The organism is Streptomyces sp. UC4497 (assembly GCF_054871485.1).
Genome location: NZ_JBTYHB010000007.1, coordinates 1 through 55,374, shown reverse-complemented (window position 1 = coordinate 55,374; position 55,374 = coordinate 1). Strand labels below are relative to the sequence as shown.

At 70.7% G+C, this 55,374-nt stretch carries 55 protein-coding genes (1 of these 55 only partly in view); 24 read left to right on the top strand and 31 right to left on the bottom strand.

What is annotated here, in order from left to right:
- From ACYSUO_RS12130 to ACYSUO_RS12120, 3 genes are all read right to left on the bottom strand, one after another.
- A protein-coding gene (locus tag ACYSUO_RS12130; RefSeq protein ID WP_461776077.1) for an ABC transporter permease crosses the window boundary here: on the bottom strand, positions 1-1,164 show its 5' portion. Its footprint begins 342 nt before the window's first position; the window shows 1,164 of its 1,506 coding nt (coding positions 1-1,164); its start codon is at positions 1,162-1,164; the stop codon falls past the left edge of the window.
- Between the two features lie 179 nt (positions 1,165-1,343).
- A complete protein-coding gene (locus ACYSUO_RS12125) occupies positions 1,344-2,603 on the bottom strand; it encodes a L,D-transpeptidase (protein ID WP_461776076.1) in 1,260 nt (419 codons plus the stop codon).
- 232 nt (positions 2,604-2,835) lie between these two features.
- The gene (locus ACYSUO_RS12120) at positions 2,836-3,177 is read right to left on the bottom strand and encodes a hypothetical protein (RefSeq protein ID WP_403856020.1); all 342 of its coding nucleotides are present in this window, start codon (positions 3,175-3,177) and stop codon (positions 2,836-2,838) included.
- 60 nt (positions 3,178-3,237) lie between these two features.
- On the opposite strand from ACYSUO_RS12120, the gene ACYSUO_RS12115 reads away from it, so the two are divergent.
- Complete coding sequence (locus ACYSUO_RS12115) at positions 3,238-3,573, top strand: hypothetical protein (RefSeq protein WP_461776075.1); 336 nt, start codon at positions 3,238-3,240, stop codon at positions 3,571-3,573.
- 33 nt (positions 3,574-3,606) lie between these two features.
- Here ACYSUO_RS12115 and ACYSUO_RS12110 read toward each other — a convergent pair whose 3' ends face one another.
- From ACYSUO_RS12110 to ACYSUO_RS12095, 4 genes are all read right to left on the bottom strand, one after another.
- Positions 3,607-4,779, bottom strand: a complete 1,173-nt coding sequence (locus ACYSUO_RS12110) for a GGDEF domain-containing protein (protein ID WP_461776074.1) — start codon at positions 4,777-4,779, stop codon at positions 3,607-3,609.
- Between the two features lie 119 nt (positions 4,780-4,898).
- Positions 4,899-5,702 carry an enoyl-CoA hydratase/isomerase family protein gene (locus ACYSUO_RS12105; RefSeq protein ID WP_461776073.1) on the bottom strand — a complete coding sequence of 268 codons (804 nt, stop codon included), beginning with the start codon at positions 5,700-5,702 and terminating at the stop codon, positions 4,899-4,901.
- Positions 5,703-5,743: 41 nt separating this feature from the next.
- On the bottom strand, positions 5,744-6,874 hold the full coding sequence (locus ACYSUO_RS12100) for an adenylate/guanylate cyclase domain-containing protein (RefSeq protein WP_461776072.1): 1,131 nt from the start codon (positions 6,872-6,874) through the stop codon (positions 5,744-5,746).
- A gap of 319 nt (positions 6,875-7,193) precedes the next feature.
- Entirely contained in the window at positions 7,194-8,066 is an 873-nt protein-coding gene (locus ACYSUO_RS12095) for a biotin--[acetyl-CoA-carboxylase] ligase (protein WP_461776071.1), read from the bottom strand.
- Between the two features lie 171 nt (positions 8,067-8,237).
- Between ACYSUO_RS12095 and ACYSUO_RS12090 the strand changes: the two genes are divergently transcribed.
- The 4 genes from ACYSUO_RS12090 to ACYSUO_RS12075 all read left to right on the top strand — a co-directional run bounded on the left by ACYSUO_RS12090 (position 8,238) and on the right by ACYSUO_RS12075 (position 10,952).
- Complete coding sequence (locus ACYSUO_RS12090) at positions 8,238-9,842, top strand: acyl-CoA carboxylase subunit beta (RefSeq protein ID WP_461776070.1); 1,605 nt, start codon at positions 8,238-8,240, stop codon at positions 9,840-9,842.
- A gap of 10 nt (positions 9,843-9,852) precedes the next feature.
- The gene (locus ACYSUO_RS12085; RefSeq protein ID WP_461776069.1) at positions 9,853-10,059 is read left to right on the top strand and encodes an acyl-CoA carboxylase subunit epsilon; all 207 of its coding nucleotides are present in this window, start codon (positions 9,853-9,855) and stop codon (positions 10,057-10,059) included.
- 103 nt (positions 10,060-10,162) lie between these two features.
- A complete protein-coding gene (mmpB, locus tag ACYSUO_RS12080) occupies positions 10,163-10,291 on the top strand; it encodes a morphogenic membrane protein MmpB (protein ID WP_426901591.1) in 129 nt (42 codons plus the stop codon).
- 49 nt (positions 10,292-10,340) lie between these two features.
- The gene (locus ACYSUO_RS12075) at positions 10,341-10,952 is read left to right on the top strand and encodes a Maf family protein (protein ID WP_461776068.1); all 612 of its coding nucleotides are present in this window, start codon (positions 10,341-10,343) and stop codon (positions 10,950-10,952) included.
- Here ACYSUO_RS12075 and ACYSUO_RS12070 read toward each other — a convergent pair.
- Positions 10,924-11,403, bottom strand: coding sequence for a hypothetical protein (locus tag ACYSUO_RS12070; protein WP_461776067.1), 480 nt, complete (start codon positions 11,401-11,403; stop codon positions 10,924-10,926). The genes ACYSUO_RS12075 and ACYSUO_RS12070 overlap by 29 nt on opposite strands.
- Positions 11,404-11,837: 434 nt before the next feature.
- On the opposite strand from ACYSUO_RS12070, the gene ACYSUO_RS12065 reads away from it, so the two are divergent.
- Positions 11,838-13,610, top strand: coding sequence for an acetyl/propionyl/methylcrotonyl-CoA carboxylase subunit alpha (locus ACYSUO_RS12065; RefSeq protein ID WP_461776066.1), 1,773 nt, complete (start codon positions 11,838-11,840; stop codon positions 13,608-13,610).
- Positions 13,611-13,693: 83 nt separating this feature from the next.
- On the opposite strand, the gene ACYSUO_RS12060 is transcribed toward ACYSUO_RS12065, so the two are convergent.
- Both ACYSUO_RS12060 and ACYSUO_RS12055 read right to left on the bottom strand, forming a co-directional pair.
- Positions 13,694-14,407, bottom strand: a complete 714-nt coding sequence (locus tag ACYSUO_RS12060; RefSeq protein ID WP_461776065.1) for a hypothetical protein — start codon at positions 14,405-14,407, stop codon at positions 13,694-13,696.
- A gap of 100 nt (positions 14,408-14,507) precedes the next feature.
- Positions 14,508-15,512 (bottom strand): response regulator transcription factor, encoded by a 1,005-nt coding sequence (locus ACYSUO_RS12055; protein WP_461776064.1) that lies wholly within the window; start codon positions 15,510-15,512, stop codon positions 14,508-14,510.
- A 140-nt stretch (positions 15,513-15,652) separates the two neighbouring features.
- Between ACYSUO_RS12055 and ACYSUO_RS12050 the strand changes: the two genes are divergently transcribed.
- Entirely contained in the window at positions 15,653-16,231 is a 579-nt protein-coding gene (locus ACYSUO_RS12050) for a TetR/AcrR family transcriptional regulator (RefSeq protein WP_461776063.1), read from the top strand.
- Positions 16,232-16,418: 187 nt separating this feature from the next.
- Here the strand turns inward: ACYSUO_RS12050 and ACYSUO_RS12045 are convergent, their stop codons facing one another.
- Positions 16,419-17,378 carry a DeoR/GlpR family DNA-binding transcription regulator gene (locus ACYSUO_RS12045; RefSeq protein WP_327661853.1) on the bottom strand — a complete coding sequence of 320 codons (960 nt, stop codon included), beginning with the start codon at positions 17,376-17,378 and terminating at the stop codon, positions 16,419-16,421.
- A gap of 174 nt (positions 17,379-17,552) precedes the next feature.
- Positions 17,553-19,001, bottom strand: a complete 1,449-nt coding sequence (locus ACYSUO_RS12040; protein WP_461776062.1) for an NAD(P)H-quinone dehydrogenase — start codon at positions 18,999-19,001, stop codon at positions 17,553-17,555.
- A gap of 165 nt (positions 19,002-19,166) precedes the next feature.
- On the opposite strand from ACYSUO_RS12040, the gene ACYSUO_RS12035 reads away from it, so the two are divergent.
- From ACYSUO_RS12035 to ACYSUO_RS12025, 3 genes are all read left to right on the top strand, one after another.
- Complete coding sequence (locus tag ACYSUO_RS12035; protein ID WP_461776061.1) at positions 19,167-19,604, top strand: gamma-glutamylcyclotransferase; 438 nt, start codon at positions 19,167-19,169, stop codon at positions 19,602-19,604.
- A gap of 138 nt (positions 19,605-19,742) precedes the next feature.
- A complete protein-coding gene (locus ACYSUO_RS12030; RefSeq protein WP_266713432.1) occupies positions 19,743-20,567 on the top strand; it encodes a purine-nucleoside phosphorylase in 825 nt (274 codons plus the stop codon).
- A 59-nt stretch (positions 20,568-20,626) separates the two neighbouring features.
- Positions 20,627-22,273 (top strand): phospho-sugar mutase, encoded by a 1,647-nt coding sequence (locus ACYSUO_RS12025; RefSeq protein WP_461776060.1) that lies wholly within the window; start codon positions 20,627-20,629, stop codon positions 22,271-22,273.
- A 217-nt stretch (positions 22,274-22,490) separates the two neighbouring features.
- Here the strand turns inward: ACYSUO_RS12025 and ACYSUO_RS12020 are convergent, their stop codons facing one another.
- On the bottom strand, positions 22,491-23,114 hold the full coding sequence (locus ACYSUO_RS12020; protein ID WP_461776059.1) for a PH domain-containing protein: 624 nt from the start codon (positions 23,112-23,114) through the stop codon (positions 22,491-22,493).
- Between the two features lie 178 nt (positions 23,115-23,292).
- On the opposite strand from ACYSUO_RS12020, the gene deoC reads away from it, so the two are divergent.
- The 3 genes from deoC to ACYSUO_RS12005 are packed head-to-tail and all read left to right on the top strand — an operon-like array spanning position 23,293 to position 26,577.
- Complete coding sequence (gene deoC / locus ACYSUO_RS12015) at positions 23,293-24,246, top strand: deoxyribose-phosphate aldolase (RefSeq protein ID WP_426901612.1); 954 nt, start codon at positions 23,293-23,295, stop codon at positions 24,244-24,246.
- Positions 24,247-24,251: 5 nt separating this feature from the next.
- The gene (locus ACYSUO_RS12010; RefSeq protein WP_461776058.1) at positions 24,252-25,688 is read left to right on the top strand and encodes an aldehyde dehydrogenase family protein; all 1,437 of its coding nucleotides are present in this window, start codon (positions 24,252-24,254) and stop codon (positions 25,686-25,688) included.
- A complete protein-coding gene (locus tag ACYSUO_RS12005) occupies positions 25,681-26,577 on the top strand; it encodes an aldehyde dehydrogenase family protein (protein WP_461776057.1) in 897 nt (298 codons plus the stop codon). Before ACYSUO_RS12010 ends, ACYSUO_RS12005 begins: the two co-directional genes overlap by 8 nt.
- Before the next feature lie 81 nt (positions 26,578-26,658).
- Here the strand turns inward: ACYSUO_RS12005 and ACYSUO_RS12000 are convergent, their stop codons facing one another.
- Positions 26,659-27,075: a hypothetical protein gene (locus tag ACYSUO_RS12000; protein ID WP_461776056.1), complete on the bottom strand. Its 417-nt coding sequence runs from the start codon at positions 27,073-27,075 to the stop codon at positions 26,659-26,661.
- Between the two features lie 125 nt (positions 27,076-27,200).
- Between ACYSUO_RS12000 and ACYSUO_RS11995 the strand changes: the two genes are divergently transcribed.
- Positions 27,201-27,833 carry an ATP-binding protein gene (locus ACYSUO_RS11995; RefSeq protein ID WP_461776055.1) on the top strand — a complete coding sequence of 211 codons (633 nt, stop codon included), beginning with the start codon at positions 27,201-27,203 and terminating at the stop codon, positions 27,831-27,833.
- A gap of 206 nt (positions 27,834-28,039) precedes the next feature.
- Here ACYSUO_RS11995 and ACYSUO_RS11990 read toward each other — a convergent pair whose 3' ends face one another.
- Positions 28,040-28,804: a SigE family RNA polymerase sigma factor gene (locus ACYSUO_RS11990; RefSeq protein WP_461776054.1), complete on the bottom strand. Its 765-nt coding sequence runs from the start codon at positions 28,802-28,804 to the stop codon at positions 28,040-28,042.
- Between the two features lie 298 nt (positions 28,805-29,102).
- On the opposite strand from ACYSUO_RS11990, the gene afsQ1 reads away from it, so the two are divergent.
- The 5 genes from afsQ1 to ACYSUO_RS11965 all read left to right on the top strand — a co-directional run bounded on the left by afsQ1 (position 29,103) and on the right by ACYSUO_RS11965 (position 32,849).
- Positions 29,103-29,780, top strand: coding sequence for a two-component system response regulator AfsQ1 (afsQ1, locus tag ACYSUO_RS11985; protein ID WP_013001223.1), 678 nt, complete (start codon positions 29,103-29,105; stop codon positions 29,778-29,780).
- A complete protein-coding gene (locus tag ACYSUO_RS11980) occupies positions 29,777-31,366 on the top strand; it encodes an ATP-binding protein (RefSeq protein WP_461776053.1) in 1,590 nt (529 codons plus the stop codon). Before afsQ1 ends, ACYSUO_RS11980 begins: the two co-directional genes overlap by 4 nt.
- Complete coding sequence (locus tag ACYSUO_RS11975) at positions 31,363-31,965, top strand: hypothetical protein (protein WP_461776052.1); 603 nt, start codon at positions 31,363-31,365, stop codon at positions 31,963-31,965. The genes ACYSUO_RS11980 and ACYSUO_RS11975 overlap by 4 nt, the downstream gene beginning before the upstream one ends.
- A gap of 54 nt (positions 31,966-32,019) precedes the next feature.
- Complete coding sequence (locus ACYSUO_RS11970) at positions 32,020-32,562, top strand: VanZ family protein (RefSeq protein ID WP_461776051.1); 543 nt, start codon at positions 32,020-32,022, stop codon at positions 32,560-32,562.
- Positions 32,563-32,648: 86 nt separating this feature from the next.
- A complete protein-coding gene (locus ACYSUO_RS11965) occupies positions 32,649-32,849 on the top strand; it encodes a PspC domain-containing protein (protein ID WP_461776050.1) in 201 nt (66 codons plus the stop codon).
- 78 nt (positions 32,850-32,927) lie between these two features.
- On the opposite strand, the gene ACYSUO_RS11960 is transcribed toward ACYSUO_RS11965, so the two are convergent.
- Both ACYSUO_RS11960 and ACYSUO_RS11955 read right to left on the bottom strand, forming a co-directional pair.
- Positions 32,928-33,254 carry an ATP-binding protein gene (locus ACYSUO_RS11960; RefSeq protein WP_461776049.1) on the bottom strand — a complete coding sequence of 109 codons (327 nt, stop codon included), beginning with the start codon at positions 33,252-33,254 and terminating at the stop codon, positions 32,928-32,930.
- Positions 33,255-33,402: 148 nt separating this feature from the next.
- Complete coding sequence (locus ACYSUO_RS11955) at positions 33,403-34,569, bottom strand: adenosine deaminase (protein WP_461776048.1); 1,167 nt, start codon at positions 34,567-34,569, stop codon at positions 33,403-33,405.
- Positions 34,570-34,719: 150 nt separating this feature from the next.
- On the opposite strand from ACYSUO_RS11955, the gene ACYSUO_RS11950 reads away from it, so the two are divergent.
- Entirely contained in the window at positions 34,720-35,472 is a 753-nt protein-coding gene (locus ACYSUO_RS11950) for an alpha/beta hydrolase (RefSeq protein ID WP_461776047.1), read from the top strand.
- A gap of 54 nt (positions 35,473-35,526) precedes the next feature.
- Here the strand turns inward: ACYSUO_RS11950 and ACYSUO_RS11945 are convergent, their stop codons facing one another.
- On the bottom strand, positions 35,527-36,504 hold the full coding sequence (locus tag ACYSUO_RS11945; protein ID WP_461776046.1) for a LysR family transcriptional regulator: 978 nt from the start codon (positions 36,502-36,504) through the stop codon (positions 35,527-35,529).
- Positions 36,505-36,567: 63 nt separating this feature from the next.
- On the opposite strand from ACYSUO_RS11945, the gene ACYSUO_RS11940 reads away from it, so the two are divergent.
- Positions 36,568-37,857: an MFS transporter gene (locus ACYSUO_RS11940; protein ID WP_461776045.1), complete on the top strand. Its 1,290-nt coding sequence runs from the start codon at positions 36,568-36,570 to the stop codon at positions 37,855-37,857.
- A gap of 165 nt (positions 37,858-38,022) precedes the next feature.
- Positions 38,023-39,000, top strand: a complete 978-nt coding sequence (locus ACYSUO_RS11935; protein ID WP_461776044.1) for a sigma-70 family RNA polymerase sigma factor — start codon at positions 38,023-38,025, stop codon at positions 38,998-39,000.
- Here ACYSUO_RS11935 and ACYSUO_RS11930 read toward each other — a convergent pair.
- A complete protein-coding gene (locus ACYSUO_RS11930) occupies positions 38,911-39,354 on the bottom strand; it encodes an STAS domain-containing protein (protein ID WP_461776043.1) in 444 nt (147 codons plus the stop codon). The two genes, ACYSUO_RS11935 and ACYSUO_RS11930, sit on opposite strands and share 90 nt — an antisense overlap.
- Before the next feature lie 97 nt (positions 39,355-39,451).
- On the opposite strand from ACYSUO_RS11930, the gene ACYSUO_RS11925 reads away from it, so the two are divergent.
- Complete coding sequence (locus ACYSUO_RS11925; protein ID WP_461776042.1) at positions 39,452-40,384, top strand: AEC family transporter; 933 nt, start codon at positions 39,452-39,454, stop codon at positions 40,382-40,384.
- A gap of 62 nt (positions 40,385-40,446) precedes the next feature.
- Here ACYSUO_RS11925 and ACYSUO_RS11920 read toward each other — a convergent pair whose 3' ends face one another.
- A complete protein-coding gene (locus ACYSUO_RS11920) occupies positions 40,447-41,724 on the bottom strand; it encodes a thymidine phosphorylase (protein WP_426901646.1) in 1,278 nt (425 codons plus the stop codon).
- Positions 41,725-41,828: 104 nt separating this feature from the next.
- Between ACYSUO_RS11920 and ACYSUO_RS11915 the strand changes: the two genes are divergently transcribed.
- A complete protein-coding gene (locus ACYSUO_RS11915) occupies positions 41,829-42,575 on the top strand; it encodes a DNA alkylation repair protein (RefSeq protein WP_461776041.1) in 747 nt (248 codons plus the stop codon).
- Positions 42,576-42,805: 230 nt separating this feature from the next.
- Here ACYSUO_RS11915 and ACYSUO_RS11910 read toward each other — a convergent pair whose 3' ends face one another.
- The 11 genes from ACYSUO_RS11910 to ACYSUO_RS11860 all read right to left on the bottom strand — a co-directional run bounded on the left by ACYSUO_RS11910 (position 42,806) and on the right by ACYSUO_RS11860 (position 55,194).
- Positions 42,806-43,681, bottom strand: coding sequence for an RNA polymerase sigma-70 factor (locus ACYSUO_RS11910; protein WP_461776040.1), 876 nt, complete (start codon positions 43,679-43,681; stop codon positions 42,806-42,808).
- Complete coding sequence (locus ACYSUO_RS11905) at positions 43,681-44,232, bottom strand: carboxymuconolactone decarboxylase family protein (RefSeq protein WP_461776039.1); 552 nt, start codon at positions 44,230-44,232, stop codon at positions 43,681-43,683. The genes ACYSUO_RS11910 and ACYSUO_RS11905 overlap by 1 nt, the downstream gene beginning before the upstream one ends.
- Positions 44,233-44,366: 134 nt before the next feature.
- On the bottom strand, positions 44,367-44,762 hold the full coding sequence (locus ACYSUO_RS11900) for a cytidine deaminase (RefSeq protein ID WP_461776038.1): 396 nt from the start codon (positions 44,760-44,762) through the stop codon (positions 44,367-44,369).
- Complete coding sequence (locus ACYSUO_RS11895) at positions 44,759-46,018, bottom strand: ABC transporter permease (protein WP_461776037.1); 1,260 nt, start codon at positions 46,016-46,018, stop codon at positions 44,759-44,761. The genes ACYSUO_RS11900 and ACYSUO_RS11895 overlap by 4 nt, the downstream gene beginning before the upstream one ends.
- Positions 46,015-47,157, bottom strand: a complete 1,143-nt coding sequence (locus ACYSUO_RS11890; protein WP_461776036.1) for an ABC transporter permease — start codon at positions 47,155-47,157, stop codon at positions 46,015-46,017. The genes ACYSUO_RS11895 and ACYSUO_RS11890 overlap by 4 nt, the downstream gene beginning before the upstream one ends.
- A gap of 2 nt (positions 47,158-47,159) precedes the next feature.
- Positions 47,160-48,728, bottom strand: a complete 1,569-nt coding sequence (locus ACYSUO_RS11885; protein ID WP_461776257.1) for an ABC transporter ATP-binding protein — start codon at positions 48,726-48,728, stop codon at positions 47,160-47,162.
- Positions 48,729-48,863: 135 nt separating this feature from the next.
- Positions 48,864-49,922, bottom strand: coding sequence for a BMP family lipoprotein (locus tag ACYSUO_RS11880; protein ID WP_461776035.1), 1,059 nt, complete (start codon positions 49,920-49,922; stop codon positions 48,864-48,866).
- Positions 49,923-50,112: 190 nt separating this feature from the next.
- Positions 50,113-51,174 (bottom strand): BMP family lipoprotein, encoded by a 1,062-nt coding sequence (locus ACYSUO_RS11875; protein WP_461776034.1) that lies wholly within the window; start codon positions 51,172-51,174, stop codon positions 50,113-50,115.
- Between the two features lie 157 nt (positions 51,175-51,331).
- Positions 51,332-52,603 carry an amidohydrolase gene (locus ACYSUO_RS11870; RefSeq protein WP_461776033.1) on the bottom strand — a complete coding sequence of 424 codons (1,272 nt, stop codon included), beginning with the start codon at positions 52,601-52,603 and terminating at the stop codon, positions 51,332-51,334.
- A 138-nt stretch (positions 52,604-52,741) separates the two neighbouring features.
- Positions 52,742-53,914 carry a Cmx/CmrA family chloramphenicol efflux MFS transporter gene (locus ACYSUO_RS11865; RefSeq protein WP_461776032.1) on the bottom strand — a complete coding sequence of 391 codons (1,173 nt, stop codon included), beginning with the start codon at positions 53,912-53,914 and terminating at the stop codon, positions 52,742-52,744.
- A gap of 254 nt (positions 53,915-54,168) precedes the next feature.
- Complete coding sequence (locus ACYSUO_RS11860) at positions 54,169-55,194, bottom strand: hypothetical protein (protein ID WP_461776031.1); 1,026 nt, start codon at positions 55,192-55,194, stop codon at positions 54,169-54,171.
- Between the last annotated feature and the right edge of the window lie 180 nt (positions 55,195-55,374).

The following is a 55,374-nucleotide window of genomic DNA, read 5'->3' as shown; positions in this document are numbered from 1 at the left end:
GCCGATCAGCCCGTTGACGACCGCCTCACCGACGACCTGCCGCGTCACCCGGCCCGAGGTCCAGCCGAGCGCCTTGAGCGTGCCGAACTCCCGGACCCGCCGGGACACGGCCGAGGACGTGAGCAGCCCCGCCACCAGGAAGGCGGCGACGAGCACCGCGATCGACAGCCACTTGCCGACGTTCGACGCGAGGTTCGAGGCGGTCGACAGGGAGCCCGAGACGGTGTCCGCGAGATCGGCGGACGTGGTGACGGTCGTGCCGTCGATGTTCTTCTGGATGGCCGTCTTCACGGCGTCGATCTGCTGCGAGTCGGTGGCCTTGACGTAGACCGTCGTCACCTTGGACTTGGCGTCCGCGAGCGTCTGGGCCTGCTTCAGCGGCACGTAGACATTGGCGGCGGCATCCCCGCTGTCGGCGGTCGCGACGCCGACGACCTGGTACTTCGCGCCCTTGACCGTGACCTTGTCGCCGACGGCGAGCTTCTTCTCCTTCGCGTACGAGGAGTCGACGACGGCGACCTTCGCGTTCGACTCGGAGATCTTGAAGCCCCGCCCCTTGGTGATCTTCGAGGAGGTCAGCGGGCCGAGCTTCTGCTGGGTGACGTCGGTGCCGTAGACGGAGAAGGAGTTGACGTCGAAGTTGGCGCCGCCGCCCTGCACGCGGCCCTGCGGCTGGCCGCCCTCACCGCCGCCGGGGCCGCCCTGCGCACCGCCGCCGCTGCTCTGGTCCTGCTTGAACTGGCCGCGCGTGAACTGCCCGCTGACCTTCATCACCTGAAGGCTGAGCCCCCCGACCGTGTCGGCGACGCCCTTCTGGTCGGCGACCTTCGAGACCGTGGAGTCGGCGAGGGTCTGGAAGCCCTGCACCATCACCCGGTCACTGGACTGCTCCTTGTCACCGGAGTCGCTGTCCTTGGCGTCGAAGTTGAACTTCGGGCGGCCCGTGTCGTCGCCCGCCTTCGGCGCGCTCGCCGCCTTGGTGACGGTCATGTCCGTGCCCAGGCCGTAGAGCGACTGGAGGACCTTCCCCTGCGCCTGGGTCATCCCGGAGGACACCGAGCCGACCACGATGACGAGCGCGATCCCGAGCGCGAGCCCGGAGGCGACGACGAGCGCCGCTTTTCTGCGGCGGCGCAGCTCACGCCGAAGATAGGTGAAGAACATCGAAGCCTCGCCGATGACGGCCCACGAATAGGGGGCGTTTGATAAGGAATCAGCGGAAGCCGGAGCGTTCGATGACGCTCCGGCTCCCGCTGCGGCGAAACGGTATGGCGGTGTTGTAAGGGTTGCGTGAGGCCGTCATGAGAACGGCATGAGACCCCCGCCGGGGTATGTCCCGTCCGTTACTCGGCGGAACCGGCCTTCCACTGCGCCCAGTCCATGTTCCAGCCGTTGAGCCCGTTGTCCGGCTGGATCGTCTTGTCGCCGGTGTTCTTCACGACGACGACGTCGCCGAGCATCGAGTTGTTGTAGAACCAGGCGCCCGGCGTGCTGTTGTCATTGGCGCCCTTGGCGTCCTGCAGACCGACGCAGCCGTGGCTGGTGTTCGCGCCACCGAAGATCGACTTGGCGCCCCAGTAGTTGCCGTGGATGAACGTGCCGGAGCTCGACAGACGCATCGCGTGCGGCACGTCCTTGATGTCGTACTCGCCCTTGCCGTCGCCGTCCTTGAAGCCGACCGTCGCACCGTCCATCCGGGTCTCCTTGAACTTCTCGGAGATCACCATCTGGCCCTCGTACGTCTTGTTCTCGGGGGAGCCCGCGGAGATCGGGATGGTCTTGACGGTCTTCCCGTCCCGCGTGACCGTCATCATCTTGGTCTTCGCGTCGACCGTGGACACCTGGTTGCGGCCGACCTTGAACGAGACCGTCTTCTGCTGCACGCCGGTCACGCCGTCCGCACCCTCGACCCCGTCCAGGTTCAGCTTCAGGGTGACCGTGGAGCCGCCCTTCCAGTAGTCCTCGGGGCGGAAGTCGAGCCGGGTGTCGTTGAACCAGTGGCCGACGACCTCCTGACCGCTGCTGGACGTCACCGTGATGCCGTCCTGCACATCGGCCTTGTTGCTGATCGCCTTGTCGAAGTTGATCGACACGGGCATGCCGACGCCGACGGTCGAGCCGTCCTCCGGCGTGAAGTTACCGATGAAGCTGTTGGCCGGGGAAACCGTCGTGAACTGCGAGTTCTCGTGGGCCGCGCGGCCGTCGGAGTCCTTCGCCTCGGCGGCGATCTTGTACGTCGTCGCGCGCTCGAGCTGGTTCGTGGGCTTCCAGCTCTTCTTGTCCGCGGCGATCTGACCGTCGACCTTCGTGCCGTCGGCCGTGGTCATGCTGACGTCGGTGAGCTTGCCCTTGCTCACGGTGACCTTCGCGGCACTGTTGATGCTCGCGTTGTCGGAGCCGTCCTTCGGCGCGATCTTGATGTCGGCCTCGGAGGTCTTCTTCGCCGCGGCCTCGTCGGCCTGCGCCTGCGATTCCTTCTTGCTGCCGGAGCCGCCGTCGTCGCCGCCACCACAGGCCGTCAGCACGAGCACACCGCCGAGCAGAGCGGACGCGGCCATCAGACCCTTGCGCCGCTTACCGTCCGTTATCACACGCTTCTCCATAGTCGCCGAACTTCCCGACTTCGCCGAATTCCCCTGCTGTCGACCGCCCCGAGCCCGGCCGACAGCGGGCCCAAGAGGACACAACAGTCCCCTCGTACCCAGTGAACGCCGTGACCGGTTCGTCCCGTTCCCGAAGAACCGCCGGTGTGGGCAAGGCCACGTCGGGCCCCTCACCAGGGACGACAAAACCCCGGGCAGCGGTTGCCGCCCAGGGTTCCCGTTTCAAGGACCGCTACACGCCGTCTTCCGCGTCCCCCTCCTCATCATCATCCTCGCCGAGGTCCCAATCCGGCGAGTCGGGGTCGTAGTCGACCTGCTCGCTGGACCAGGAGGCCTGCACCAGCTCGGCCCCCGGCACATCGGCGACCAGATCGAACGGATCCACGAGGTACGCGACCGCCTCCGCCTCGTCCTCCTCGACGGCGCTCACCGCCTGCGCGCGCTCCTCGGGCCCGGTCTCCTCGTCCTCCGCGACGCGCTGCAGCGCGGCCCCGGTCAGCGCCTCCGCGTCGGCGACCTCCAGGACCAATTCCACCTTGAGGCGAACAAAACGTGACGTGTCATCAGTGCTCATGGCCGGAGCGTACGACCCATTCGCCTCGTGACTTTCCTGTGACCCGCGCCTGTCACTAACATGAGCCCACACGGCCAATTCGCCAGCGCCACAAGGGGGATCGCTTCCGTGTCTGCCGCACGTCGATCACTGTTCACCGCCACCGCCGCCGCGGCGCTCCTCGGCGCGCTGTGGTTCGTTCCCACAGCGACGGCGAACCCGGAGCACATCACCACCCATGCCGACCAGCAGCGGACCGCCACGGCGGTCACCGAGCAGTCGGACCGTCAACTCCGCCTGGCCGACACGGGGCAGGTGGACACGACGCCGTACGTCATCGGCGGTTCGGCCTTCCTCGGCCTGGGCGTCGGCTTCGTGACGTACTCGGTGCGCAGGGGCAGGGCGTACGAGGCGTAGGAGAGCCAGGGGGCAACTGGCCCGGGGTGCGCGTCAGTTCGGGTGTCGGCGGTCGGTGCCGGGTTCCAGGCCTCTGATGCGGCGGCGCTCGCCCTCGCCCGCGGCCGGTGGCGGGGAGTCCGCGAGGCGGACGACCGGGTCGTCGAGGCCGCCGTCACGGCCGGCCACCACGGGCTTCGCCGCGCGCAGCGCCTTCGCCTTGTACTGGGCCGCGTCCGCGAGGCGGAACAGGCGGCGCGCGTTGTGCACTTCGCCGATCGGGTCCCCGGTCGACGCGATGCCGCACGCGACGCCGTCACCGTGGTCCAACTCGGCGGCCCGGGAGCAGATCTCGTCGCCCACCCGGACCACCTCGTCGGCCGAGGGCCCCACGGCCACCAGCGAGAACTCGTCGCCGCCGAGCCGCGCCGCGAGCGCTCCCGGCAGCATCGCCCCGCACAGCGAGAGCACCGAGCCGAACCGTTCGAGGAGCCGGTCGCCCGCCGCGTGCCCGTAGGTGTCGTTGACCCGCTTCAAGCCGTTGAGGTCGCAGACGACGAGGCTGACCACGGAGCCGTCGGCCCGGTGCCGCTCCACGGCCTCGTCGAGGCGTATGTCGACCGCGCGCCGGTTGGCGAGGCCGGTCAGCGCGTCGGTGAAGGCGAGCCGGCGCGCCTCCTCCAGGCGTTCGGTCTGCGCGATGCCGGCCGCGACGACCGCCGCGAGGACCGTGGCGAAGTCCGCGTCGAAGCGGTCGAACACCTCGGCCCCGGTCGGCCGCGCCACATACAGCTCGCCCCACGCCCGCCCGTGCAGCACGATCGGCGCGACGACGCAGCAGCCGCGGCCCCGTCGGCGCAGCGCGGCGACCCGCTGGTGGCAGTAGCCGGCCCGGTCCACGGGACCCTCGGCCGTCTCGACCCAGGCGTCCGGCTCGCCGCCCTTGGCCCAGCGTTCGTGCAGGAACTCGGTGATCTCGGGGAACTGGTGCACCGGGTAGCCCTCGCCGTCGGGGAACTCCTCCTCTCCCTCGGCCAGCTCCCCCACATTGACGAGCACCCGCAGCCGGCCGCGCTCGCGCTCCCACATGGAGAGCGCGGCGAAGCTCCCGGACAGCGCGCGGCAGGCGCCGAGCGCGGCCGCGCGCCAGGAGTCGCGCGGGCTGCGCGCAGCGGCCATGCCCTGCGCGAGCGTCACCACGGCGCGTAGCCGAACGTCCTCACCCATCACTCCAGAGTAAGGAGTTTTCCGACATTTCGGTGAATTCGGTGCGCCAATCCGGGGCTTCCGACCAGAGAAAAGTTACCGAACGTGACGATCCGGCTCGGCGCCGCGACCGGCCCCCGTCACTCGCCGGGCCACTGCGGGCTGCGCTTCTCGTTGAACGCCGCCACTCCCTCGGCCCGGTCCCCGGAGAACGCCACGGACCGCCACGCCGCGTCCTCCACTTCGAGACCCGCCCGCATGTCGAGGCCGTGCCCGAGGCGCAGCGCCTTCTTCGACGCGCGCAGGCCGACCGGCGAGTTGAGGGCGATCCGCGCGCCAAGCGCGAGCGCCTCCTCGCGGTCCGCGCCCGCCTCCACGACCTGATCCACGAGCCCGAGCTCCGCCGCCTCCGGCGCCTTCACCCGGCGCGCCGTGAAGATCAGCTCGGCGGCCCGCGCGGCCCCGACGCGGCGCGGAAGCAGCTGCGTACCGCCACCGCCGGGGATCACGCCGACGGACACCTCGGGCAGGCCCACGACGGCCGTCCCGTCGGCCACGATCAGATCGCAGGCGAGCGCCAGCTCGAAGCCGCCGCCGAGCGCGAAGCCGTGCACGGCCGCGATCGTCGGCATCGGCAGCTCCAGGACGCCCGTGTACGCGGCGCGGGTCACGGGCCGCTGACGCAGCAGATCCGCGTCGGAGAACGAGTTCCGCTCCTTGAGGTCGGCGCCGACGCAGAAGGCGCGCTCGGCGCTGGAGGTGAGGACGACGACCCGGACGTCCCGGTCGCCGGCCAGCGCCTCGCAGGCGCCGGTGATCGAGCGGGCCATGTCGCTCGACACGGCGTTCATGGCCTTCGGCCGGTCGAGCACCAGCTCGGCGACCGTCCCGCCCTCATGGCGGCGCACCGCCACGAACTCCCCGAACCGCCGCTCGTCACTCATGACACGCCCTTTCGGTTAACGCCAGTTAACCGCCAAGGTTGTCAGGTGCGCCTGGTCAGCGTCCAGGGCTCCACGACGCCGAGGCCGCGCACGGGCCGCTGCCACATGGGCTGCAACGCGAACCGGTAGGTGGGCGGCTCCTCGCCGTCCTCCTTCGCCTTCTGCGCCTCGGCGGCGGCCTCCGCCTCGGAGGTGGGCGCCTCCTCGATCCTGATCAGTTCCTGGGCGAAGGCGCCGTCCACCAGCACGTTGTCCCGTGGCGCTATCGACGTGAGGCGGCTCGCGAGGTTCACGGTCGAGCCGAAGACATCGCCCATCCGCGTGGTGACCGTGCCGAACGCGATGCCGACGCGCAGCTCCGGCATCGTCTCGTCGTTGCTCATCGTCTCGATCAGGCGCAGCGCGATCTCCGCCGCGATGCCCGCGTCGTCGGCCGCGTACAGGACCTCGTCGCCGAGGGTCTTGACGAGCCGGCCGCCGTGCGCCGCGACGAGGTCAGCGGCGGTGGTCTCGAAGGCCTCGACGAGCTCGCCGAGCTCCTCTTCCTCCATACGTCGCGTCAGCCGCGTGAACCCGACGAGGTCGGCGAAGCCGACGGCGAGCCGCCGGTCGACCATCTCCTCGTCGTCACCGGCCTGTACGACGCGGCCGGTGGCCGCGGCGAGCTGGCGCCGCCACACGTAGACGAGGAACTCCTCCAGCTCCGGCAGGAGCAGCTCCATCAGCGGATACGTGACCTCGGTGCGGGTCATGCCGGGTTCCGGAGGCTCGGTGAGGCCCTCCAGGAACGAGTCGATCTGCCATTCGGCGAGCCGCGCCGTGGTCTGTCCCGTGGACCGGGCGACCTGCACGGCCATGGCCTCACTGAGCAGTCCGGCCTCGACGAGACCGGCGAGCCGCCGCAGCGCGAGGACATCGGCCTCCGTCAGCGCCTTGGCCTGCCCGATGTCGGCGAACCCCATGGCCCGCCAGAACCGGGAGGCCAGCTCCATGGAGACGCCCGCGCTGCGCGCCGCCTGGAACGGGGTGTATCTGCGCTCCGCCCCGAGGATGAGCCCTTCGAGCCGCAGAGCGAGGGGGTCCTCGGCCTCTGCCTCTTCCGGTTCCGCACCTTCCGGCTTCTCGGGGTCGGTGGGAGAGCCCGTGCCGGAGCCCGAGTCGTCGACGGTCACGCCTGCTGCCCTTCCGATCTGCCGCGGTCAGGTATCGACCGCGCTCAACTCTACGGCAGCCCCTGTGCCCCACGTCACTCCGTTCGCTTCCGGGTGGCGTTCCCCGGGGAGCCGTGCTTTACCCCGGCGCGAGTGTGGGTCATCCGTGGCTGGGCGCGCAGTTCCCCGCGCCCCTTACGCGTGCGGCTTCGCCGCCGCTCCATGGGGCGCCCCGGGGATGTCGCACGAAGTGCGCATCTCAGGGGCGCGGGGAACTGCGCGCCCAGCCACGGGTGGCCGTCACCCGGCGACGAGCGCACCCCGCCCGCCGATGACGCACCTACGCAGGCCGCAGATGCACGATGTCGCCCGCTCCGACCGCCTCCCGGGAGCCATCCGCCGAGCGAATGACAAGCCGCCCGTCCCCGTCCACGGCGACCGCCTCGCCGACCAGCTCACGGTCACCGGGAAGAATCGCCCGCACCTCACGCCCAAGCGTCGCGCAGCCCGCCGCATACGACTCCTGCAACCGGGAGAGACCCGGGTCCCCCTCCGCCGCACACCACTCCACGTACCACCGCTCCAGCGACCGCAGGACGGCCCGCAGCACCGGCTCCCGGTCGGAGACCTTCGCCCCGGCCAGCGCCAGCGACCCCGCCGTCGGGACGGGCAACTCGTCGGCCCGCAGCGACACGTTCAGGCCGACGCCGATCACGACGCCGTCCGAACCCGCCCGCTCCAGCAAAATGCCACCCGCCTTGCGCTCCTCGCCGTCGACCGTGAGAAGCACGTCGTTCGGCCACTTCAGGGCGGTGTCGACGCCGGCCACCGAGGAGAGCGCCGTGGCCACCGCGACCCCGGTGAGCAGCGGCAGCCAGCCCCAGCGCGCCACCGGCACCTCGTGCTCCCCCGGCTTGAGCAGCACGGAGAAGAAGAGGCCCGAGCGCGGCGGCGCCGACCAGCTCCGGTCGAGCCGCCCGCGCGCCGCGCTCTGCTCCTCGGCGACGAGCACGGTGCCCTCGGCGACGGGTCCCTCCGAGGCCCGCCGCACCAGATCCGTGTTGGTCGACCCCGTGCGGGGCACCACCTCCACGGACGACCACAGTCCCCCTTCCCGTACCAGGGACCGGCGGAGGCCGGCCTCGGCCAGGGGCGGCCTGTCCAGGTCGGACCAGGGGTTGGCGGGTACGTCTGAACCATCTCGCGGCGTCATGCAACCCAGCCTAGGTGTGGCAAAGACCGCACTGCTGAACGGTATTCAGGCCACTACGCTACGGATCAGTAGCCCCACTCCCCTTTTTTGAACCGTCCCGCGAACCAAACGCGAACCTTCCCCGAACCGTCCCCGTGAGCAGCGTCGAAGCAGGCAGGGAGCCGCATCCCGATGTCCGAGTTGGAACAGCCGACAGCGCAGACCGACATCCACACGACCGCAGGCAAGATCGAGGATCTGCGGCGCCGGATCGATGAGGCGACCCACGCGGGTTCCGCCCGCGCGGTCGAAAAGCAGCACGCCAAGGGCAAGTTGACCGCGCGTGAGCGCATCGAGCTGCTGCTCGACGAGGACTCCTTCGTGGAGCTGGACGAGTTCGCCCGCCACCGCTCGACGGACTTCGGCCTGGACGCCAACAAGCCGTACGGCGACGGTGTCGTGACCGGTTACGGCACGGTCGACGGCCGTCCCGTCGCTGTGTTCTCGCAGGACTTCACGGTCTTCGGCGGAGCCCTTGGCGAGGTCTTCGGGCAGAAGATCATGAAGGTGATGGACTTCGCGCTGAAGACCGGCTGCCCGGTCATCGGCATCAACGACTCCGGCGGCGCCCGCATCCAGGAGGGCGTCATGGCCCTCGGGATGTACGGCGAGATCTTCCGCCGCAACACGCACGCCTCCGGTGTCATCCCGCAGATCTCGCTCGTGGTCGGCCCGTGCGCGGGCGGCGCGGTCTACTCGCCCGCGATCACCGACTTCACGGTCATGGTCGACCAGACCAGCCACATGTTCATCACCGGCCCCGACGTCATCAAGACGGTCACCGGTGAGGACGTCGGCTTCGAGGAGCTCGGCGGCGCCCGCGCCCACAACAGCCGTTCCGGTGTCGCGCACCACATGGCGGGCGACGAGAAGGACGCGATCGAGTACGTCAAGTCGCTGCTGTCCTACCTGCCGTCGAACAACCTGAGCGAGCCGCCCTCCTTCCCCGAGGAGGCCGACCTCGAGCTCACCGACGAGGACCGCGAGCTCGACACCCTCATCCCGGACAGCGCGAACCAGCCGTACGACATGCGCACGGTGATCGAACACGTCCTGGACGACGCCGACTTCTTCGAGACCCAGTCGCTGTTCGCGCCGAACATCATCACCGGCTTCGGCCGTGTCGAGGGCAGCCCGGTCGGCATCGTCGCCAACCAGCCGATGCAGTTCGCCGGCTGCCTCGACATCCACGCGAGCGAGAAGGCCGCGCGGTTCGTCCGCACGTGTGACGCCTTCAATGTGCCGGTGCTGACCTTCGTCGACGTGCCGGGCTTCCTGCCGGGTGTCGAGCAGGAGCACGAAGGCATCATCCGGCGCGGCGCCAAGCTGATCTACGCGTACGCCGAGGCCACCGTCCCGCTCATCACGATCATCACGCGCAAGGCCTTCGGCGGCGCCTACGACGTCATGGGCTCCAAGCACCTGGGCGCCGACCTCAACCTGGCCTGGCCCACCGCGCAGATCGCCGTCATGGGCGCGCAGGGCGCGGTCAACATCCTGCACCGCAAGACGATCGCCGCGGCCGAGGCCGCCGGGAACGTCGAGGAGACCCGCGCCCGCCTCATCCAGGACTACGAGGACACCCTCCTCAACCCGTACACGGCGGCCGAGCGCGGCTACATCGACGCGGTGGTCATGCCCTCCGACACCCGCTCGCACGTCGTACGCGGACTGCGTCAGCTGCGTACGAAGCGGGAATCACTGCCCCCGAAGAAGCACGGCAACATCCCCCTCTAGGAGCCGGATCATGATGATCAAGGTCGTACGGGGCAATCCGACCCCCGAGGAGCTGGCCGCCGCACTGGCGGTGGTCCAGGCGCGCGCCGCGGCGGTCCCGGACGCCCCGGCCGCGACGGCGGACCGGGACGCGTGGTCCGACCCGTCCCGCATCGCCCGGCACCGGCTGCCGGCCCCGGGGGCGTCGAGCTGGTCCCGGACGTACTGGCCCGCGTAGTCCACGTTCACCCACGAGCCCACGTGAATTAGTCCTTTCGTAGCGGGGCGCCTGAGTACGCGTACTCAGGCGCCCCGCTCGCGCGAGCAGCACCATGCTGTATGTGCTGTGGTCCGACCCCGATGACGAGCCCCCAGAGGAGCTCCGCGAAACGCAGGCGATGCTGCGGCGCGCGGGCCTTCTGCTGGCGCTGGCCATGGTCGTCATGTTCCTGATGCTGGGGACCGGGTAGGGCGGGCAGCCGGGGATTGCACCGCGCCACCCTGGATAACCTGAGTCGCATGACTGCTCCACGCCGACTGATCCTGGCCTCCCAGTCCCCCGCCCGCCTCGGCCTGCTGCGGCAGGCCGGGTTCGCCCCCGAGGTGATCGTCAGCGGGGTCGACGAGGACGCCGTGACGGCCCCGACGCCCGCCGAACTCGCCCTCGCCCTCGCTGAGGCCAAGGCCTCCGTGGTCGCGGCGCGGCCCGAGGCGGGCGGCGCCGTCGTCATCGGCTGCGACTCCGTGCTCGACCTCGACGGCGAGGCGCTCGGCAAGCCGGCCGACGCCGAGGAGGCCACGGCCCGCTGGAAGTCGATGCGCGGCCGCGTGGGCACGCTCCAGACCGGCCACTGCGTCTACGACACGGCGAGCGGCCGGTACAGCTCCGGCACCGCCTCCACCGTCGTCCGGTTCGGCGAGCCGAGCGACGAGGAGATCGCCGCGTACGTGGCGACGGGCGAACCCCTTTACGTAGCGGGCGCGTTCACCCTGGACGGCCGCTCGGCCCCGTTCATCGACGGCATCGAGGGCGACCACGGCAACGTGATCGGGCTCTCGCTGCCCCTGGTCCGCCGCCTCCTCGCCGAACTGGGCATCGGCATCACGGAGTTGTGGGCGCCGGCGGAGTAGTCGGGCCGTTCTGCGCGGGGGCGTCCCCCTCCGCGCGCCGCTCCCCCTGTTCGTGCCGGTCGTACGCCACCAGCGTCAGCACGAGCAGGGCGAGCACGATCATCATGAACACGAAGCTGGACCAGCCCACCAGGCCGATCGAGAACGCGCCGAGCAGTCCGTGCACGACGGCCGCGCTGATCAGCAGGATCCGCCCGACCGTGCCCGGCGCCCGGTCGACGATCGCGGTGCGTACGAGCACGATCCCGCACACCACCAGGTAGAGCCCGAACAGGCCGCCCGCGATCCACGCGCCCACCGACATCGCCTGCGGGTCGAGACCGGCCAGGGACATGTCCTGGTTGTCGACCACCAGGCCGAGGAACCAGTTCAGAAGGACAATCCCGAGCGCCTCCGCGAACAACACGATCGCCGCCACCCACGCCACCGGCCTGCGTGCCACCGGTCCCACCCACTTCCGCTGACTGTTACCGCTAGTACGGCCAAGACATCCCGAACGCTACTAACGGGTAAACCTCCGTACAAGGGTTCTGCAGAGGGCAAAGAATCATTGGGCCATTCGTAGGGACTCCACAAAGAATGCCCACGGGCCGCAGCACGGTCTCACAGAGACCTTGGCCACAGAGGCGGGCTAGGGTTGCGGTGAAGGATCGCGCGTATCCAGGCGCGACAAGGGATTTCACGGACCGCGTGACCCCGGGTGACACTCCGTGTGGGCAAGCTCACGCCCGGGGACGGCTCGTGGGTCCGTGTCGGCAGTCCCTAAACTCAGCTTGTTTCAGTGAGTCAAGCTTCACGGTGACCCGCCGACCGCCCCGGCTCGGGCGACCACGGCCGGGGGTCCGGGGGATGCCCCCGGGAAGACACAGCAAGGAGGGAGCCATCGTGCGCAAGGTGCTCATCGCCAACCGTGGCGAAATCGCTGTCCGCGTGGCCCGGGCGTGCCGGGACACGGGGATCGCGAGCGTTGCCGTCTACGCCGAGCCGGACCGGGACGCTCTGCACGTCCGTGCGGCCGACGAGGCCTTCGCCCTTGGCGGGGACACCCCGGCCACCAGCTACCTGGACATCGCCAAGGTGCTCCAGGCGGCGAAGGACTCCGGCGCGGACGCCATCCACCCCGGCTACGGATTCCTGTCGGAGAACGCCGAGTTCGCCCAGGCCGTCCTGGACGCCGGGCTGATCTGGATCGGCCCGCCCCCGCACGCCATCCGCGACCTCGGCGACAAGGTCGCCGCCCGCCACATCGCGCAGCGCGCGGGCGCCCCGCTCGTCGCGGGCACCCCGGACCCGGTCTCGGGCTCCGACGAGGTCGTCGCGTTCGCCCAGGAGCACGGCCTGCCGATCGCGATCAAGGCCGCCTTCGGTGGCGGCGGTCGCGGCCTGAAGGTCGCCCGCACCCTCGAAGAGGTGCCCGAGCTGTACGACTCCGCGGTGCGCGAGGCCGTCGCCGCCTTCGGCCGCGGCGAGTGCTTCGTGGAGCGCTACCTGGACAAGCCGCGCCACGTCGAGACGCAGTGCCTGGCCGACAGCCACGGCAACGTGGTCGTCGTCTCCACCCGTGACTGCTCGCTGCAGCGCCGCCACCAAAAGCTCGTCGAGGAGGCCCCGGCGCCGTTTTTGAGCGAGGCGCAGCTGGAGCAGCTGTACAGCTCGTCGAAGGCGATCCTCAAGGAGGCCGGCTACGTCGGCGCGGGCACCGTCGAGTTCCTCGTCGGCGCGGACGGCACGATCTCCTTCCTGGAGGTCAACACCCGCCTCCAGGTCGAGCACCCGGTCACCGAAGAGGTCGCCGGCATCGACCTCGTACGGGAGATGTTCCGCATCGCGGATGGCGAGGAGCTCGGCTACGGCGACCCCGAACTGCGCGGCCACTCCTTCGAGTTCCGCATCAACGGCGAGGACCCGGGCCGCGGCTTCCTGCCCGCGCCCGGCACCGTCACCAAGTTCGAGGGCCCGGCAGGACCGGGTGTCCGTCTGGACGCGGGCGTCGAGTCCGGCAGCGTGATCGGCCCGGCCTGGGACTCCCTGCTCGCCAAGCTGATCGTCACCGGCCGCACCCGCAAGGAGGCCCTGCAGCGGGCCGCCCGCGCGCTGGCGGAGTTCGAGGTCGAGGGCATGGCGACCGCCATCCCCTTCCACCGCAAGGTCGTCACCGACCCGGCGTTCGCTCCCGAACTGACCGGCAGCGAGGACCCGTTCACGGTCTTCACGCGCTGGATCGAGACCGAGTTCGTCAACGACATCCCGCCGTTCGCCGCCCCGGCGCCCGGTGAGGAGGAGGACGAGGCGGGCCGCGAGAACATCGTCGTCGAGGTCGGCGGCAAGCGCCTCGAGGTCTCCCTCCCCGCCGGGATGGGCATGTCCCTGGCCCGCACCGGCCTCAATGCCGGCGCCAAGCCCAAGCGGCGCGCCGCCAAGAAGTCCGGATCCGCCGTCTCCGGCGACACCCTCGCCTCCCCGATGCAGGGCACGATCGTCAAGATCGCGGTCGAGGAGGGCCAGGAGGTCAAGGAGGGCGACCTGATCGTCGTCCTGGAGGCCATGAAGATGGAACAGCCCCTGAACGCCCACAAGTCGGGCACCATCAAGGGCCTGTCCGCCGAGATCGGCGCCTCCCTCACCTCGGGCGCCCCGATCTGCGAGATCAAGGACTGACGCACCGACACGTGCACACGAAGCGCCCGTTGGACCGGTGACCGGTTCAACGGGCGCTTCTGCGTTCGGTGTTCGGCCTTCGGTCAGACGCCGCGCACCCACCCGGTGCCGTGGTGCGCGATGTCCATGGCCACCACCGCGAAGGCGACGGCCAGCAGCGCGAACCCGGCGTACGCGAGCGCCGCGACGCCCGTGATCCAGCCCAGCACGTTCAGCGGCATCGAGACCATCAGCACCCACGCCGCCCACGCGGGCACCGCGTGGCTGCGCAGCAGACCGATGCCGAGGACGATGACGCCGATGACGATGCCGGCGATGAACCAGATCCCGGCGACCGCCGACGTGGCCAGGCTGTCGCCGCCGTCGAGGACCTTCACGATCGTGATCTGGTCGACCCCCTTGTCGAGGCCGGCGAGGGTCACGAAGTCGTACGAGGGCGCCAGGTTGGCGGCCGTGGCGCCGCCGCCGAACAGCAGCAGCCCGGCGAGCCCCAGCTTCGGCGAGCGCGCCATGACGTACACGGAGACCAGGATGGCCGCGGCGGCCATCGCGATCCCCAGGGCCAGCCACGCCCAGACGGCGGCCTTCTCCTGCCCTTCGTTCGCGGCGATGTCGGCGACGATGTTCCTCGTCTTGTCCTCCGTCATGTCGTACGGGGACAGGAGCGAGGCGACGATGAAGAGCAGCGGCCCGAGGACGAGGACCGCGGCCGTGACGGCCCGCAGCGGCCGGATCCGATCGGCGGCGGCCCCGGGTGCGGCGGCGGGTATGTGTGCTGGTGACGGTGTGGCGGTCATGGCGTTCCCCCTGATGCCCGTGGATGCCACTGGATTCCCCCAGTGAAGCGGGCGGCCCCCGGCCGGACCAGCCGTCAATTCTGAGGGGCGCCCGCCGGCCTCACTCCCCCAGGAGTCCGGCTTCGCGTCCCTTGCGCAGCAGCGCCGCCGTGTGTCCGGCGTCCAACTTGCGGTGCAGGGCCGCCACATATCCCCGTACGGTCGTCAGCGAGATCCCCATCGCACGCGCCGCCTCGGCCGGGGTGCGGCCTGCGTCGATGTGCTCCAGGGTGCGGTGTTCGCGCTCGGTCAGGCCGAGCGCGCGGGCGGCGGCGCGGCCCGGTGCGAGGTCCCGCAGCAGCAGGAGCCGCGGCACGTCGGGCACGGCGCACGTCACCGCCCGTACGTCGATGTCGTGCGCCCGGAAGGCACGGCAGGCGCCGGGCGGCGCCCCGAGGCCGATCCGCGGATCGCCGTCCAGGCGCGGCAGCAGCTCCGCCGCGACGGCGTCGAGCGGCCGCACCGCCCCGTTCCCGGTCACGGCGGCGACGCCCTGGCCCGGCCGCCCGGTGGAGGCGAGCGCGGCGGCGAGGAGCGCGTACATCCGCTGCCGCTCGGCCAACAGGCGTTCGGCGGCCGCGAGGTGGGGCTGGGCGTAGTCGAGCAGGTCCCGCTGCTCCTCGGTGAAGTCGGTGCCGCCGCGCAGCAGCGCGTAGCCCGCGACGCCCGCCTCGTCCCGGGCGCTGGCGACGAGGTGGCGGTGCATCCCGAAGGGGCGGAAGTCGAGATTGAAGCAGTGGGTGCGCCGCCAGTCGCGGTCGGCGGCGACGTCACTGACCCGCCAGGCGCCGCTCGTCCCGGAGACGAGCATGGGCCCGGTCAGCGGGTGGTCCATGGGGTGATCGTAGATGACGGCGGGGTCGGCGTGGAAGGACTCCGCGGGCAGCGCGAGTGCCCGCACGGCGCCGTCGTGGTCGGCGAAGTGGTACCACTGGGCGGCGTCGGCCGGGATGAGCCGGGCGAGTCCGCGGACCGCGTGGGAGCGCAACTCGTCCACGTCCACGGCCTCTTCGAGTTCCCGGACGAGCTGCCGTACGTCTCGCCGGCCCGCGTCACTGATGCTCATGCCGCGCTCCGGGGCGCCCTGCACATGCGCCCTCTGCGTCGACGCTACTGCGGTAGCGATCCCTCCGCACCGCCCCGGTCCCTGCATCGGGCATCCTTGAAGTCCTGCGCACCAGGCCCGCGCACGTCCAGGGAGGCCCGATGACGACAGCCGAGCACGACCGCTCCCGCCCCATGCGCGCGGACGCGCGCCGCAATTACGAGCGGCTGCTCGCGCAGGCCCGGATCGCGTTCGCCGAGCACGGCACGGGGGCGTCCCTGGAGGAGGTGGCCCGTGCGGCCGGGGTCGGCATCGGCACGCTGTACCGGCACTTCCCGAACCGGCATGCGCTGATGAGCGCCGTCTTCGAGGAGGCGGTGAGCGATCTGCTCGACCGCTCCCGGGCGCTCCTCGACGCTCCGCAGCCCTGTACGGCGCTCGTGACGTGGCTGCGCGAGATCATCACGCATGCCGGCGAGTACCGGGGGCTGTCCCGTGCCCTCATGTCGGCCTCGCAGGACGCGAGTTCGGCACTGGCCCGGTGCAGTGATCCGATGCGGGAGGCGGGGCAGGCGTTGCTCTCGCGGGCGCAGCGGGCAGGGGCGGTGCGGCAGGACGTCTCCATGGCGGACCTCCTGCAGCTCACGAACGCGATCGCCCTCGCGGCGGAGGAGACCCCGTCGGACCCGGGCTTGGCGGATCGCCTGCTGCGGTTGACTCTCCGCGGGATCACCAGTTGACCGGCACCGGCGTTACGGCCTCGGGGGCTCTGCCCCCGGACCCCCGCTGCTCAATCGCCGCAGGGGCTTGAGTGGCACAGCCGCTCCGACGGGCCACCGCCGGTTGGGCTTTTAAGCCCCTGCGGCGATTGAGCAGCGGGGTCTGGGGCAGCGCCCCAGGAGCCCAACGCCGGACGGGGCGAAACCTTTAGCGGCGGCGAAGATCGGCCACCCTGGCCGTCCGCTCCGGTGGAGTGTCCAACGGGGCCGAGCGCAACGGATGGTTACCACCCGGAAGCTGACCACGCCGCTGCCCCGGCAGAGGCACATCCCGACGCGACTGACGCGCCGGGACGGAATCACCGCCCCCGGAAGGGTCCTCCGCACCGGCCCCCGCGACCGCGACCTGCACCCCCTGATCGGCGAGCGCCTGAAGCTCCGTCGCGGCCCTGTCGTCGTGCGCCGGCGGCTCGTCCGTCACGAGACGCGTGATCACATCGGTCGGCACGGTCTGGAACATGGTGTCCGTACCGAGCTTGGAGTGATCCGCGAGCACGACGACCTCGGACGCGGCCTGCACGAGCGCCCGGTCCACGGACGCCGACAGCATGTTGGACGTGGAGAGCCCGCGCTCGGCGGTCAGACCACTGCCGGAGAGGAAGGCACGCGACACTCTCAGCCCCTGCAAGGACTGCTCCGCACCGCTGCCCACCAGCGCATAGTTGGAACCCCGCAGCGTGCCACCGGTCATGACGACCTCCACCCGGTTGGCGTGGGCGAGTGCCTGCGCCACCAGGAGGGAGTTGGTGACCACGGTCAGGCCCGGCACACGCGCGAGCCGGCGGGCCAGCTCCTGCGTGGTCGTCCCCGCGCCCACCACGATGGCCTCGCCCTCTTCGACGAGACCCGCGGCGAGATCGGCGATGGCCGTCTTCTCTGCGGTCGCGAGATGTGATTTCTGCGGAAAGCCGGATTCCCGCGTGAATCCGCCCGGCAATACCGCACCGCCGTGCCGGCGGTCGAGGAGTCCTTCTGCCTCCAGTGCGCGCACGTCCCGCCGTACGGTCACTTCAGAGGTCTGGACGACGCGGGCGAGCTCACGGAGCGAAACCGCTCCGTTGGCTCGCACCATTTCGAGGATCAATTGACGACGTTCTGCAGCGAACACGAAACTGACAGTAACCCCAACGACCGTCTGCTTTCAGCAGTTTGCGCCGATTTACAGATTCTGTTCGCACCAGAACGGTGGAAGTGGTATAGGCGGGGCGGGGTGCCTATCCAGCACGCCTATGCCCCCCGCATGGGCCGCAACTCACCGTGACCTGCGGCCCGTTGGGGAAAGTCAGCCCTCTTCGGCCATCTTCCGCGTGTGCAGCTGCCGTGCCACTTCGGCGATCGATCCCGACAGCGAGGGGTACACGGTGAACGTGTTCGCGATCTGCTCGACCGTCAGATTGTTGTCGACCGCGATCGAGATGGGATGGATCAGTTCCGAAGCGCGCGGCGCGACGACCACTCCGCCGACCACGATGCCCGTACCCGGACGACAGAAGATCTTGACGAAGCCGTCCCGGATGCCCTGCATCTTCGCGCGGGGGTTGCGCAGCAGCGGCAGCTTGACGGCGCGGGCGTCGATCTTGCCCGAGTCGACATCGGCCTGCGTGTAGCCGACGGTCGCGATCTCCGGGTCGGTGAAGACGTTGGACGAGACCGTCTTGAGGTTCAGCGGCGTGACCGCGTCGCCCAGGAAGTGGTACATCGCGATGCGGCCCTGCATCGCGGCGACGGACGCGAGGGCGAAGACGCCGGTCACGTCACCGGCCGCGTACACGCCGGGAGCGGTGGTGCGGCTGACCTTGTCGGTCCAGATGTGGCCCGACTCCTTGACCTTGACGCCCGCTTCCTCCAGGCCGAGGCCCTCGCTGTTGGGCACGGCGCCGACCGCCATCAGGCAGTGCGTACCGGAGATGACCCGGCCGTCGGAGAGCGTGACCTCGACGCGGTCGCCTACGCGCTTGGCGGAGGCGGCGCGGGAGCGGGCCATGACGTTCATGCCGCGGCGCCGGAACACGTCCTCCAGGACGGCGGCGGCGTCCGGGTCCTCGCCGGGCAGCACGCGGTCGCGGGAGGAGACGAGGGTGACCTTGGAGCCGAGCGCCTTGTAGGCACCCGCGAACTCGGCACCGGTGACACCGGAACCGACCACGATGAGCTCCTCGGGGAGCTCGTCCAGGTCGTACACCTGCGTCCAGTTCAGGATCCGCTCGCCGTCGGGCTGCGCGTCGGCCAGCTCACGCGGGTGGCCGCCGGTGCACAGCAGCACGGCGTCGGCGACGAGGGTCTCCTCGGTGCCGTCGGCCGCGGTGACGATCACCTTGCGGGAGCCGTCGAGCGCCTGCTGGCCGTCGAGGCGGCCCTTGCCGCGCAGCACGCGCGCGCCCGCGCGGGTGACGGAAGCGGTGATGTCGTGGGACTGGGCGAGCGCGAGGCGCTTCACACGGCGGTTGACCTTGCCGAGGTCCACGCCGACGACGCGGGCCGGGCTGTCCGGGTCGGGGGTGTCGTCCTCGACGATGATGCCGAGCTCTTCATAAGAGGAGTCGAAGGTGGTCATCACCTCGGCCGTGGCGATCAAGGTCTTCGACGGTACGCAGTCGGTCAGCACCGACGCCCCGCCGAGGCCGTCGCAGTCGACGACGGTCACCTCCGCGCCGAGGGACGCGGCCACCAACGCCGCCTCGTATCCGCCAGGTCCGCCACCGATGATCACGATCCGAGTCACATGCTCCATTGTCCCGCACGCTTCAAGGCCGCACCGAGCCGGGGCCCCCGTCCGGGCACGGCGCAGGGCCCGGGCTGCGCATATCCCCTCCTGGGAGCAGCGCCCGTCCCCACTTAAGAGGGGTGCTTCGGTTACTCACGAGACATGTGGTCCGTCTGACGTACGCTCGGGACCATGTCGCTCTACGCCGCGTACGCCGGCAATCTCGACGCGCGGCTCATGACGCGCCGCGCCCCGCACTCGCCGCTGCGCGCGACGGGCTGGCTGAACGGCTGGCGGCTCACGTTCGGGGGCGAGCACATGGGCTGGGAGGGCGCACTCCCCACGATCGTCGAGGCGCCGCGTTCACAGGTCTTCGTCGCGCTGTACGACCTCGCTCCGATGGACGAGGAGTCGATGGACCGCTGGGAGGGCGTCGGCCTCGACATCTACCGGCGGATGCGGGTCCGCGTGGACACCCTGGAGGGCGAGGAGCCCGCGTGGCTCTACGTACTGAACGGTTACGAGGGCGGCCTCCCCTCGGCGCGGCACCTCGGCGAGATCGCCGACGCGGCCGAGTCCGCGGGCGCGCCGCACGACTACGCGATGGAACTGCGCAAGCGCCCCTGCTGAGGGCGTACCGGGGGCGTACTTGGGGCGTGCCGAAGCGCTTCCCGGTCCCCCGTTCGTCGGAAACGACAAAGCAACGATCACAAGGACGTGACCTCCGACATCTACGCGCGTAGGCAACGGCAGGCTACCCTCGTCGGCGTGAACGCTTCTCTTACTCCGGACCACGTCCTGGCCGACCCGTACGCCGCCGCCGACGCCGCCGCCGCGCGCCTGCGCGAGCTGACGGGCGCCGAGACCCACGACGTCGCCCTCGTGATGGGCTCCGGCTGGGCGCCCGCCTCCGAGGCGCTGGGCGAGCCCGCCGCCGAGTTCCCCTTCACCGAACTGCCCGGCTTCACCGGCGCCGCAGTGGCAGGGCACGGCGGCACCGTCCGCTCGTACCAGGTCGGCGAGAAGCGCGCCCTGGTCTACCTGGGCCGTACGCACTTCTACGAGGGCCGCGGCGTCGCCGCCGTCGCGCACGGTGTGCGCACGGCCGCCGCGGCGGGCTGCAAGACCATCGTGCTCACCAACGGCTGTGGCGGTCTGCGCCAGGGCATGCGCCCCGGCCAGCCGGTGCTCATCTCCGACCACATCAACCTGACCGCGGCCTCGCCGATCGTCGGCGCCAACTTCGTCGACCTCACCGACCTGTACTCGCCGCGCCTGCGCGCGCTGTGCAAGGAGATCGACCCGAGCCTCGAAGAGGGCGTGTACGCCCAGTTCACCGGCCCGCACTACGAGACCCCCGCCGAGGTCCGGATGGCCGGCATCCTCGGCGCCGACCTGGTCGGCATGTCCACCACCCTGGAGGCCATCGCGGCCCGTGAGGCGGGCGCGGAGGTGCTCGGCATCTCCCTGGTGACGAACCTGGCGGCGGGCCTCTCCGGCGAGCCGCTCAACCACGAAGAGGTCCTCCAGGCGGGCCGCGACTCGGCCTCCGCCATGGGCGACCTGCTGACCAAGGTCCTCGCGAAGATCTGATCCCGTCCGGTCCCCGCCGGGACCGCCGTCGTATCCGTACGTCCGAAGGAATGCGAACCGTGACCGTATCTGGCAGCGAACTGCTCGACCGGGCGAAGACCTGGCTGGCGGAGGACCCGGACCCGGAGACCCGCGAGGAGCTGGCCAAGCTCATCGAGGCCGGGGACCTGGAGTCGATCGGCGAGCGCTTCTCCGGAAGGCTGCAGTTCGGCACGGCCGGGCTGCGCGGCGAGCTGGGCGCGGGCCCGATGCGGATGAACCGCGCGGTGGTCATCCGCGCGGCCGCGGGCCTCGCGGCGTATCTGAAGGCGAAGGGGCAGACGGACGGTCCTGTCGTCATCGGCTACGACGCGCGGCACAAGTCGGCGGACTTCGCGCGCGACACGGCGGCGGTGATGGTGGGGGCCGGGCTGCGCGCCGCGGTCCTCCCCCGCCCGCTGCCCACCCCCGTGCTCGCCTTCGCCATACGGCACCTGGGCGCGGTCGCGGGCGTCGAGGTCACGGCCTCGCACAACCCGCCGCGCGACAACGGCTACAAGGTGTACCTCGGCGACGGCTCGCAGATCGTGCCGCCGGCCGACGCGGAGATCGCGGCCGAGATCGACGCGGTGGCGTCGCTGGACGACGTGCCGCGCGCGGAGTCGGGCTGGGAGACGCTCGGCGACGACGTCCTGAACGCCTACCTGGAGCGTACGGACGCGGTCCTCGCGCCCGGATCCGCCCGCTCGGCCTGCACCGTCTACACGGCGATGCACGGCGTCGGCAAGGACACGCTCCTTGCCGCCTTCGCCCGCGCGGGCTTCCCCGAGCCGGTGCTCGTGCCGGAACAGGCCGAGCCCGACCCGGACTTCCCCACGGTCGCGTTCCCGAACCCGGAGGAGCCGGGGGCGATGGACCTGTCGTTCGCGACGGCCCGCGCGCAGGGCGAGACCCCGGACCTGATCATCGCCAACGACCCGGACGCGGACCGCTGCGCGGTGGCCGTGCCCGACGGCGGCGAGTGGCGGATGCTGCGCGGCGACGAGGTGGGCGCGCTGCTCGCGGCACACCTCGTGAAGCGGGGCGTGAGCGGCGTCCTCGCCGAGTCGATCGTGTCGTCCTCGCTGCTGGGCCGGATCGCCGAGGCGGCGGGGCTCCCGTACGAGGAGACGCTGACCGGCTTCAAGTGGATCGCCCGCGTCGAGGGCCTTCGTTACGGCTACGAGGAGGCGCTCGGCTACTGCGTCGACCCCGAGGGCGTGCGCGACAAGGACGGCATCACGGCGGCGCTGCTCGTCACCGAGCTGGCGAGTGAGCTGAAGGAGCAGGGCCGTACGCTCCTGGACGCGCTCGACGACCTGGCGCTCGCGCACGGGCTGCACGCGACGGACCAGTTGAGCGTGCGGGTGGAGGACCTGTCGGTGATCGCGGACGCGATGCGCCGGCTCCGGGAGACTCCGCCGGTGGAGCTGGCGGGGCTCGCGGTGACCCGCGCGGACGACCTCGCCGAGGGCTCGGGCGGGCTGCCGCCCACGGACGGGTTGCGGTACACGCTCGACGGGGCGCGGGTCGTGGTGCGGCCGTCGGGCACCGAGCCGAAGCTCAAGTGTTACCTGGAGGTCGTGGTTGCGGTCGACGGCCGGGACGCGCTGCCCGCGGCCCGCACCACCGCGACGGAACGCCTCGCGGCGCTCAAGCGGGATCTGGCGGCTGCGGCGGGTATCTAGCTCGGCGTAGGCCGTGGTTGCGGTCGCGGGGCTCCGCCCCGGACCCCGCTGCTCAATCGCCGCAGGGGCTTGATTGGCTGGCCCGGCCGCTTGAAGGGCACAGCGGCTTCTTGGCCCGGCGGGTCGATGTGCCCGGCTGCCCAATGCGCCGGCGCCCCTTCGCGTCGCGAGGACTTGGGCGGCCCGTGGCTTGATTGGCCCAGCAGCCAGATGCGCGCTATCCCAACGCGAGCAGCGACACGAGGAGTACCGCGCCCACGATCGCGGGGGCGATGATCTCGTACGCCCAGCGGACCTTGGTGGTGCCCTGAGTGGTCTCGGCCGCTGCGTGTGCCTCGTGGAGTTCGCGCAGTTCGTCCATGGCCTGGTCGCCGGTCGAGCGCTGCTCGGTCACCGGGAGGCCGCTGGCTCCGGTGGGCGTGCGGCCGCCCTTCGCGGCGCGTGCCTGCTGGCGCTGCGCCTTGCGCCGGCCGCGCAGCGACACCGGGATGGACCAGAGCTGGTACTTGGTGCCCGCCTCGTCGACGACCTCGTTCGAGTACCCGGACTTGAAGCCCGAGACCGTGGACCACGGCAGCGAGACGTCACGGAACGGGTTGCGCACGCGCAGCCGCTCCTCGTTCCCGAAGACGGCCGGCCTGATCGTGAACGCGACGACGAGCGGCACCACGAACAGCAGCCCGGCGAGCGCCGTCCACGGCGTCCGCCCCTCCCCGTTGACCACGGCGTCGATGCCCAGCCAGGCCCCGATCAGGATCAGCACGACACCACCGGCGATACCGGCGGGAGACCGATAGATCCGGTCACGTGCCTGCGGGGGCGTGGTCTGGCTGCTCGTCATGGCTCGATTGTGCCCGACCCGTCAATAGCCGCATCCATCAGCTGGGCTGATTAAGCCCCGCCGGCGTTTGAGGCGCGGGGTCCGGGGCGGAGCCCCGCGTCCGCAACCACGGCGCCCGGAACCGTAAACCCCGACCTGTACAAGCCGCTACGCGCGTAGATATGCTCCCCTCGTGACCATGCCCAGTTCTGCACCCGCACCCGCTCTCAGCGACGCCACCGCGTCCGACAGCACGCTGCGCCGCTTCCTGCACGGGTTGCCCGGCGTCGACGCGGTCGGCCTGGAGGCGCGCGCCGCTTCGCTCGGGACCCGTTCCATCAAGACCACGGCGAAGGCGTACGCCATCGACCTGGCCATCTCGATGATCGACCTGACGACCCTCGAAGGCTCCGACACCCCGGGCAAGGTCCGGGCCCTCGGCGCGAAGGCGGTCAACCCGGACCCCACCGACCGCACGACCCCCCGCACCGCGGCGGTCTGCGTCTACCCCGACATGGTGGCCACCGCGAAGGCCGCCGTCGCCGGCACGGACGTCAAGGTCGCCTCCGTGGCCACCGCCTTCCCGGCGGGCCGCGCCGCCCTCGACGTGAAGCTCGGGGACGTACGCGAAGCCGTGGCGGCCGGGGCGGACGAGATCGACATGGTCATCGATCGCGGCGCCTTCCTCGCGGGCAACTACATGAAGGTCTACGAGGAGATCCGCGCGGTCAAGGAGGCCTCCGGCGCCGCCCGCCTCAAGGTCATCTTCGAGACCGGCGAGCTCTCGACGTACGACAACATCCGGCGCGCGAGCTGGATCGGCATGCTGGCCGGGGCCGACTTCATCAAGACGTCGACGGGCAAGGTCGGCGTCAACGCCACGCCCGCCAACACCCTCCTCATGCTCGAAGCCGTACGCGACTTCCGCGCCGCCACCGGGGTACAGGTCGGCGTGAAGCCCGCGGGCGGCATCCGCACCTCCAAGGACGCCGTCAAGTTCCTGGTCATCGTGAACGAGACCGCGGGCGAGGACTGGCTCGACAACCACTGGTTCCGCTTCGGCGCCTCCAGCCTCCTGAACGACCTGCTGATGCAGCGTCAGAAGCTGGCCACAGGACGCTACTCCGGTCCCGACTACGTGACGGTGGACTGATCACCATGGCATCTGCATTTGAGTACGCACCCGCGCCCGAGTCGCGGTCCGTCGTCGACATCGCACCCTCGTACGGCCTGTTCATCGACGGCGAGTTCACCGAAGCCGCCGACGGCAAGGTCTTCAAGACCGTCTCCCCCGCCACCGAAGAGGTGCTGTCGGAGGTCGCGCAGGCCGGCGAGGCCGACGTGGACCGCGCCGTGAAGGCGGCCCGCAAGGCTTTCGAGAAGTGGTCGGCGCTGCCCGGCGCGGAGCGCGGCAAGTACCTCTTCCGCATCGCCCGCATCATCCAGGAGCGCAGCCGCGAGCTGGCCGTCCTCGAAACGCTGGACAACGGCAAGCCGATCAAGGAGACGCGCGACGCGGACCTCCCCCTGGTCGCCGCGCACTTCTTCTACTACGCGGGCTGGGCGGACAAGCTCGACCACGCGGGATTCGGCCCGAACCCGAAGGCGCTGGGCGTCGCGGGCCAGGTCATCCCCTGGAACTTCCCGCTCCTGATGCTGGCGTGGAAGATCGCCCCGGCGCTCGCGACGGGCAACACCGTCGTCCTGAAGCCCGCCGAGACGACGCCGCTCTCCGCCCTCTTCTTCGCGGACATCTGCCGCCAGGCGGGCCTGCCGAAGGGCGTCGTCAACATCCTTCCCGGGTACGGCGATTCGGGCGCGGCGCTCGTCGCGCACCCCGACGTGAACAAGGTGGCCTTCACCGGCTCCACGGCCGTCGGCAAGGAGATCGCCCGCACCGTCGCCGGTACGGACAAGAAGCTGACGCTCGAACTGGGCGGCAAGGGCGCGAACATCGTCTTCGACGACGCCCCCATCGACCAGGCCGTCGAGGGCATCGTCACGGGCATCTTCTTCAACCAGGGCCAGGTCTGCTGCGCGGGCAGCCGCCTCCTCGTCCAGGAGTCGATCCAGGACGAGCTGCTCGACTCGCTGAAGCGCCGCCTGACGACGCTCCGCCTCGGCGACCCGCTCGACAAGAACACGGACATCGGCGCGATCAACTCGGCCGAGCAGCTCGCGCGCATCACCGCGCTCACCGAGCAGGGCGAGGCCGAGGGCGCCGAGCGCTGGTCGGCGCCCTGCGAACTCCCCTCCTCCGGCTACTGGTTCGCGCCGACGCTCTTCACGAACGTCACACAGGCGCACACCATCGCCCGCGACGAGATCTTCGGCCCGGTCCTGTCCGTGCTCAGCTTCCGCACGCCGGACGAGGCCGTCGCCAAGGCCAACAACTCGCAGTACGGGCTCTCGGCCGGCATCTGGACGGAGAAGGGCTCGCGCATCCTCGCGGTCGCGAACAAGCTCCGCGCCGGCGTCGTCTGGGCCAACACGTTCAACAAGTTCGACCCGACCTCGCCCTTCGGCGGCTACAAGGAGTCGGGCTTCGGCCGCGAGGGCGGCCGCCACGGTCTGGAGGCCTACCTCGATGTCTGAGCCCAACCGTCTGAGCGTCTTCAAGACCTACAAGCTGTACGTCGGCGGGAAGTTCCCGCGTTCCGAGAGCGGCCGGGTGTACGAAGTGACCGATGGCAAGAGCGGCGAGTGGCTGGCCAACGCGCCGCTCTCCTCCCGCAAGGACGCCCGTGACGCCGTGGTCGCCGCCCGCAAGGCGTTCGGCGGCTGGCAGGGCGCGACGGCGTACAACCGCGGTCAGGTCCTGTACCGCGTCGCCGAGATGCTGGAGGGCCGCCGCGAGCAGTTCGTGCGCGAGGTCTCCGAGGCGGAGGGCATCGGCAAGTCCAAGGCCGCAGCCGTGGTCGACGCCGCGATCGACCGCTGGGTCTGGTACGCGGGCTGGACCGACAAGATCGGCCAGGTCGTCGGCGGGGCGAACCCCGTCGCGGGCCCCTTCTTCAACCTCTCCACGCCCGAGCCGACCGGCGTCGTGGCGGTCCTGGCGCCCCAGGACTCGTCCTTCCTCGGCCTGATCTCGGTGATCGCCCCGGTGATCGCGACCGGCAGCACGGTCGTCGTGATCACGAGCGAGAAGTCCCCGCTCCCGGCCCTCTCCCTCGGCGAGGTGCTCGCGACCTCGGACGTGCCGGGTGGCGTGGTCAACATCCTGTCCGGCAAGGCGTCGGAGATCGCGCCGTCGCTCGCCGCGCACCAGGACGTGAACGGGATCGACCTGACGGGCGCCGACCCCGAGTTGGCGAAGCAGCTGGAGATCGCGGCCGCCGACAACCTGAAGCGCGTACGTCGTCCACAGCCTGTGGAGGACTTCACGGCGGACCCGGGCACGGACCGCCTGACGCACTTCCTGGAGACCAAGACGGTCTGGCACCCGACGGGTTCGCTGGGCGCGTCCGGCTCCGCGTACTAAGCACTCACGCGAGATCCCCGGCTCCTCCTTGATCGCGGAGGGGCCGGGGATTCTGCGTTTCAAGTGCGGCTTCGGGACGACTCAGCCCGGCAGGACGCCCGTCACGGGACCCACCACGGGCAGCTCCTCCAGCGACGCCCCCGATGCCACAGGACCGGTGACCGCCGCCGTGCTGACCGGCACGAAGTCCGCGACCTGCGTGCCGACCGAGTTGTCCAGCGGGTCGACGCCCGTCCCGGCCAGCGGGTCCAGCTGCAGCTTCTTCAGCGTGCCGAGCCCGTTCGCCGTGGCCGAGTTGAGCGCCGTCGAGACGCCGTCGGCAGCCGCGTCGACGTTGGAGTCGCCGGTCGCCGACTGCGGCAGCGGGATCGGCGCCGCGCTCGCCGAGGCGACGCCGCCCCCCGCGACGACCGCGCCCGCCGCGGTCACGGTGAGTCCGACGCGCATCAGGGTGCGCCGCACGGAGGACGAGGATGTGTGTTCTGCGTGTCGTGCCATGGTGTTCCGCCCGAAACCTTTCGCCTGTGTAATCATGCAGATACATAGGGTAGTTGGCGTGGTGCGTGCCACAACGGCACCACGCGGGGAGGCGGCGCCCTCGCCATGCCTCACACTGGTGTCTCGTGAGTTCGCATCCTCCGATACCGACACGGGTCGTCCTGCTCTCCGGCCCCTCGGGCTCCGGCAAGTCCTCCTTCGCGGCCCGCTCCGGGCTGCCCGTCCTGTGCCTCGACGACTTCTACAAAGAGGCCGGGGACCCCACGTTGCCGCTGGTGGCGGGCACTTCGGACATCGACTGGGACTCGCCGCTGTCCTGGGACGCCGACGTCGCGGTCGCCGCGATCGTGGCGCTGTGTGCGAAGGGTCGGACGAGCGTTCCCGTCTACGACATCTCCTCCAGCTCGCGCGTGGGCGAGGAGACGCTGGACATCGAGCGCACGCCGCTGTTCATCGCCGAGGGCATCTTCGCGGCGGACATCGTGGAGCGCTGCCGGGAGGTGGGGGTGCTCGCCGACGCGCTGTGCCTGCGCGGGCGTCCGGCGACGACGTTCCGGCGCCGGCTGCTGCGTGACCTCAAGGAGGGGCGCAAGTCGGTGCCGTTCCTGCTGCGGCGCGGCTGGCGCCTGATGCGGACGGAGCGGTCCATCGTGGCTCGGCAGGTGGCGCTCGGCGCGCATGCCTGTGGCAAGGAGGAGGCGCTGGGGCGCGTGGCGGCGGCCGCCGCGGGGCGTTGCGTGAAGGCGCGCGCCGCGTAACGGGGATTCTTGGCCCGCACCGGGCCTACGACTCGGGGCTCCGCCCCGGGCCCCGCTGCTCAAACGCCGCAGGGGCTGTAGATACAGAACGGGACCGGAAAGACCCCCCGGCCTTCCGGTCCCGCCCATTCCCCCCTACTGCTCCCCCGTGTATCCCCCGTACTGAAACCCTGCCCCCCTCGAACAGGGCCCCGTTCCCCCGGCCTTCAGGCGACGAGCTCGCCGAAGGACTCCTCCTGGTCACGGCCGAAGCTGAGCACCTCGTCCTCGCGCAGTCGCCGCAGCGAGCGCCAGATGCTGGACTTCACCGTTCCCACGCTGATGTCGAGGATGTCCGCGATCTCCGGGTCCGTGCGGCCCTCGTAGTAACGAAGGACCAGCATGGTGCGCTGGAGTTCGGGCAGCCGGGCCAGCGCCTGCCACAGGACCGCGCGCAGCTCGGTGCCGCGCATCGCGTCCGTGTCGCCGGCCGTCTCCGGCAGCTCCTCGGTCGGGTACTCGTTCAGCTTGCGGCGGCGCCACGCGCTGATGTGCAGGTTCGTCATGGTGCGGCGGAGGTAGCCCCCGACCGCCGCCTTGTCGCTGATGCGGTCCCAGGCCCGGTACGTCGAGAACAGCGCGCTCTGCAGCAGGTCCTCGGCCTCGAATCGGTCACCGGTCAGGTGGTAGGCGGTTGCGTACAGGGAGGCGCGGCGTTCCTGGACGTAGGCCGTGAACTCGGCCTCCGACAAGGACGTTCCGCGCTGCTCCCCCGAGTTCTCCCTGTACGCGGCGCCCCCGTGACCCCCCTCGGTCACCGTTTCCCGCGTGTCAACCACCGTCATGAACCCGGTGTGCTGACGCCCGGCGCCGCGAGCGCACCCCCGCCCGCTCACGGCACCGGACTTCTCGTGACGCTCGGAAACCACTCGGCCCATGTCGTGCAGACGCGTGACAACCGCGCTTGAGGTGGTGCTGTGCAGCGTGTTCATCTCGCGCCCCCCGTCGTGGAGTACCGAATACTTCTGCGTCGTCGTCGCGGTCGTTCTTCGCGATGACCAAAAGCTTGCCGGGCCGAGTTCATGACGGTGTCCGTCGACTGTCACAGGCCTGTCACAGCGGCTCCCGTGTTGGGGAGCAGGTGTGGAGGAACCGGACCCGCCGGTTGGGGAGCGGGTGTGGAGGAAGCGGGTCCGCCGGACTCCGCGGGACCGTACGGGGGCCTCTTCCCCGCACCTGAAGGGCACACTCGGTCGAACTGAAGGCCTCTGATGGGCCAGAATGGCGCTTGTGCCTTCCCTGTTGCTGATCGAGGACGACGACGCCATCCGTACGGCCCTGGAGCTGTCACTTACGCGCCAGGGCCACCGGGTCGCCACCGCTGCCACCGGAGAGGACGGTCTGAAGCTGCTGCGCGAGCAGCGGCCCGATCTGATCGTCCTCGATGTGATGCTGCCCGGCATCGACGGTTTCGAGGTGTGCCGGCGCATCCGGCGCACCGACCAACTGCCGATCATCCTGCTGACCGCGCGCAGCGACGACATCGACGTGGTGGTGGGCCTGGAGTCCGGTGCCGACGACTATGTCGTGAAGCCGGTGCAGGGGCGCGTGCTCGACGCGCGGATCCGCGCGGTGCTGCGGCGCGGCGAGCGGGAGGCCAACGATGCGGCGACGTTCGGCTCGTTGGTGATCGACCGTGCCGCGATGACGGTGACGAAGAACGGCGAGGACCTGCAACTGACGCCCACCGAGCTGCGTTTGCTGCTCGAGCTGAGCCGGCGGCCCGGACAGGCGCTGTCCCGGCAGCAGTTGCTGCGTCTGGTGTGGGAGCACGACTACCTCGGTGACTCGCGGCTCGTCGACGCGTGTGTGCAGCGGCTGCGCGCGAAGGTCGAGGACGTGCCGTCGTCGCCGACCCTGATCCGTACGGTGCGCGGGGTGGGCTACCGGCTGGACACGCCTCAGTGACGAAACCGCACGACAAGCTCCGGGGCGCCGCGGCGGCCAAGAAGACCCTCCTCGCCGGCCTGCGCTTCACCAGCCTGCGGCTGCGCCTGGTCGTCGTGTTCGCGCTCGTGGCCCTGACGGCCGCGGTGTCCGCGTCGGGGATCGCGTACTGGCTGAATCGTGAGGCCGTGCTCACGCGCACGCAGGACTCCGCGCTCAGCGACTTCAAGCAGGAGATGCAGAACCGGGCGGCGGCGCTGCCCAAGCAGCCCACGCAGGGCGAGTTGCAGCACGCGGCGAACCTGATGGCAAGCAGCAGCCAGCACTTCAGCGTGATGCTCATGGCGAAGGACGAGGACGGCCGCCGGGTCGTGGGCAATTCCGACCTGGACGCCTTCACCGTCGCCGACGTACCGAAGTCGCTTCAGGACGCGGTCACCGAGAAGCAGCCGATCAACGGCGGCAACAAGCACGCGTACCACCTGTACTGGCAGCGGATCACGCAGGACGACACCCCGTACCTGGTCGGCGGCGCCACTGTGGACAACGGGCCGACCGGCTACATGCTCAAGTCCCTGGAGCCCGAGGCCAAGGACATGGGCTCGCTCGCCTGGTCCCTCGGCATCGCCACGGCGCTCGCGCTCGTCGGCTCCGCGCTGCTCGCGCAGGCGGCGGCGACGACGGTGCTGAAGCCCGTGCACCGCCTGGGCGTCGCCGCGCGCCGGCTCGGCGAGGGCAAGCTCGACACCCGCCTGCGCGTCTCCGGCACGGACGAACTCGCGGAGCTCTCCCGTACGTTCAACAAGACGGCGGAGAACCTGGAGAAGAAGGTCGCGGACATGAGCTCCCGCGACGAGTCCTCGCGCCGCTTCGTCGCCGACATGTCGCACGAGCTGCGCACGCCGCTGACCGCGATCACCGCGGTGACGGAGGTCCTGGAGGAGGAGCTCGACGCCGAGACCGGCTCGGTCGACCCCATGATCGAACCGGCCGTACGCCTCGTGGTCAGCGAGACCCGGCGCCTGAACGACCTGGTCGAGAACCTGATGGAGGTCACCCGCTTCGACGCGGGCAGCGCCAAGCTCGTCCTCGACGACGTGGACCTCGCCGACCAGATCACCGCCTGCATCGACGCCCGCGCCTGGCTGGACGCCGTCGAACTCGACGCGGAGCGCGGCATCACGGCCCGCCTCGACCCGCGCCGCCTCGACGTGATCCTCGCGAACCTGATCGGCAACGCGCTCAAGCACGGCGGGTCCCCCGTGCGCGTCTCGGTGCGGGTCGAATCGCACGGACGCCACGGCGAGGGCTCGGAGGTCGTCATCTCCGTACGCGACCACGGCCCGGGCATCCCCGACGACGTCCTGCCGCACGTCTTCGACCGCTTCTTCAAGGCGAGCGCCTCGCGGCCCCGCTCGGAGGGCAGCGGCCTCGGCCTGTCCATCGCCATGGAGAACGCCCGTATCCACGGCGGCCGGATCAGTGCCGCCAACTCCCCCGAAGGGGGAGCCGTGTTCACGCTGCACCTGCCGCGGGACGCGGAGTCCCTGGCGTCCGCCGCGGAGGAGGACGCCAGGGAAGCGCGGGAAGGCGGTGCCGCGACGTGACGCGACGGGTACGCCCATGGGTCCTCGTCGGCCTCGCCTCGCTCCTGCTCACCGGGTGCGGGATCCGTCCCACGGAGGTGCCGACCGACTTCGGCGCCGCGCCCACGCGCGTGGGCTGCTCCCTGTCCGGCTCGGACAAGGTGGATGCGCAGGCGGGCGGCGAGTTCCCGGTGCAGGTCTATCTGGTCTGTACGTCGCAGCTGGTCACGGTCGACCGGACCATCACGCTGGAGCGCGGCCAGTCGTCCGACCGGGTCGTGGTGGCGCGGGAGCTCCTGGCGCAACTGGCGGCGGCTCCCTCCAGCGAGGAGAAGACGGCCGGCTACACGACGGACGTCCGCTCCACTCTCAAGGTCTCGGGCCCGCGCGAGGGCGACCCCGCGGACGCGCTGCGCCTGAACGCCCCGCCGGCCGATCTGTCCCCCTACGCCCTGGCCCAGGTCATCTGCACGTTCGCGAACAGCGAGGTCACGGCGGAGGACGACGAGCACGTGATCCTCGGCGGCCCGGACGACGCCGCGCCCCGCGAATACACCTGCTCGGAGGCGCTGAAGGCCCGCCCGGGCCTGATCCCGGCGCCGACGAGAACGCTGAACTGAGGAAGGCCCGACCTCGGCGGAACCGATCCTCCCGTGACCGGCGTCTAGGGGTGCGTGCAGCGCCATCGCTCGGGCGGCCACAGGGCCGCCGTCCGTTTCCGTGCGGCAGGGATCGCCCTACTCGCCGCGCATCTCCTATTCGTTGCCTGGTTCACGCTGCGCCCCCTGGACGTGCCCTGGGTCAGCGCGGCGAACCTGCACCCGTTGGCCGGGATCCGCTCCGACCTCGCGCTCGGCTGGCACGAGGCGGCACTGCGTCTCGGTGAGGGCCTGCTGCTGCTCGCCCCGCTCGGCGTGCTCCTGCCCGTCGCGGGCGGCCGGCTTTACGTATCGCTGTGGGGTTCGCTGGTGCGCACGGTCGCCATGGCCGCACTGATCTCGCTCGGCATCGAACTGCTGCAGACCGGTGTGCCGGGTCAGGTCGTGGACATCGACTCGCTGCTCCTGAACACGGTGGGCGTCGCGCTCGCCCATCTCCTCTTCGTGCCCACCCTGCGCTCCCGGCTCCGCCGCAGGATCGAGCTCGATCCCCTCCCCCCGCAGGAGCCGGCTCAGGGTCCGACCCCGACGATTTCCAGGGTCGGCATAGCACCGTGAGCTGACGTTTAAGCCCCTCCGTCGCCGTACATTCGAAGACGTAAGCACCACACATCGAAGACATACGGTTCGCGAAGGAGCCCACCATGACCGCCCTTGCCCGCCCCACCAACGGACGGATGATCGGCGGAGTGTGCGCAGCGCTGGCACGGCGCTTCGGCACCTCCGCGACCACGATGCGCGTGATCTTTCTGGTCTCGTGCCTGCTGCCGGGCCCGCAGTTCCTGCTCTACATCGCGCTGTGGATCATGTTCCCGAGTGAGAACAAGGTCCGCCAGGCCTGGTGACATCCGTTCGCACCCACGCCGAAGGGGCGCGCCCGCGTGATCGCGGGTGCGCCCCTTCGGCTCGTGCGGTGGGACGGGTCAGCTGAGGCCGCCGACCGGCAGACCGCCGAGCAGCCCGGAGACCGGGTCGCCGTCGACGGGCAGGGCGCCCTTCGTGGCCTGGTCGACGACGGGCGCGGCCGTGGTCAGGCCGTTGGCCACCGCGCCCTGACCGGCGGCCAGGGTCTCGGCGCCGGCGGGCACCGACGACGCCACGTCCTGGAGCGGGAGGGCGGAGGTCACGGATCCGACGGTGTCGGTCGCGTCGGGGGCGGCCGGAGCAGCGCTCGCGGCACCGGCACCGGCGGCGGCGAAAGCGGCACCGAGAGCGGCGACACCGAGGGTCTTGGCAGCAGAGTGCTTCATTGTGAAATGCGTCCTCTTGAACGATGACGGGGGAATGAGCGGTCCACGACCGTAAACATTCCTTCGCTGCGCCCGCAAACAGCGAACCGCCGGGAAAAACGGTCGGGAACATTTGTTCCCGACCGTTTCAACGTCCCTCCGAAACGCCCTAATCGACGACAGAACCGCTGGTGGAAGCGGTCTGACGGAACAGCCATTCGGATTTCAACTCGGCGTATCCGGGCTTGATGACGTCATTGATCATCGCCAGTCGTTCATCGAAAGGAATGAATGCTGACTTCATCGCATTGACAGAAAACCACTGCATGTCGTCGAGCGTGTAACCGAAGGCATCGACCAGGTGCTCGAACTCGCGGCTCATCGACGTCCCGGACATGAGGCGGTTGTCCGTGTTGACCGTCGCCCTGAAGTGCAGCTTTCGCAGCAGCCCGATGGGGTGCTCCCCGTAGGAACTCGCGGCGCCGGTCTGCAGGTTCGACGAGGGGCACATCTCCAGTGGGATCCGCTTGTCGCGCACGTACGAGGCGAGGCGGCCCAGCTGTACGCTGCCGTCCGACTCCACCTTGATGTCGTCGATGATGCGCACGCCGTGCCCGAGCCGGTCCGCGCCGCACCACTGGAGGGCCTGCCAGATGGACGGCAGCCCGAAGGCCTCGCCCGCGTGGATCGTGAAGTGGTTGTTCTCCCGCTTGAGGTACTCGAAGGCGTCGAGGTGGCGGGTGGGCGGGAAGCCGGCCTCCGCGCCCGCGATGTCGAAGCCGACGACACCCAGGTCGCGGTAGCGGTTGGCCAGTTCGGCGATCTCCAGGGCGCGGGCCGCGTGCCGCATCGCGGTGAGCAGGGCGCCCACGCGGATGCGGTGCCCGTTCTCCTTCGCGCGCCGCTCGCCCTCTCTGAAGCCCTCGTTGACCGCCTCGACGACCTCTTCGAGGGTGAGCCCCTGTTCCAGGTGCTGCTCGGGGGCGTAGCGGATCTCGGCGTAGACGACGCCGTCCTCGGCGAGGTCCTCGGCGCACTCGGCGGCGACCCGGAACAGCGCCTCGCGCGTCTGCATGACGGCGCAGGTGTGACTGAACGTCTCCAAGTACCGCTCCAGCGAACCGGAGTCGGCCGCTTCGCGGAACCAGACGCCGAGCTTGTCGGGGTCGGCCTCCGGCAGATTCTCGTACCCCTGCTCGCGCGCCAGGTCGACGATCGTGCCGGGCCTCAGGCCGCCGTCGAGGTGGTCGTGCAGGAGCACCTTGGGCGCGCGACGGATCTGCTCGGCGGTCGGCACCCGGGGGCTGTTGGGGTTCGCGGTGATCGGGCTCGTCATTTCCGCACTCTAACTCCTACGCGCGTAGATCGCTGCTGTTCGTTGTCCGTTCGTTGCGATCGGTCACCAGGAGCGCCTGCATGATCCGTCGATACGCAACAGTGACCCGTCGAGCGGCGTCGGGCAGCGGGCTTCTGACACTGTGCTGTCATGCAGCAGCGAGCGACGCAGGGCCGCGAGGCGCGGCTTGGCAGGGCGGCCGGGCCGGTGCCGGGAGCGGTGGGCGGTGTGGTGCTGCTGCTTCCCGCGGGCGAGGAGACGTCGACCCGCAGACCCTCCGCGATGGACCGGGCGGCGCTGCGCCCGCTCGCCCGCCGCCTCACGCGCGCGGGGCGGGACGCGGGCCTGGTCACGCATGTCGTGCAGTACCGGTGCCGCGGCTGGAACGAGACGCAGGCGGAACTCGCGCGCGACGCCCGGTGGGCGGCCGACGAGGTCGTGCGCCGCTACGGGGACGTACCGATCTGCCTCGCGGGGCTCGACATGGGCGGCCGCGCTGCGCTGCACGCGGGCGGGCACGAGGCGGTCAACTCCGTTCTGGCGCTTGCCCCTTGGCTGCCGGAGGACGATGTGGCGGCGCCGCTCGAACCGGTCAAGCAGCTCGCGGGCCGCCGGGTCCTCATCGTGCACGGCACCGACGACCGGCGTACGGACCCGGAGTTGTCCTTCCGGCTCGCGGGCCGCGCGAAGAAGGCGAACCGCGACGTGTGCCGCTTCGAGGTGCACTCGGACGGGCACAACCTGGCGCAGCATCGTTTCGAAGTCGCCTCTCTGGCGGTCGACTTCGTACTGGGGACGCTGTTCGGGACGCCGTTCTCGCGGCCGCTCCAGGACGCGTTCGCGGCGCCGCCGCCGTTGGGGTTGCGGATGCCGTTGGCGGCGGGGTTCGGGCGGACGCTCTGAGCGTGAACCCGGGCCGGGGTTGCGGTCGCGGGGCTCTGCCCCGGACCCCGCGCCTCAATCGCCGGCGGGGCTTGATGTGTGCTCCGGCAGGAGTTTGCCCCTGCGGGACAGCAGGAACTTTTTGAAGGCTGCTACGGGAGGTGTGTCCGGGTGGCCGTCCAGCCACGCGACGCCGATCTCCCGCACGGCCCGCTGCCCGGTCACCGCCAGCTCCACAACTCCCGGACGCGGCACGGTAGGTGGCGGCAGGAGCGCGACCCCGAGCCCCGCCGCGACGAAGCCGCGCAGCGTCTCCGCCTCCTCGCCCTCGAACGCGATCCGCGGCGTGAACCCGGCCTCGGCGCACAGGTCGTCGCAGATGCGGCGCAGCCCGTAGCCCGGTTCGAGGGTGACGAAGGTTTCCTCTGCCGCCTCCTCCAGGCGGATGCGCTTGCGGGTGGCGAGGCGGTGGTGGTCCGGGACGACGAGGCGCAGGCGCTGCTCGTCGAGGCGGCGCGCGACCAGGCCCGGCGCGTCCGGGACGGGCGAGGTGAGGCACAGGTCGAGCTCGCCCGCGCGCAGCCGCTCCAGCATCGCCTCGCCATAGTTCTGTACGAGGCTGAAGCGGATGCGGGGGTGTTCGGCGCGGAAGGCGCGGATCAGTCCGGGCACCGTCTCCGTACCCATGGTGTGCAGGAAGCCGAAGGCGACCTTGCCGGATTCGGGGTCGGCGTCGGCGCGCACCGACTCGACCGCCTTCTCGATCTCGCCGAGCGCACGCTCCACCGAGCCGAGGAAGGTGCGTCCCGCGGGCGTGAGCGACACCGTGCGACCGTGGCGGGCGAACAGGTCGACGCCCAGGTCGCGTTCGAGGCGGACGAGGGCGCGGGAGAGCGTGGACTGCGGCACGTTCATCTCCTGCGCCGCGCGCGTGACGTGCTCGGTGCGGGCGACGCCGGCGAAGTGGGCGAGGCGCGGGGCGAGGAGCGTCACGATGTCTTCCGTGTCACTCATCGCCGACAAGCGCTGCCCCGACCTGTGCTCATGCTGCATGGGAACGATTATGGCCTCTTCATGCATTGGACGCATGAAAGCAGGTGAGCCTACGTTCAGGGCATGTCACCTGCCAGTAGCCCGGCGGCCGTCTCCACCGACGCGGTCGCCGACACCCAGCCCACCGCGGACACCCGGTTGACGCCCGGCGGCCCCGGCTACCGCCGGATGAGCTTCGCCCTCTTCCTCGCCGGAGTCGCCACCTTCGCGCTCCTCTACTCGACGCAGGCCCTGCTCCCCCTCATCTCCGACGGCTACGGCGCGAGCGCGAGCGCGGCGGCCTGGACGGTGTCCGCGTCGACCTTCGCGCTCGCGGTGTGCGTGCTGCCGCTGAGCGCGCTGTCCGAGCGGTTCGGGCGGCGCACGGTGATGACCGTCTCGCTGACGGTGGCGGTCGCGGTGGGGCTCCTGGTCCCCTTCGCGCCCTCGCTCGGCGCGCTGATCACGTTGCGCGCACTCCAGGGCGCCGCCCTCGCGGGGCTTCCCGCGTCCGCGATGGCGTACCTCGCGGAGGAGGTGCGGCCGAAGGCGCTGGTCGCGGCCATCGGACTGTTCGTCGCCGGCAACTCCATCGGTGGCATGAGCGGCCGGATCATCGGCGGCTGGCTCGCGCAGGCCTGGGGCTGGCGGGTGGCCGTCGGGGTGATCGGTGTGATCGCGGTGGCGTGCGCCGTCGCGTTCCGGATGCTGCTGCCTGCGCCGCGCCACTTCACGCCGGGCTCACTGCGCCCGCGCGCCCTTGCCGCCACGGTCGGCAGCCACCTGGCGAACCCGCTGCTGCGCCGCCTGTACCTGATCGGCGCGCTGTTCATGATGGTGTTCGGCGGGGTCTACACGGTGATCGGCTACCGGCTGTCGGCGGCTCCGTTCTCCCTTCCGCAGGGTGTCGTCGGGTCCATCTTCATCGTCTACCTGGTGGGGACGGCCTCCTCGGCCGCGGCGGGGCGGCTCGTCACGCGGCTCGGCCGGCGCGGCACGCTGTACCTGGCGGCGGGCACGACGATGGCGGGGCTGCTGCTGGCCCTCGTGCCGAACATCGTGCTCGTGCTGCTCGGGCTCGTGCTGATCACGGCGGGCTTCTTCGCGGGCCACGCGACCGCCTCGTCGTCCGTCAGCCACACCGCGACGCACGGTCGGGCGCAGGCCTCCGCGCTCTACCAGACCATGTACTACGTCGGGTCCAGCGTCGGCTCGGCCGTCGGCGCCGTCGCCTTCCACGCGGCGGGCTGGTCGGGAACGGTGGGCCTCGGCTTCCTCGCGGTGCTCGGGGTCGTGGCGATCACCGTGTGGGGTACGTACGCGGCCCGGTCCGCGCGGCAGCGGACAAGCGGCGGCGCGATCGCGGCGCACTGACACCTGCCGTGGCGGTGCGCACACGCGCGGCGACCTGAACAACTGTCTCTGGCGTTCCGATATCGGCCTCCCGACCTGGGTGTTTTCCCGGTCCGGAGGCCGTTGTCAGTGGGCTGCGGTAGCTTTCGTCGTGCTGGAACTCACAGCGGCGATGGGGGCGTTGAAATGAGTGACACCGCGACACAGGCCGGGCTCGAAGACCTGGAGAAGCACCGGGTCGAGCTGACCGGGTACTGCTATCGGATGCTGGGCTCGGCGTTCGAGGCCGAGGACGCCGTGCAGGACACGATGGTGCGGGCCTGGCGCAGCTTCGACAAGTTCGAGGGCCGCTCGAGCCTGCGCTCCTGGCTCTACCGCATCGCGACGAACGTGTGCCTGGACTCGCTGAACGCGGGGAACAAGCGGGCCCGCCCGATGGACCTGACGGCGGCGGCGCCGCTCGCCCAGGTCGCGCTCAATCCCCGCCCCGACAATGTGTGGCTGGAGCCCATTCCGGACGCCCGCGTGCTGCCGACGGTGCACGATCCGGCGGAGGCGGCCGTGGCGCGGGAGTCGGTGCGGCTCGCGTTCGTCGCCGCGCTGCAGCAGCTGCCGCCCAAGCAGCGGGCGGTGCTGATCCTGCGCGAGGTCCTGGCGTGGAAGGCGCAGGAGGTCGCGACCCTGCTCGACACATCGGTGGCGTCGGTGAACAGCGCACTCCAGCGGGCGCGGGCGACGCTGGCGGAGGCCCCGCCGGCGGACTCCGCGACGGCCGATCCGCTCGACGAGGAGCAGCAGAAGCTCCTGGAGCGCTACATCGCGGCGTTCGAGGGCTACGACATGAAGGCGCTCACGGAGCTGCTCGCCGAGGACGCCATCATGACGATGCCGCCGTTCGACCTGTGGCTGCGCGGCCCCGAGGACATCACGGGCTTCATGACCACGATCGGCGCGTCCTGCGCGGGCTCGCGACTGCTGCCGGTGGTGTCGAACGGGACGCCGGCGTTCGCCCACTACAAGCCGGATCCGGACAAGGGGGGCTTCACGCCCTGGGCGATCCAGGTCGTCGAGTTCTCAGCGGGGCGGATCGCGGGGTACCACTGCTTCCTGGACACGCAGCGCTGGTTCCCGTTGTTCGGCGTCCCGGACCATCTCGACGCCTGACCCCTCGGCGGCCGGGGCGCCCAGCACCTCGGCCATCCCGGCGAGTTCGAGGAGCACGGCGAGGCCCGGGGGCGGGTCGCGGAGCAGCATCCGTGACCCGGCGCGGCGGGCGTCGAGCTGCATCCGGGCGAGCGCGTCGAGGGTCGTGAGGTCCGCGGTGGTCACACCGGAGACGTCGCAGACGACGGTCGGCGCGCCACCCGGCGCTCCGGCACGGGCGGCATGGAGGCGCTCGCACAGCCGGGGCGCGTCACCGGAGCGGATCGGCCCGGCGAGCACCACGACGGGCGAGGACTCGGGAGAGAGCGAGGAAGCGGCCACGTACGAATGACCGTGCGGCGGTGCGGAATTCATCGGTCCCGTGTGGATACGGCCACGTGGGCTGGATCACGTTGATTCGGATAGTGGATCAACGTTGACCGGCGATCCGTATCCGACGGAGTCTTGACCTGTGCAGGGGGTACTCAACGGTTTCGCGGTCATCGCGATCGTCATCGCGGTCGGCTACGTCATCGGGCGTCGCGGCTATCTGGGCGCCAATGGCCGGGAGGTCCTCAACAAGCTGGCGTTCCATGTGGCGTCGCCCGCGCTCCTGTTCACCATGCTGGCCAAGGCCGACCTGGCCGTGATCCTGTCGCCGAGCCTGCTGGTCACGGCGCTCTCCACGGCGGCGGTGGCCGGAATCTTCATCACGGTGGGCGTCCTGCGCGGCTGGGGGACGGGACGCACCACGATCGGCGCGCTGTGCTCGTCGTTGGTGAACTCCGGGAACCTGGGCATCCCGATCGCGGTGTACGTCCTCGGTGACGCCTCGCTCGTCGCCCCGGTCCTCCTCTTCCAGCAGCTCGTCGTGACGCCGATCGCGCTGACGGTGCTCGACCTGACGGAGGCGGCGTCCGGCACGGCGCGGCTGACGTGGGGCCAGCGGCTGCTCACGCCGTTCCGGAACCCGGTCGCGATCGGTTCGCTCTCGGGGGTGCTGGTGTCGGCCACGGGGATCACCGTCCCCTCCCCGATCTTCGACCCGCTGGAACTCATCGCGAACATGTCGGTGCCGGGGATCCTGATCGCGTTCGGCATATCGCTGTGCGGGAGTTCCTGGCCGGGCGGCCGGAGCGCGGATCGGGTGCCGGTGCTGCTGTCGACGGCGCTGAAGGCGGTGGGCCAGCCGGTGGTGGCGTGGGCGCTGGCGTCCTTCGTGTTCGGCCTGCACGGGGCGCGGCTCCTCGACGTCGTGGTGACGTCGGCGCTTCCGGCGGCGCAGAACATCTTCACGTACTCGAGCCGTTACCGGGTGGGCGAGCGCTTGGCGCGGGAGTCGATCCTGTTGTCGACGATGGTGTCGGTGCCGGCGTTGGTGGTCGTGGCGGCGTTGCTGGGGTGACCGGTGCCGGTGCGGCGTCAGGTCCGGTCCGGCGTCGGGTTCGGCCACCCCAACGGGTGTCGTCAGCCGATCCGTTCCAGGACGATCGGGCGCGCGGTGAACTCCGTGCCTGCGGGAGCGATGTCGTAGGCACCCTCCAGCGCTTCGACCGCGTACGGGATGCGCTCGGGGGTGTCCGTGTGCAGGGTCATGAGGATCTGGCCGGCGAAGACCGCGTCGCCGGGCTTGGCGTGCAGTTCCACGCCCGCCGCCGCCTGCACCGGGTCCTCCTTGCGGGAGCGGCCCGCGCCGAGGCGCCAGGCGGCGAGGCCCACGCCCATCGCGTCGAGTCGGGTGAGCACGCCGGACTCCCCCGCCGTCACCACGTGCGTCTCGCGGGCCGTCGGCAGCGCCGCGTCCGGGTCGCCGCCCTGCGCCGCGATCATCCGCCGCCACGCGTCCATCGCCCGGCCGTCGGCAAGCGCCTTCGCCGGATCGACGTCCTTCAGGCCCGCCGCGTCGAGCATCTCGCGGGCGAGAGCGAGGGTCAGCTCGACGACGTCGTCGGGGCCGCCACCCGCCAACACCTCGACGGATTCCCGGACTTCGAGCGCGTTGCCCGCGGTCAGGCCGAGCGGGGTGTTCATGTCGGTGACGAGGGCGACCGTCGGGAGGCCGTGGTCCGTGCCCAATCCGACCATGGTGCGGGCGAGTTCGCGGGCCGGGCCGATCTCCTTCATAAAGGCGCCGGAGCCCACCTTCACGTCCAGGACCAGGGAGCCCGTGCCCTCCGCGATCTTCTTCGACATGATCGAGGACGCGATGAGCGGGATGCACTCGACGGTGGCCGTGACGTCGCGGAGTGCGTAGAGCTTCTTGTCCGCGGGGGCGAGGCCGCTGCCCGGCGCGCAGACGACCGCGCCGACATCCTCCAGGGTGCGCATCATCTCGTCGTTGGTGATGTCCGCGCGCCAGCCGGGGATCGCCTCCAGCTTGTCGAGCGTGCCGCCGGTGTGGCCGAGGCCGCGCCCCGACAGCTGCGGCACGGCCGCGCCGCAGGCCGCGACGAGGGGGGCCAGCGGCAGCGTGATCTTGTCGCCGACGCCGCCCGTGGAGTGCTTGTCGGCGGCGGGCCGCGGCAGCACCGAGAAGTCCATCCGCTCCCCGGAGTTGATCATCGCGGCGGTCCAGCGGGCGATCTCCGCGCGGTCCATCCCGTTCAGGAAGATCGCCATGGCGAGGGCCGACATCTGCTCGTCGGCGACGTCGCCCCGGGTGTACGCGTCGACGACCCAGTCGATCTGCGCGTCCGAGAGCCGCCCGCGGTCTCGCTTCGTACGGATGACGGAGATGACGTCCATGGCAAATCCTCCAACGGTTCAGCACAGCGTGACGGACCCCGGCACGCTCCACGGCACGGCGGCGACTCTACGCGCATAGACGTCTCTCGTGAAGTGCCCGGCCGATGCCTGTCCCCGTACCGTGGAACCCCACCCGTGACGGACAGGAGACCGTGGTGCCCGAGACCGGGTCGGCGACGACCGCGAAGACAGTGCGCGAGCTTCTCGACGAGTTGGCCGGGCTCGAGGACCCGAAGGTGCGGGCCGTCAACGAGCGGCACGGTGACGACCACGGCGTGAACCTGAGCAAGCTGCGGGCGATCGCCAAGCGCCTCAAGACCCAGCAGGAGCTCGCCGTCGAGCTGTGGGCGACAGGTGACACGGCGGCGCGGCTTCTCGCGCTGCTCGTCTGCCGGCCGAAGGCGTTCGACGAGGGTGAGCTGGACGCGATGATGCGGGACGCGCGTGCGCCGAAGGTGCAGGACTGGCTGGTCAATTACGTGGTGAAGAAGAGTCCGCATGCCGAGGCGCTGCGGGTGGCCTGGCTCGACGACAAGGACGCCGTGGTCGCGGGTGCGGGGTGGGCGCTTACGGCGGACCGTGTGGTGAAGAAGCCGGACGGGCTTGATCTGGCGGGGTTGCTCGATGTCGTCGAGGCGGAGATGCGGGAGGCGCCGGATCGGCTTCAGTGGGCGATGAACACGTGTCTTGCGCAGATCGGGATCGTGCATCCCGAGTACCGGGCGCGGGCGGTCGCGATCGGTGAGCGGCTCGGGGTGCTCAAGGACTATCCGACGTCGGCGGGGTGTACGTCGCCGTATGCGCCGGTGTGGATTGCGGAGATGGTGCGGAGGCGGGGGCGGGAGTCCTGATGCGGTCGGCCGTTCCGCCGGTCGCGGGGCTCTGCCCCGGACCCCGCGCCTCAATCGCCGGCGGGGCTGGAAGTGCCCATCCGGCACCGGGACTTGAACGGCCTACCCGGCGTTGCGGACACGGGGCTCTGCCCCGGGCCCCGCGGGCTCTCGTCCACAGGCGGGGCTGAATTTGCCGAACCGGCGCCGGGGCTTGGAATGGGAGACCTGCGCGAGGGCTTGAGAATTGGCTACCGGGACAGATTCGCCTCCTCGTCGATTCGCGTCAGCTTGTCCGGGTTGCGGATCACGTAGATGTGGGTGATGCGGGCGTTCTTCACCACGACGCTCACCGCCGCCGGGGCTCCGTCGAATTCGATGCGGGCCGAAGGGGCCGCGTTGAACCAGGCCGGGGTCGCCGTCAGTTCCGTCACCTTGGCCTGGGCCGATGCGAGCAGCTTGGCCACCACGTCGACGCCGATCAGCGGAGCGAGCGCCGCGGCCACGCGACCGCCGCCGTCGGCGATCATCACCACGTCCGGGGCCATGACCTCCATCAGGCCTTGCAGGTTCCCCGTGCGCATGGCCTCCAAGAAGCGTTCCACCACGGCCTGTTGCTCCGTGCGCGCCACCTTTATGCGCGGCTGGCGCGCCGCCACGTGGTCGCGGGCCCGGCGCGCGATCTGGCGCACGGTGGCCGGGGATTTGCCGACGGCCTCGGCGATCTCCCCGTACGGGACGTCGAAGACCTCGCGGAGGACGAAGACCGCCCGTTCCATCGGGCCGAGGGTCTCCAGGACCGTGAGGAGGGCGATGGACACGCTCTCCGCCAACTCCACGTCGTCCGCGACGTCGGGGCTGGTCAGGAGGGGTTCCGGGAGCCATTGGCCGACGTAGTCCTCGCGGCGGCGGGAGAGCGTCCGTAGGCGGTTGAGGGACTGGCGGGTGACGATCCGGACGAGGTACGCGCGCGGGTCGCGCACCCCGGTCCGGTCCGCTTCGGCCCACCGCAGCCAGGACTCCTGCAGCACGTCCTCCGCGTCGGCCGCCGAGCCCAGCATCTCGTAGGCGACCGTGAAGAGCAGGCCCCGGTGGGTGACGAAGGGGTCCGACGACGACTCGGCCATTACGCGCGGGCCTCCAGGGGGATGTCGCAGGCCTCCGAGAAGCCCTGCGAGCTGATGCCGTGCGCCGTGTTGCCGCGCGTCGAGAAGTTCACGAACGCGATGTACGTGGTGAGTTCGACCATCGCCGCCGGGCCGATCCGGTCGAGCAGGCCCGCGTACAGCTCGTCGGTGACGGTCGGTGGGGTGTTCGTCATGGCCTCCGCGTACTCCATCACGTCCCGCTCCAGCGGCGTGAAGACTTCGGACTCGCGCCAGCGCGGGACCTGGCTCGCCTTCTTCAGGTCCAGCTTCTCGTTCTGCGCCTGGAAGTACCCGATGTCGAGGCACCAGCTGCAGCCGACCTGCGCCGCGACCGCCATGTGCGCGAACGACTTGAGGCTCTCGTCGGCCGCGTCCCACTGGGCGACCAGGCGGCCGAGACCGAGGCCGTCCTGCGCCACCTTCGGGTTGTGCCAGAGCACTTCGGCGGGCTCCATCACCGCGCCGAGCTGGTCGATCATGCCCTGCTTGAGCTCGTCGGGGAGTTCCGCCTTCGCGATACGCAGTGCCATGGTGTCCGTCCTTCGAAGCGTCTCCGGCCGGGCCACTCCCGGCCGTTCGACATGAAGACACCGACGGGCCCGCGCGTGTGACATCCGGATCCAAGTCCGGATCCACGTCCGCGCGGGCCCGTTCGCCGGATCCGTCAGCTCAGGTGCTCCGGCCCGAACGCCTCCGGCAGCATCTCCCCCAGCGTCCGCACCCCCGCCCCCGTCTCCATCAGCAGCTCCCGGCCCCCGAACTCGTACAGCAGCTGGCGGCAGCGGCCGCACGGCATCAGCAGTTCGCCCTTGCCGTCCACGCACGTGAAGTGGGTGAGGCGGCCGCCGCCCGTGGCCACGAGGTGCGAGACCAGGCCGCACTCCGCGCACAGGCCGAGGCCGTAACTGGCGTTCTCGACGTTGCAGCCGGTGACGGTGCGGCCGTCGTCGACGAGGGCCGCCGCGCCGACGGGGAAGCCGGAGTACGGGGCGTACGCGCGGGACATGGCCGCGCGGGCCTCCTGGCGCAGGGCTTCCCAGTCGACGGTCTCCGCTGTCACGTGCCCTGCCCCTTCCGGTACGGCTGCCCGTTCGCCTTCGGCATGCGCAGGCGCTGTGCCGAGAGTGCCAGGACGAGCAGGGTCAGGACGTACGGCATGGCCGTGGCGACCTGGCTCGGTACCGAATCGGTGGAGGCGTACCAGAAGAAGAGCAGGACGGAGACGGCGAGCGTGACGACGCCGCCCACGTACTTCTTCTTCCAGACCAGCCAGGCCACCGCGATGAGCGCCAGGATGGCGATGAGCAGCAGCAGCGCGTGGGTGTTCTCCGTGCCGCCGCGCACCTTGAGGGTGTCGCTGTAGCCGAACAGGCCGGCGCCCAGGGCGAGTCCGCCCGGCATCCAGTTGCCGAAGATCATCGCGGCGAGGCCGATGTAGCCGCGGCCGCCGGTCTGGCCCTCCAGGTAGTAGTTGGAGGAGACCATCGACAGGAACGCGCCGCCGAGGCCCGCGAGGGCGCCGGAGACGATCACGGCGACGTACTTGTACTTGAGGACGTTGACGCCGAGGGACTCGGCCGCGACCGGGTTCTCACCGCAGGAGCGCAGCCGCAGGCCGAACGAGCTGCGCCACAGGATCCACCAGGAGGCGGGCACCAGGAGCACCGCGATCAGCGTCAGCCAGGAGACGCCGGTCATCACGCCGCCGAGCAGCCCCGCGACGTCGGAGATCAGGAACCAGCCCTGCTTGTTGAGGTCCGCCAGGGCGTCCGCGAGACCGGGGACCGTGAACTCGCCGAGCGACGGCACGGCGGGCGACTGGCGGGACGTGGCGCCCTCCATCCCGTCGTACGTCAGGACGGAGAGGTAGCGGGTGACGCCGAGGGCGAGGATGTTGATGGCCACACCGGAGACGATGTGGTTGACGTTGAAGGTGACGGTGGCGACGGCGTGCACCAGGCCGCCGAGCGCGCCGCCGATCAGGGCGACGAGCACGCCGACCCAGGGCCCCCACTGGTAGCCCGCCCAGGCGCCGAACCAGGTGCCGAGGATCAGCATGCCTTCGAGGCCGATGTTGACGACGCCCGCGCGCTCGGCCCACAGGCCGCCGAGGCCCGCCATGCCGATGGGGACGGCGAGTTGGAGCGCGGTCGACATCTGGCTGACGGAGGTCAGGCCGTCGGCGCCGGTGATCAGGCGGACCGCGGAGACCAGGCAGAGCAGGCCGGCGACGATCAGGAGCAGGACGGGGAGGCTGAGCTTGCGGCGCGCCGCGGGCGCGGCGGCGGGCTTGTCGAGAGCGGGAGCCGTACTCATCGGGCGGCCACCTCCGGCTTCTTGTCGTTGTTGTCGGAGGCGGTGAGCACATGGCCCGCGGCGAGTTCGGCGCCGACGCGCTGCTGCTGGCGGCGGGTGCCCCAGACGCGAACGGCCTCGTAGGAGACGACGACGGCGATCACGATGAGGCCCTGCATGATCGTGGCGATCTCGGAGCTGTAGCCCTGGAGGTCCAGCGGGTCGGCCGCGTTGAACAGCCAGGACAGCAGCAGCGCGGCGAGCGCCATGCCGACCGGGCTGTTGCGGCCGAGCAGCGCCACGGTGATCGCGTTGAAGCCGAGCGCGGCCGGGAACGAGTCGGAGAAGGTGTGCGTCGAGCCGAGCAGGGTCGGCAGACCGGCGAGCCCGGCGACGGCGCCGGACAGCAGCATCGCGGTGAGGACCATGCGCTTCGCCGAGACGCCGGAGGCGGCGGCCGCGGTGTCCGAGGCGCCGGAGGCACGCAGGTCGAAGCCGAACCGGGTGCGGTTCAGCATCACCCAGTAGACGATGCCGAGGACGATCGCGACGAAGACGAAACCGTATACGGTGCCGACCGCGTCGCCCAGGTTGATGCCGGGGAACCAGCCGGCCTTGTCCATCTCGCCGGTGGTGCGGTTGTTGCCGACGGCGACGCCGAAGGCGTCCTCCAGGGTCAGATACGCGATGACCGAGGCCGCGATCGAGTTCAGCATGATCGTGGACACGACCTCACTGACGCCCCGGGTCACCTTGAGGATGCCCGCGATACCCGACCAGATCGCGCCGGTCAGGGCCGCCGACAGGATGAGCAGCGGGATCTGGAGGAAGGCCGGGAACGCGATGTGCGCGCCGACGATGGCGGCGACGCAGGCGGCGAGCCGGTACTGGCCCTCGACACCGATGTTGAAGAGGTTCATCCGGAAGCCGATGGCCACGGCGAGCGCGCCGACGTAGAGGCCGGCGGCGTCATTGATGATGAGCACCTGGACGTCGGCGAACGTCGCCTGCTCGAACATGATCGAGAACGGTTCGATCGGGTTCTCGCCGGAGGCCACGAGCACGATCGCGGTCAGGGCGAACGCGACGACGAGGGCGATGACCGGACCGGCGACCGCGAGCAGGATCCGCTCGGAGCTCCAGCGCTTGCTGATGTTCATGGTCAGGCACCGTCTTCCGTGTGCTCCAGGTGGCCCGAGGCCGCACCGGTCATGGCGGATCCCAGCTCTTCCGGGGTGATGGCGGCCGGGTCGGCGTCGGCGACGAGCCGGCCGTCGTAGATGACCCGGAGGGTGTCGGAGAGGCCGATCAGCTCGTCGAGGTCGGCCGAGATGAGCAGCACGGCGAGTCCCTCGCGGCGGGCCTCGCGGATCTGGTCCCAGATCTGCGCCTGCGCGCCGACGTCCACACCGCGGGTGGGGTGGGCGGCGATCAGGAACTTGGGGCTGTGGCTCATCTCCCGGCCGACGATCAGCTTCTGCTGGTTGCCGCCGGACAGCGAGTCGGCGGTGACGTCGATGCCGGGGGTGCGGACGTCGTACTCCTTGACGATCCGCTCGGTGTCGGCCTGCGCGGCCTTCGGGTCGAGCCAGAAGCCCTTGCTGTTGGGCCGCTCGGTGACATGGCCGAGCATCCGGTTCTCCCACAGCGGGGCGCTCAGGACGAGACCGTGGCGGTGCCGGTCCTCGGGGATGTAGCCGATGCCGGACTCGCGGCGCCTGCGGGTGGCCCAGGAAGTGATCTCCTCGCCGAGCAGCTTGATGGTGCCGCTGTCCGCGTGCTCCAGGCCGATCAGGGCCTCGATCAGCTCGGTCTGCCCGTTGCCCTCGACGCCCGCGAGGCCGAGGACCTCACCGGCGTGGATCGTGAACGTGATGCCGTCGAGGAGCGGCTTGCCACCCTGCGGTGAGGCGAGGCGCAGTTCGTCGACCTCGACGACCGGGCGGTCGGTGACGGTGGACTCCGCGGTCTCCGGGGTGGGCAGTTCGCTGCCGACCATCAGCTCGGCGAGCTGCTTGGGCGTGGTCTCGGCGGGGACGGCCGTGCCGACCGTGGTGCCGCGCCGGATGACGGTGATCTCGTCGGCGACGGAGAGGACTTCGCCGAGCTTGTGCGAGATGAAGATGACGGACAGGCCCTCGGCCTTGAGCCCGCGCAGGTTGTCGAAGAGCGCGTCGACCTCCTGCGGGACGAGCACGGCGGTCGGCTCGTCGAGGATCAGGGTGGTGGCGCCGCGGTAGAGGACCTTGAGGATCTCCACGCGCTGCCGGTCGGCGACGCCGAGGTCCTCGACGAGGACGTCGGGGCGCACGCCGAGCCCGTACCGCTCGGATATCTCCAGGATCGCGCGGCGGGCCTTCGCGCCGATCCCGTACAGCTTCTCGCTGCCGAGGACGACGTTCTCCAGGACGGTGAGGTTGTCCGCGAGCATGAAGTGCTGGTGGACCATGCCGATGCCACGGGCGATGGCGTCGGCGGGCGAGGAGTAGGTGACCTGCTCGCCGTTGATGGCGATGGTGCCCTCGTCCGGCTTCTGCATGCCGTAGAGGATCTTCATCAGGGTGGACTTGCCGGCCCCGTTCTCACCCACCAGGGCGTGCACGGTTCCCTTGTGGACGGTGAGCCGGATGTCGTGATTGGCGACCACGCCGGGGAACCGCTTGGTGATGCCCTCTAGTTCTACGGCGACGGTGGCGGCGGAACCGGCCGGCGGGGAGCTTGACGTGGCGATGGCGCACTCTCCTGGGGAAGGGGGTCGCTCTCCACACGTAGCGCCCCAACAGCGGTGTGCGGGAAGTGAGTTCGAGCAGGATCGCAGATGCGGGGCGCGGGGCAGAAGGCTCCCCCGCGCCCGGCAACGCACGTGTTACTTCTGGGGCTTGACCGGCACCTTCACGGAGCCGTCGACGATGCCCTGCTCGGCCTTCTTCAGGGCCGCCTGGAGCTTGGAGTCGTTCTTGAACTCCGGGTTGGAGTCGGCGAGGGAGACCTCACCGGACTTCAGGTCGCCGGTGATGACGCCGGTCTCCGGCTTGCCGTCCTCGACCGACTTCGCCAGGTTGAGGACCGCCTGGGCGACGTCCTTGGTGGCGGAGGTGATGATGTACTTCTTGTACTTCGCCAGCGGCTTCTGGGAGTACTGGTCGGAGTCGACGCCGATCGCGTACGCCTTCTTGGCGGCGGCCGCCTCGATGGCGCCCTGACCGGACAGACCCGCCGCGTGGTAGATCACGTCGGCGCCGTCCTCCAGCTGCTTCTCGGCGGCGGCCTTGCCCAGGTCGGGCGAGGCGAAGCCCTTGGCGGGGTCCTCGTCGAGGTACTGGACCTCGACCTTGACGCCCTTCTTGGTGTCCTTGACGCCCTGCTCGAAGCCCGCCTCGAACTTGTTGATCAGCGCGTTGTCGACGCCGCCGACGAAGCCGACGGTGTTCGACTTGGTCTTCAGGGCGGCGGTGACACCGGCCAGGTAGGAGACCTCGTTCTCCTGGAAGACCAGGTCGGCGACGTTGTCGCCCTTCGCCGTGGCGTCGTCGACGATGCCGAAGGTGGTCTTCGGGTACTTCGCGGCGGCCTCCTTGACGGCGGGCGCGTACGCGTAGCCGATGCCGACGACCGGGTTGTAGCCCATCTTCGCCAGCTGGACCAGGCGCTGCGTCTTGTCGTCGTCGGACTCGCCGTCCTTCGGCTCCTGGTCGGCGACCTGGTAACCGAATTCCTTCTTGGCCCTCTGGAGGCCCTCGTAGGCGGCGTCGTTGAACGACTGGTCGCCCTTGCCGCCGACGTCGTAGGCGATGGCGAGGCCCTTCGCCTTGCCGCCGTCGGAGGACGACTGGGCGTCCGAGGAGGTGCCGCCGCAGGCGGAGAGGGCGAGAGCGAGGGAGGCGGTGGCGGTGCCTGCGATCGCGATGCGGGAAACCCGGCGCATGAGAAGTGCTCCTTCGTACAAGCGCCGGAACGGCAGGGGGCCGACGCTGAGTTCGCCGCAGAGTAACGCGCGTAGACCGTACAGAGAACCCTGGTTGTCCAGACTGTTATCGACAGGGTGCGCAAGGGATGTACGGCGGGGTTTGTGCCGCCGGAGGAGTTCCCCGACGGCACGGGCGCCGATCGCCGGGTCAGCTCTTCTCCGGCTTGGTCCCGACCTTGATGGAGCCGTCGACGATGCCCTTCTTGGCCTTGGCGACCGCGTCGGCGAGGCCGGCGACCTCCTGGTACTTCGGGTTGGAGTCCGAGGCGCCCACGCCGTCGACCTTGAGGTCGAAGGTCTGCACGCCGGACAGCGGCTTGCCGTCCTCGACGGACTTGGCCAGCGAGTAGACGGACCCGCCGACCTCCTTGAGCGCGGAGGTCAGGATGTAGTCCTTGTACTTCGCCAGCGTCTTCTGCTGGTACTGGTCGGAGTCGACGCCGATGACCCACTTCTTCTGCTCGGCGACCGTCTTGATGACGCCCTGCCCGGACAGGCCCGCCGCGTGGTAGATCACGTCGGCGCCGTCCTCCAGCTGCTTGTTGGCCGCGGCCTCGCCGAGGTCGGGGCTGGCGAAGCCCTTCGCCGGGTCCTCGTCGAGGTACTGGACCTCGATCTCGACGCCCTTCTTGGTGTCCTTGACGCCCTGCTCGAAGCCCGCCTCGAACTTGTTGATCAGTTCGTTGTCGACGCCGCCGACGAAGCCCACGTGGTTCGACTTGGTGGCCTTGGCCGCGGCGACGCCCGCCAGGTAGGAGGACTCGTTCTCGGCGAAGACCAGGGAGGCGACGTTCTTGCCCTCGACGACGGAGTCGACGATGCCGAAGGTCGTCTTCGGGTACTTCTTCGCGGCTTCCTTCATCGCGGGGCCGTACGCGTAGCCGATGCCGACGACCGGGTTGTAGCCGGCCTTCGCGAGGTTCGACAGGCGCTGCGCCTTGTCGTCGTCGGACTCGCCGTCCTTCGGCTCCTGGTCGGCGGTCTTGTAGCCGAACTCCTTCTCGGCCTTGGCGAGGCCCTCGTAGGCGGAGTCGTTGAACGACTGGTCGCCCCGGCCGCCGACGTCATAGGCGATGGCGAGGCCCAGGTCGTCCTTGCCCTCCCCGCCTGCGTTGTTCTTCTCGCTACTGGTGCCGCCACAAGCGGTGGCGGCGAGCGCCAGGCCGGTGACGCCGACGGCGATCTTCGTGAACCGCGGTATTCGACGCATCAGGATTCCCCATTCAGCCAACACGCCTTGTATGGCGCCCAGTTCGGCGCACCATAACGCGCGTAGAAAGTCCGAGGAATCCCTTGACGGGGGCCGTTACCGATTCGTGCCGGGGGCCCGTTACGTCGCGGTTAACCGGGGCCGGGGCCCCGGCCTTTCACTCCGCCGTCGCGGCGTCGAGGAGGGCGGCCGCGGTGAACAGCTCCACGCCGACCGTGATCGCGGATTCGTCGACGTCGAAGTCGCCCTGGTGGAGGTCACGGGACCCCCGCTCCCCCGGCGGCTTCACGCCCAGGCGGGCCATCGCGCCGGGGACGTGCTCCAGGTACCAGGAGAAGTCCTCGCCGCCCAGGCTCTGTTGGGTGTCCTCGACGGAGTCCGCACCGCGACGGGACGTCATCGCGTCGCGCAACAGGTCCGTGACCACGGGGTCGTTGACCACCGGAGGGACGCCGCGGATGTAATTCACCACCGGCTTCGCGCGGTACAGGTCCGCGATCTCCTGGATCGCACCGTGGACCAGGTCCGGCGCCGCGCGCCACGCGTCGAGGTCCAGGCACCGCACCGTGCCGGACAGCTCCGCATGCTGCGGGATCACGTTGCACGCGTGCCCCGTCTCGAGGCGGCCCCACGTGACGGAAAGACCCGAGCGCGCGTCGACGCGACGAGCGACCAGCGCCGGCACCTCCGTGGCGACCTTCGCCGCGGCGGTGACCAGGTCCGTGGTCAGGTGCGGGCGTGCGGTGTGACCGCCGGGGCCGTCGAGGGTGACCTCGAGGCGGTCGCACGCGGACGTGATGGGCCCGGGCCGGATCCCGATCCGGCCCGCGTCGACCTTCGGGTCGCAGTGCACGCCGATGATGCTGCGTACGCCGTCCAGGACCCCGCACTCGATCGCGTCGGGCGCGCCGCCCGGAAGCACCTCTTCGGCGGGCTGGAACAGCAGTCGTACGGGGTGCGGAAGTTGACCCTTGCGGTGCAGGTCCGCGAGGACGAGGCCCGCCCCGAGCACGACCGTCGTGTGCACATCGTGCCCGCAGGCGTGCGCCCGGTCCGGCACCGTCGACCGGTACGCGCAGTCCACCTTGGTGTCCGGGATCGGCAGCGCGTCGATGTCCGCCCGCAGCGCGAGCATCCCGCGCGGTCCGTCCGCCGCACCCCACTCACCGGTCTCGGTGCCGATGTCACAGATGAGCCCGGTCCCCATGCCGAGCAGGCGCGGCGCGAGACCGGCCTTCTCAAGGCGGGTCTTGAGCGCCGCGGTGGTGCGGAACTCCTGATTGCCCAGCTCGGGGTGCATGTGCATGTCTCGCCGGAACGCGACGAGTTCGGCGCGGAGCGCCTCGGGCAGCGCACCCGGAAGTGCGGTGCCCGGCACGGATTCCCCGGGCTTGTCGGCCTCTGACTCACGGGACTTCAACTGGTTCACCCTCTGAAGGGTAGGGCGATGCAGGGGGCAACTAACCCGCGATCAACAAAAGTTCAGCCCAAATGACGTAAGAAACCGGGCCGCGATGCGCATGTCGATCGCGCAGGAAGGGTATGAAGTCTCTTTTCGACCTGCGCCTCAGACCCTGACGACGGCCCCGCCACCGGCCCTCCTGCGTACCACCCGTGCGACACACGTCACAACGAACGCGAGCGCCACGAGCAACGCGCTCACCCCCATCACGCCCCGGTACCCGAGCCCGCCCCCGATCGCGAGCCCGCCGGCCCACGGCCCGAGCGCCGCACCGACATTGAGCGCGGCCGTCGCGAGCCCGCCCGCGAGGGTGGGCGCGCCGGACGCCGCGTAGAGGGCCTGGGCGATGAGCGTGGAGCCGACCGCGAAGGACAGGGCGCCCTGGACGAAGGCGAGGACGAGGGTCGCCGCGACGTTGCCCGCGGCGCACGCGAACACGACCCAGCCGAGCAGGAGCGCCGCCCCGCCGAGCACCAGGACCCGCTTCGGATACGTGTCCGAGAGCCGGCCCGCGGCGCTGACCCCGGCGAACGAGCCGAGGCCGAAGAGCGCGAGCAGCGCCGGGACCCACGCCTCGCCGATCCCGGTGACCTCCGTGGCGACCGGCGCCAGGTACGTGAACGTGCAGAACGTGGCGGCGTTGACCAGCGCGCCGAGCAGCAGCACCGTGAGCAACCGCGGGCTGCGCAGGGCCCGCGCCTCCGCCCGTACGTCGCCGCGCGCGCCCGGCCCCGACTCCGCCGGCACCGACCGCAGCACGGCGATCATCGCGGGTACGCAGATCAGAGCGACGGCCCAGAACGCGGCCCGCCAGCCCAGCAGCTGGCCGAGCAGCGCCCCGCCGGGCACGCCCGCGACGCAGGCCAGGGTGGTGCCGCCGAGCAGGATCGACGTGGCGCGGCCCTTGGCGTCGGGGGCGACCATGCTCACCGCCGTGGCGAGGGCGACGGCCAGGAACCCTGCGTTGGCGAGCGCCGCGAGGACCCGCGTGCCGAGCAGCACGGAGAAGCTGCTGGTCAGCGCGCCGACGACATGCACGAGGGCGAAGACCAGGAGGAAGCCGAAGAGGGCCGGGCGGCGCGGCCACCGCACGGCGAGGACGGCGGTGAGCGGCGCCCCGACGATCATGCCGATCGCGAAGGCGGACGTGAGCGCACCGGCGGCGGGGATGGAGACGCCCAGGTCATGGGCGATGTCGGGGCCGAGCCCCGAGAGCATGAACTCGGATGTTCCCTGCGCGAAGACGGCGAGGGCGAGCAGATGGAGAGCGAAAGGCACGACGGACTCCGGGACCGTGGAGAGGGGGATGTGGTCGCGGTTCCGACAGGCCGTACGAGGGCGGTGGCGATGGCGATGGCGTACGCGTGCGTCGGCGGAATGTGCGTCAGCGGAGGCCTGGTCCAGTAGGGACGGGCCTCAACGGTGCGCGGAAGAAGGCCACCGGACGGCTGCCGGTGGCCGGAGTCTGTCGGACTCGGGGCTGGTCACAGGGGTGAGCGTACGACCTGCGACGGCGGGAGGGCCAGCGGATTTCACACCGCCCGCACCACACCCCGTGCCGACCCCGAGATCCCCGCCAGGAACCCCTGCGCGTGGTCGGAGACGCCCTGCCGCAGCCACGCCGGGTCGATCTCGCACACCGCCACCTTCACTCCCGTACCCGCGAGGGCGATCGGCAGGGTGTGCACGACGGTCGAGGGGAAGCTGAGGATCGTACGGCCGATGGGGCCGCGCCGGGCGATCAGCTCCAGAGGGAGGTCGGGGCGGACGATCTCCAGGCCGGTCTCCGCGGCGAGGCGATGCAGCTTGTCGGCGCTCTCGCGGCGGTGGGCGAAGTAGCGGGTGGCGCCGTGCGCGCGGGTCAGTTCGCGGACCGCGCCGAGGTACTGCTCCAGGTCGACGACTCCCGTTTCCACCAGGGAGGTTCCGACCATGTCGGCGCCGCGGGTGATCCGGGGCGGGCCGAAGCGGGCGCGGGTCCAGGCGTAGTCGTTGGAGCTCACCGTGACGCCGTCGGGGGCCTCGGCCACCGGCATCGACGTGAACACGGACACGGAGTCGCGGCGCGCGTGCCCGGTGAGCCTGCGGCGTGCGGCGGCCGCGACGGGCCCGAAGACGAGGTCGCGCGGGCCCGGCCTGCCACCGCGCCGGTGCCAGCGCACGAGCCGTTCGCCGCGCACCAGTTGGGCGACGAACTCCATGGTGGCGGTGCCGTCGTCGACGACGACCAGCTCGCGGGCCCGAGTGATCGTGAGCAGCAGCTGTACGTAGCGGGAGAACGGGTCGCCGAGGACTATCCGGTCTGCCCTGCGCAGCGACGGGGCGAGCCCGCCGATCGTCTGGAAGGGTGCGGCCGCGCCGCCGCGGGCCTCCTCCCAGCGCACCGTGTGTCCTTCGGTGCGGGCGAGTTCGGCCATGCGGCGCAGCTGGCCGCGGGTCATCGGGTCGGTGGGCGAGAGCACCACGACGGTCGCGGTGACCTCTTGGTGGTGTGCCCACTCCAGGACGTTGAGGAGCTGTACCGGGCTCTCGACGAAGCACAACGTACTGCCGGACATGCTGCCCTCCCGAGGGCGCCGAGAGCGGTGCGGCGCGGGGGGGGCCCCGCCCGCCCCCCCCGGGGGTGTGGGGACCACCCCCCCCCCGCACCCGCGGCGGCCGCGCGCACCCCCCCCCCGCCCCACCCCCGCCCCCCGCGCCGCGGAATAAACGGGGCCCGCCCGGCCAGCGACGCCATC

Bases quoted from the DNA above. Each gene is read 5' to 3' on its own strand.
- ACYSUO_RS12125 (WP_461776076.1), bottom strand. From the start codon at position 2,603: ATGGAGAAGCGTGTGATAACGGACGGTAAGCGGCGCAAGGGTCTGATG.
- ACYSUO_RS12120 (WP_403856020.1), bottom strand. From the start codon at position 3,177: ATGAGCACTGATGACACGTCACGTTTTGTTCGCCTCAAGGTGGAATTG.
- ACYSUO_RS12115 (WP_461776075.1), top strand. From the start codon at position 3,238: ATGAGCCCACACGGCCAATTCGCCAGCGCCACAAGGGGGATCGCTTCC.
- ACYSUO_RS12110 (WP_461776074.1), bottom strand. From the start codon at position 4,779: ATGGGTGAGGACGTTCGGCTACGCGCCGTGGTGACGCTCGCGCAGGGC.
- ACYSUO_RS12105 (WP_461776073.1), bottom strand. From the start codon at position 5,702: ATGAGTGACGAGCGGCGGTTCGGGGAGTTCGTGGCGGTGCGCCGCCAT.
- ACYSUO_RS12095 (WP_461776071.1), bottom strand. From the start codon at position 8,066: ATGACGCCGCGAGATGGTTCAGACGTACCCGCCAACCCCTGGTCCGAC.
- ACYSUO_RS12090 (WP_461776070.1), top strand. From the start codon at position 8,238: ATGTCCGAGTTGGAACAGCCGACAGCGCAGACCGACATCCACACGACC.
- ACYSUO_RS12085 (WP_461776069.1), top strand. From the start codon at position 9,853: ATGATGATCAAGGTCGTACGGGGCAATCCGACCCCCGAGGAGCTGGCC.
- ACYSUO_RS12075 (WP_461776068.1), top strand. From the start codon at position 10,341: ATGACTGCTCCACGCCGACTGATCCTGGCCTCCCAGTCCCCCGCCCGC.
- ACYSUO_RS12060 (WP_461776065.1), bottom strand. From the start codon at position 14,407: ATGACCGCCACACCGTCACCAGCACACATACCCGCCGCCGCACCCGGG.
- ACYSUO_RS12055 (WP_461776064.1), bottom strand. From the start codon at position 15,512: ATGAGCATCAGTGACGCGGGCCGGCGAGACGTACGGCAGCTCGTCCGG.
- ACYSUO_RS12050 (WP_461776063.1), top strand. From the start codon at position 15,653: ATGACGACAGCCGAGCACGACCGCTCCCGCCCCATGCGCGCGGACGCG.
- ACYSUO_RS12040 (WP_461776062.1), bottom strand. From the start codon at position 19,001: ATGGAGCATGTGACTCGGATCGTGATCATCGGTGGCGGACCTGGCGGA.
- ACYSUO_RS12035 (WP_461776061.1), top strand. From the start codon at position 19,167: ATGTCGCTCTACGCCGCGTACGCCGGCAATCTCGACGCGCGGCTCATG.
- ACYSUO_RS12020 (WP_461776059.1), bottom strand. From the start codon at position 23,114: ATGACGAGCAGCCAGACCACGCCCCCGCAGGCACGTGACCGGATCTAT.
- deoC (WP_426901612.1), top strand. From the start codon at position 23,293: ATGCCCAGTTCTGCACCCGCACCCGCTCTCAGCGACGCCACCGCGTCC.
- ACYSUO_RS12010 (WP_461776058.1), top strand. From the start codon at position 24,252: ATGGCATCTGCATTTGAGTACGCACCCGCGCCCGAGTCGCGGTCCGTC.
- ACYSUO_RS12005 (WP_461776057.1), top strand. From the start codon at position 25,681: ATGTCTGAGCCCAACCGTCTGAGCGTCTTCAAGACCTACAAGCTGTAC.
- ACYSUO_RS12000 (WP_461776056.1), bottom strand. From the start codon at position 27,075: ATGGCACGACACGCAGAACACACATCCTCGTCCTCCGTGCGGCGCACC.
- ACYSUO_RS11990 (WP_461776054.1), bottom strand. From the start codon at position 28,804: ATGAACACGCTGCACAGCACCACCTCAAGCGCGGTTGTCACGCGTCTG.
- ACYSUO_RS11965 (WP_461776050.1), top strand. From the start codon at position 32,649: ATGACCGCCCTTGCCCGCCCCACCAACGGACGGATGATCGGCGGAGTG.
- ACYSUO_RS11960 (WP_461776049.1), bottom strand. From the start codon at position 33,254: ATGAAGCACTCTGCTGCCAAGACCCTCGGTGTCGCCGCTCTCGGTGCC.
- ACYSUO_RS11955 (WP_461776048.1), bottom strand. From the start codon at position 34,569: ATGACGAGCCCGATCACCGCGAACCCCAACAGCCCCCGGGTGCCGACC.
- ACYSUO_RS11950 (WP_461776047.1), top strand. From the start codon at position 34,720: ATGCAGCAGCGAGCGACGCAGGGCCGCGAGGCGCGGCTTGGCAGGGCG.
- ACYSUO_RS11945 (WP_461776046.1), bottom strand. From the start codon at position 36,504: ATGCAGCATGAGCACAGGTCGGGGCAGCGCTTGTCGGCGATGAGTGAC.
- ACYSUO_RS11940 (WP_461776045.1), top strand. From the start codon at position 36,568: ATGTCACCTGCCAGTAGCCCGGCGGCCGTCTCCACCGACGCGGTCGCC.
- ACYSUO_RS11935 (WP_461776044.1), top strand. From the start codon at position 38,023: ATGAGTGACACCGCGACACAGGCCGGGCTCGAAGACCTGGAGAAGCAC.
- ACYSUO_RS11930 (WP_461776043.1), bottom strand. From the start codon at position 39,354: ATGAATTCCGCACCGCCGCACGGTCATTCGTACGTGGCCGCTTCCTCG.
- ACYSUO_RS11920 (WP_426901646.1), bottom strand. From the start codon at position 41,724: ATGGACGTCATCTCCGTCATCCGTACGAAGCGAGACCGCGGGCGGCTC.
- ACYSUO_RS11915 (WP_461776041.1), top strand. From the start codon at position 41,829: ATGCCTGTCCCCGTACCGTGGAACCCCACCCGTGACGGACAGGAGACC.
- ACYSUO_RS11910 (WP_461776040.1), bottom strand. From the start codon at position 43,681: ATGGCCGAGTCGTCGTCGGACCCCTTCGTCACCCACCGGGGCCTGCTC.
- ACYSUO_RS11905 (WP_461776039.1), bottom strand. From the start codon at position 44,232: ATGGCACTGCGTATCGCGAAGGCGGAACTCCCCGACGAGCTCAAGCAG.
- ACYSUO_RS11895 (WP_461776037.1), bottom strand. From the start codon at position 46,018: ATGAGTACGGCTCCCGCTCTCGACAAGCCCGCCGCCGCGCCCGCGGCG.
- ACYSUO_RS11890 (WP_461776036.1), bottom strand. From the start codon at position 47,157: ATGAACATCAGCAAGCGCTGGAGCTCCGAGCGGATCCTGCTCGCGGTC.
- ACYSUO_RS11880 (WP_461776035.1), bottom strand. From the start codon at position 49,922: ATGCGCCGGGTTTCCCGCATCGCGATCGCAGGCACCGCCACCGCCTCC.
- ACYSUO_RS11875 (WP_461776034.1), bottom strand. From the start codon at position 51,174: ATGCGTCGAATACCGCGGTTCACGAAGATCGCCGTCGGCGTCACCGGC.
- ACYSUO_RS11860 (WP_461776031.1), bottom strand. From the start codon at position 55,194: ATGTCCGGCAGTACGTTGTGCTTCGTCGAGAGCCCGGTACAGCTCCTC.